The sequence below is a fragment of the Streptomyces enissocaesilis genome, from assembly GCF_039533765.1.
Lineage (GTDB): Bacteria > Actinomycetota > Actinomycetes > Streptomycetales > Streptomycetaceae > Streptomyces > Streptomyces enissocaesilis.
The window spans coordinates 109364-165175 of record NZ_BAAAUD010000021.1 but is presented as its reverse complement, the minus strand read 5'-3'; the positions used below and the strand labels follow the sequence as shown (position 1 = coordinate 165175).

The following is a 55812-nucleotide window of genomic DNA, read 5'->3' as shown; positions in this document are numbered from 1 at the left end:
ATCCCGGGCCGGGCCGGGCCGGATTCGTCCGCCGGTCAGTCGAACGCGGCGGCGAACATGCCGGGCTCGTAGGAACCTCCCCGCTGGTGCACGATCACGGCGAGCCGGTTGGCCGCGTTGATCAGGGCGACCAAGGAGACCAGCGCGGCGGTCTGGTCGTCGTCGTAGTGCTCGCGTACCTGGGCCCAGGTCTCGTCGGACACGCCGTGGTGGGCGTCGGCGAGCCGGGTGCCCTCTTCGGTGAGAGCCAGCGCGGCCCGCTCGGCCCCGGTGAACACGGTGGACTCGCGCCAGGCCGCGACCAGGTTGAGCCGGACCGCGCTTTCACCGGCGGTCGCGGCCTCCTTGGTGTGCATGTCGATGCACCAACCGCAGCCGTTGATCTGGCTGGCGCGCAGCGACACCAGCTCCTGCGTGGACTTCGGCAGCGGCGACTGGTGGATCACCAGACCGGCGTTGGCGAACCGCTTGGCGAACTTGGCGGCGATCTCGTTGTCGAACAGGTTGAAACGGGGTTCCATGGCTTCCGTCCTCACTCGTGGTGTCGCACCGGACGAACACGAGATGCCGGCGACCGGCTCCTCGTGACGGAGTGACGGTGTGACGTGCGCCACCGCTCACGGGCGTCACAAAGCCGCGGGGACCGGCGTCTTGTGCGCATGGCACCGTCCGGAGCGAACAGGCAGGAGCAGCCGGTGAAGAGCGAACACAGCGAGCGCGCAGAGGACGCGGCCGGGCAGCTCGCCGGCGGCGGGCGCACGGACCCCGCCACCGAGACGTTCGTGGCCCATCGCAACCTGCTGTTCACCGTCGCCTACGAGATGCTCGGCTCGGCCGCCGACGCCGAAGACGTCCTGCAGGAGACCTGGTTGCGCTGGACGGGTGTCGATCTCGGCACGGTGCGGGACCAGCGTGCGTACCTGGTCCGGATCACCACCCGTCAGGCGCTGACCCGGCTGCGTACGCTCGGCCGGCGCAAGGAGTCCTACGTCGGCACCTGGCTGCCCGAGCCGCTGCTCACCACGCCCGACGTGGCCGAGGACGTCGAGCTGGCCGACAGCGTCTCGATGGCGATGCTGCTGGTGCTGGAGACGCTCACGCCGACCGAGCGGGCGGTGTTCGTGCTGCGCGAGGTGTTCGACCTCGGGTACGACGAGATCGCGGAGGCGGTCGGCAAGAACCCGGCCGCGGTCCGTCAGATCGCGCACCGGGCACGGGCACACGTCGCGGCGCGCCGGCCGCGCGGGATCGTTTCCCCGACCGAGACCCGAGACGCGCTCGACGCGTTCCAACGGGCGGCCGAGACGGGCGATCTGCAGGGCCTGCTCGACATCCTCGCGCCGGATGTCGTCTTCATGGGCGACGGTGGCGGCATCAAGCAGGCCGTCCTGCGGCCCGTCGTGGGGGCCGACAAGGTGGCCCGCCTGCTGGCCGCCGGGCTGGGCAGGATCACCGCCACGGGGTCGCTGCGGCCGGCACAGGTCAATGCCTGCCCGGCGCTGATTCTCCGGTTCGACGACGCGATCGACACCGTCGTGGCGGTGCGCATCGACGACGGCCTCATCACCGGGCTCTACGCCGTGCGCAATCCCGAAAAACTGTCGCACATGCAGCGGGAGACCACCCTCCGCCGCTGAGCCCGGGCCCCTCGGAAACGAACCCGACCGGCCTCACCGCCTGCACGTCGCTGCCGGCGCCGGCACAGCCGTCGCTCTCGCAAGCTTTCACACACCAACAACTCGAACAGACAGGCGACTCCCTGCTCACTGCGGCGGCCGGAGACGATCTTGCCGCCCCGACCGCGGGCGATGACGGCGTCGGCACCGTGGGACACCTCCATCATGTTCGGGCCCTCCTCGATCTCCCGGCCGTTCGCACAGCCGCTGCCGTTCGCGGCTGGCGACGGCGTGCCTACCGGCACTCCGTCTTCGGCAGTCGGCCCGCCAGGTCCTGGAGCCTGTCTCATCGATCTTGTCGGGTGGAAACCGTTCTTTCAGCACCGTACGGATGGGAAGGTGTGAAGGCTCGCGTCCGCTCAACGGAAGAGATCTTCGGCATGGCCGTCATCCACCACACCGTCCTCAAGCCGACCAAGCTGGAACTGCTCACCTCCTGGTTGCCCTCCCGCCCGTGGTACTGCGGCAACACGGGTGAACCGATATTGGCCAAGGCCGGTGGCTTCCGGCTGGACGACCCGCAGGGCGAGGTCGGGATCGAGTTCATCGTGGTCACCGACACCTCCGGCCCTCACCCGACCACCTACCTGGTGCCGCTCGCCTATCGCGGCGCCCCGCTCGACGGACTGGAGCACGCTCTCGTCGGCACCATGGAGCACGGGGTGCTGGGGCGGCGATGGGCCTACGACGGCTGCCACGACCCTGTGCTGGTCGCCCAGTTGCTGGCTCTGGCCGAGGGCCGGGTCCAGGCCCAGGACCAAGACACCAGTGACGTCCCCGACCGGGAAGTCACCCGCGCCTACACCGGTGAGGACTTCACCTCCCCGGACTTCACCACCACTGCCACCGACGACCAGGAAGGCACCGGACTGCCTGCGCAGCATGGCATGACCCTCCGTCTGCACCGGGTCCTGCGTCCCATGCCGGACGGTCCGCCTCCCCTTCCGCAGGGAGCGGCCGGCCACGTCGCCGGCACCTGGCGCACGCCGGACGGCACCCGTGCCCAAGGGCTGTTCGCGGTCTTGCACACCGCCCCTCAGGGCTAGAAGACCGCCCCTCAGGGCTAGAAGACCGCTGAAGATACCGTGCCGAGATGGTCATGTCCGCGTCTGCCCAGGTCGACACGGGTGGCGCGGGTGCTGTGCGTCTCGTCGGCGCCGATGCCGGCCGGGGTGCGGCGCGGACGACCACGTCTCCTGCGCGGGAGGCGGAGCTTGTCCATGACCGGGTTGAACCGGGTGGAGTCCACAGCAAGGTGAAGCTCGCGGGTCGGCCCACCGCGGAACCGGCCCGGAGCCTCACCTCTCACCTGCCGGACCAGGTCTGGGTGACGGCTCCGGGGTACGCCTGGGCCTTCCCGTACTCGGCTCCGATCCCTAGGGATTGGCTTCGCCCGGATACTCCGCACACCGTGATCAACCCAGACGTGGACCTTGACGATGCTGAGGTCGCGATAGCTGCGGCGCGCGCGGGCGGGCAGGTCTGCGCGCCAGGTACGGTCGGCGCCTTACCCGCATCGACAAGGGCGCCGGGGACTTCGCCACTGACGCCGATGTCGGGGCCGAGGAGGCGATTCTCGGGACGCGCCGCACGGGTGCTCCTCCGTGCGGTCCAGGTGGAGCGGTGCCCTTGCGGCGCCGGTTGACGCCCCGGAGAGTGCCGTCGCCGACCGAGTAGCACTCGTGGGAGCAGGTAGTGGCGTGGGTCCGGTGGCAGGCCGCCGGCAGCCGGTCCGGCTCGCCCTGCTCGACCCGGCAGGACCCGGCGGTCGGGCGGATACCGAAGGGCCTGAACTCACCGAAAGCGAAGGTGCGGTCGGGGTGCTCGGTCAGCGCGTACCCGAACCCACTGAGCGTTGGCCGGCATGCCCGGAACGACGACGGGCCGCCTCAGCCGCACCGCCTCGGAATCCCGCCATCGCCTTGTCGAGCGCTCCTCCCACTGCGCCGTGAAGGCTGCACCGGACGGAGTGCCCTGCGGCGAAGGGCGAACCCCACGAGGAAGGGGAGCGCGAAGAGCACCGCACTCGTCGTGGACGGCACCCTGGTCCCCATTCTCCGCCTCCCCGTTTCACCACCCCTCCCTCCGGCAACCCATGAACAACGATCATCCGGACGAGACCCGGAAACCACTGAGGAAAGGCACGTCATGGGACACGATGAGGCAGGCACCCCCGACAGCGGCAGTGACATGAGGGCGATGACGTACTCGGCCTTCGGCGGTCCGGAAGTCCTCGCAGAGACACGGCAGCCGCGCCCCAAGGTCGGCCCCGGCGAGGTCCTCGTGCGCGTGCGGGGCGCGGCGGTCAATCCGGTCGACTGGAAGATCATGGCCGGAGGTCTGAAGGGCCTGATGGAAGCGTTCTTCCCCGTGATCCCCGGCTGGGACGTCGCCGGGGTCGTCGAGCAAGTGGGCATCGACGCGCCCGAGTTCGCGGTGGGCGACGAGGTGGTCGCCTACGCGCGCAAGGACTACGTGCACGGCGGCACCTTCGCCGAGTTCGTCACCGTCCCCGTGCGGGCCCTCGCCCGCCGGCCCGCGTCACTGACCTGGGACCAGGCCGCGGGTCTGCCGCTGGCCGGTCTCACGGCGTACCAGGTGCTGACGCGCCTGGGCACCGGTCCGGGTGACACCGTACTCATCCATGGCGCCGCCGGCGGAGTGGGATCCCTCGGGGTGCAGATCGCACGTGCCCTCGGCGCCCGGGTCGTCGGTACCGCATCCCCCGCCAATCACGACCGGCTCCGCGAGCTCGGCGCGGAGCCGGCAGCGTACGGCGAGGGAGTCGTCGAGCGCGTCCGGGCACTCGCGCCGGACGGAGTCGATGTCGTCGCGGACTTCGTCGGCGGGGTCCTGGACACGACGCTGGCCGTCCTGCGCGAAGGCGGTCGGCACGCGTCGATCGCGGACAACTCCGTCATCGACGCCGGCGGGCAGTGGATGTGGGTACGGCCGAGCGGCGCCGACCTGGCCGAGCTGGGATCCCTCGCCGACGCGGGGAAGCTGACGGTGCCGGTGGCACGGACCTTCCCCCTGGAGGAGCTGGCGGACGCTTTCGCGTTGAGCCAGTCCGGGCATGTGCACGGGAAGGTCGTCGTGACCGTCTGACCCCGCGCCACTCGCAGCCCTCGCCGGCCCCGGTACGACCGGCCCGGCGAGGGCTGCGGACGCGAGTACGGGTGCGGGTGCGAACCCGGACGCGGGCGCGGTTCAGCGCGCGGAAGCACCCCCGCACCGACAGGGGCTCGCGGCAGCTTCGGGAAGCGGTGGACCGTACGCCGGTCCGCGGATGGCCGGGGCCGGCCTGGCCTCGGTGAGATGGTCGGCGAGCCGGCGGACCGCGTCCGGGGCAGCGGCGTGGAGCAACCGGCCGCGCAACCGTCCGTCCTCGTCGTAGCGGCCGAGGACGAGCACCTGCTGCCGGCGCAGTGTGCCGGTGCCCCCGCCGATCACCGCTTCGGCGTCTCGCGTCGGCGGGCCCCGGACCGGCCCCGGGCGTCCGGCATACACCTCTGCCCGAGCCGTTTGACCACCAGCCGTTTCTGAGCGACGGCCGGGTCGGCCACCCACGGAAACCGCGCCCATGGTCGAACGCAAGAGCGGGCGGGCGTACAGGTGCCATGGTCCGCCGTCCGTCCCGAACCTCCATGTCTCGTCGCAGGAGTCCGCGAACCAGCCACGGGGGCGTACCGGTCCCCATCCCTTCCGGTGGTTTGCCGTGGCTTCTGGTTCGTGGCGGTCCGTTCAGGGTGCCGGACAGGCATCTCCTGCGGTGATCAGCACGCCCGGCGCGTCCATCTCGTCCGCCGTGAAGGTCACGTCCTGGCCCTGGACGTCGGTCGGCTCTACGTACGGTACGACCGGAGGCAGAGGCAGGGGCACGCGCGTGGACAGAGCCACCGGCACCCGGCCGAACACCCGGTCGCGCAGGGTGTCGGCACCAAGTCGCACCCCGCCCCGTACCTCGGCCTCCGACGCGACGACACACACCCGCGCACCCTCCGCCCCATAGTCCAGACGGGCGTCCTGAAGGGTGAGTGAGGCTGCCCGGCAAACGCCGGCGGAGACCACCGACCGCAGGCGGTTCAGCCCCCGGATACGCACCGAAGCGGCCAGCAGCCGCACTTGGTGCCCGCGGCCGGGACCCGGTTCGGCGGCCGGTCTCCCCTCCCCCGCTCGCAGACAGGCCGCCACCGCCTCGGCCGCCGCCCGGCCGCGGGCAGTGGGCGGTGCGGCAGGCAATGCCCCGGCCGGACAAGGCGGTGACGACGTCCCGCCGGCCGGCCGGACATCCTCCGCGCCGGTTCGGCTTCGCGGTTGGACCGGAGAGGTGATTTGCGTGCACCGCGTCTGTGGCTGTCCGTGAGGGGGGATGCGGCGCTGCTAGAGATGGGGCCCGATGCCGTCCCGGTGGTGGGTGGCGCGCGTGGGGACGATGGAGGTTTTCGATGGGTGTGACCAGACGTGCGATGCTGCTGGCCGGTGCCGGCGCCGTGGCGGGTTCGGCGTTGTCGGCGGGCGGGGCCGGTGCGGCGTACGGCGGGACGCGCGAAGCAGGAGGCCGCTCGGAGCGAGCCGCGGCAGCCGCGGTCGAGGACCTCTCCAACCGTCACCCGGACGAACGGCAGTGGGTGAACGACCGCATCCAGCAGATCCGCCGGATGCCGTCCCGGACGACACCACTGACGGAACTCGAACTGCCTCGCAGCTTCCACGGGCTGAAGCTGTATGTGAAGAACGAGTCGGTCCACCCGTCCGGCAGCCACAAGCACCGGCTGGCCGAGGCCTTGTTCCTCAACGCCTTCGCCAACGGGTGGCTGCGCAGCAACGGCCCCGTGGTCGAGGCGTCCAGCGGTTCGACCGCCATCTCCGAGGCATGGTTCTGCCGCGAACTCGGCATGCGGTTCATCGCGGTGGTGCCGACCGGCACCGCCGAGGAGAAGAAGAAGGCCATCCGTGACCTGGGCGGGGAAGTGATGGAGGCAGCCGGCGCCGACATTTCCAAGCGCGCCCAGGAAGTCGCCCTCACGCACAAGGGGCACTTCATGGACCAGTTCACTTACGCGGAGCGGGCGTACGACTGGCGCAGCGACCACGGCCTCGCGGCGGAGGTCATCGGTGCGGTGGACCCGGACTGGTTCGTGATGGGCGCCGGCACCGGCGGCACCGCCGTCTCGGTGGGCCGCTACGCCCGGTACACCGGAAGCAGGGTGCGGGTCTGTGTGACGGATCCGGAGAACTCCGCGTTCTTCCCCGGCTGGCGCGACAACGACCGTACCGCCACCGGGAAGGGCTCACGGATCGAGGGCATCGGCCGCCCCAGGGTCGAGCCGTCGTTCCTCTTCCCCATGATCAACCGCATGATCCGGGTGCCCGACGCCGCGTCCATCGCCACCATGCGCGTGGCCGCCGACCGCCTGGGCACCGCACCCGGGGCGTCCACCGGCACCGGCCTGTTCGGCGCGCTGCAGATCCTGCGGGAGATGCGCGAGCGGGGCGAGCGGGGGACGGTCGTCACGGTGCTCTGCGACCTCGGCCAGCGCTACCGCACCTCGTACTACAACGACGCCTGGCTGGACAAGCACGGCATCGACTTCCGGGCCTGGGCGCCCGTGGTCGAGCGATGGTTCGAGACCGGTGACTGGGCGGCGCCGACCGCCTGGAGGCCCGCTCCCGCACCGCGCTCCATCCCGTGGAACATGTGACACTCCGCTTTGCCGTACGCCGGGAAGTGCGTCCGGAACTGTCCCCTTGCGCGCACTGCATGGTCCGGACGGTTCCGGGCAAGGAGGCTTCGCCCGGAACCGTCTGTCCCGGAGGGGGAGCGCGGACTCCCGGGCCCCCTCCCGCCCGGCGTCAGGGGGCGACAGCGTCCTGGGGCGCGGATTTCAGGGAGTAGACCAGACGGAGGGGGGTCCCCTCCGGCACGGGGTGGCTCGTGCGGCGTGCGCTTTACGGAAAGACACGCGCGCTCTAGCGTCGCGTCATGATCAGAAAAGGATGCGTCGTACTGGGAGTCACCTGTGGCTGTCTCGTGGCTTCCGCCTTGGGGACCCGGGCCGCGGAACTGCCCCCGTGGCAGCGCGTGGGCACAGGCATCACGGGCGGCGTGAGCGGCATGGCGGTGGTCGAAGGCGCGCCTGTGAGCCGTGACCGGGCCGATGTGGTGGTGGTGCGGGACAACAAGGAGGAAGGGCAGGACCGGGTGGTCACGGTGCGGCTCAGGCCCGGCGAGGAGCCCGTGACGACGGCGCTGCGGTGGAAGGGGCCGCTGCCGGAGGACCTGGAGGCGCTCGATGCGGTTCCGGGCCGGAGAGACCACTACATCGCAGTGGCAAGCGAGGGCGTGGCCTACCACATCGTCGTGACAGGTGACACGGCGACGGTCCAGGACAAGCCGGTCCCGCTCCCGGGCAGGGCGAGTGGTGACAACTACGAGAGTTTCGCGCTCTTCCGCCATCCTTCGGGGAGGTCCTTCGCCGTGTGGGCCACCCGGGGGAAGAGTGAGGAGAAGTCCGTCATGCGTGCGGCCCCGGTGAAGACCGACGAGAAGTCCCTGCGGATCGGCAGACCTGCCGCCACGCGGCAGTTCGCCGTACCGTTCCCGAACGAGGACGAGGTACGGCACGTCAGCGACCTCAAGGTCCTGCCGGACGGGACGCTGCTGGTCTCCTCGGCGTCGGACCCCAACAGGGACGACGGGCCGTTCAGTTCCGCGGTCTACAGCGCCGGAAAGCTGTCCGTGAACCGTCGGCACCAGCCCGTACTGCACCTGGAGAAGAGGGGGCACCTGGCGCCTCTGCGTCTGTTCACCAAGCAGGACGACCGCAAGATCGAGGCGGTCGTCCACCTGCCCGACGAGCAGGAGATCTGGGGTACGGACGACGAGCACCATGGCGGGTTCGTCCGATTCGACCGAGTCCGCCCGTAGCCGACGGAAGCGTGCTGGGGGATGGACAGGCCGGTGCTCCGGCGGCCGCCGTCCCCGATCACTGTCGCCCGGCCGGCGGCGGGTCTCTCGCCGTACGGTTCCCCTGCCTTGCAGGCGTTTCGGCTGCCGGGCAGAGGCCGGCCGACGGCGACGACGACGAGACGGATGCCGGTGTCGATGACCACCTGATGGTGGTGGGAGGGAACAGCGGTAGTTCTTCGGCTGCTCAGCGACCTGGCAGTCACGGATGGGGCAGAGTGCCGTCTACGAGCAGCACGACGTCCGTGCGGAATCGTTCGCAGGGCCGCCTGCGAGGCTGTCTGCGGGGACGAGGCGCGGACGAGGCCCGACCCGAGGCGGTCGATGATGCGGTCCGCAGCCGTTCGGAGGTTCCGGACATCGGGGCGTCGGGAGCGGGTGTGTGCGCCGAGGGAGCAGGGTGCGAGGCCGGATCGAAGCGTATCTGACGGGTGTCGCGGAAACAGGGTCGTGGACCGTCCTCGCGCGGTACAGCTGGTCGACGACTCGGCCCTCCCTTCCGATACATCGCATACCAGCAAGTTCTTTCACGGAAGGTGTGCCGGAGTCCCGGGAAGGCTCTGGCACGCCTTCCGTGTGACGGTCGGCATCGTGCCACTCCGGTGACGGCGTGCCGGGTGTCGCCCGGGTCGGGCGCCTTCAGAGGATCCGGGCCCGGGGCGTCCCGGCCCCGCCGCGCACGAGCCGGGCCCAGAACCCCGACTCGTGGACAAGGCGGCGTACCGGGAGGCCCGTGTCGTCGGCACCGGGAGCCGGGATCAGTCGGCGAGCCGGCCGGTCTCGCAGACCTGGCGGGCGACCTCGCGCAGCTTGATGTTCGTTTCCTGGGAGTACTTGCGCAGGACGTCGAAAGCCTGCTCCTCCTCCAGGCCGTGGCGACCCATGAGGATGCCCATGGCTTCACCGATGAGGTGCCGGGTGGTAAGCGCCTCGCGCATCTGGGCTTCGGCCCGGGCGCTGGAGAAGGCGACCGCAGCGTGGGAGGCCAGCAGCCATCCGGCTGCCTCACCGGCCTCGGTGAAGGCGCCGGGTTTGCGGGAGTAGAGGTCCAGCGCGCCCAGTTCTTCCTCATCGGTGTAGAGCAGGAAACCCATCATGCTGCCCAGTCCCAGCCCACGGGCCCGGGGCACATAGTCGGGCCAGCGGTCGGCTTGCTGGGTGAAGTCGTGAACGCGCATGACCCGCTCGTGCCCGGCGCGGCGGGCCACGTCGAAGCACGGGCCCTGTCTCAAACGCTCCTGCAGCTGGTCGCTGTCGATGACCAGTTGCTCGGTCGGTGCCAGGGACTGCACGCGGTCGCCGTGGACCAGGAGGATGCCGGCCGCCTCGCAGCCCTCCACCAGCTCCACCGCGCCGTTGGTGATCCGCCGCAACGTGGCATCCACACTTTCCTGCGCCAGCAGGTCCCGGGCCAAAGAGGCCATCTGCTGAGCGAACGCCTGCCAGTCCATCCCGTCCTCCTCCACGCCACGCCCCACCGCTCATCAGCAGAACACACCCGCCCTCGATCACACCGGTAGGCGTGCACTCCACGGGAAACACCCACCCGCCCAGGGGTGACCGCCGCCCGCCGGGACACGGGGACCGGCCCACGCGCAACCGACAGTCGTGCTGCCCCTGTCCGTGGTTGAGAACGGAGAAGGGCGATGCCCGGCGGCCGGGCGGGGCGAGTCCGGCGCCGCCGTGCTTCGTCCCACCGGATCAGTGATCCGTTCGGGCCCCGCCTCGGCGCACATGTCAGCACGCCGCCAACACCGCCACCCGAACGGAGGACAGAGCGGCGAACTTCAAAATCGCCGACGGGGGAACACAGCAGCACATGATCGAGCCCTACGCACTGCCCGTCGAGGCCCGCGAATTTTACTGCCTGCCGCCAACAGCCCGAGCCCAACGGTGCGTCCTGTGCGGCGAAATCCGCCTCCATGAACCCGAAGCCGACTCCGACGCGTGGAAGGACCACTCCACTCACTGCCCGGACACCCCCACCCCTGTCACCACGGACAGCGAAATCCGGATCGGTCGGCACATTCACAGCTGATGGTCCGGGCCTGCTTCCTGGTGAAGGGTGAAGCGGGGCCGGTGTCCTGGGACCAGGACACCGGCTCGGCAGGAGGCGGTTTCGGCGGAGTTCGCCCCAGGGCTCAGGCCCCGGGGCCGGGCGGGTGCAACGGCGCCCCGGCGTCAGGGCCGGCCGGGGTCGGCCAGCACTGCGGCGAGGTTCAGGACTGCGGCAAGGACAGCAAGGGCCAGCAGCAGGAACTGCAGGTACTTCAGAGCGGTCGCCAGCCTGTCCGTTTTGTTCAGCGACGCTTCGGGATGGTGGAGGTGTCCGGGCCAGTTGTCGGCGGGCTCGACGGGGCTCGTAACGTCATCTTGGTTCATTGTCTGACAACGTGCCGGCAGCGGCAGAGGAATGGCGGCACGGGGGCACTGTCACGAAATCGGTACGGGAGACAGTGGTGCGTGATCACACACCCGTGACCACGCACCGCAGTACGTCGTGCTGCCAGAAGGAGGGCTCTCGCGTGCGGCGTTCGGTTTCCGTGCGATCTCTGGCGGCAAAGCGGTCGCTGAGCCGGTAGCCGGTAGATCACCAGGCCGAATTGCCCGTCATGCCTTCTGGGAGCCGGCCGCGCCCCTGCACGAAGGAGACCGGTGCGTCCCCGTGCGGTACTCGACCTCCCTCCCCGATGACGTGCCGCCCCAGCCGGAAAACAACGAGACCGGATTCGCCACCGTGCCCAGCAGCCCGGGCGTGCCGCCACAGCCACGCCGGTCCGCCCTTTCCTCTCGGCTCCCCCGGCGGCTGGTCCCACCCGGCCGACGGTCAACCGCGGGCCGGAACCCGGGATCACCCTGTGCCCCTGGCCGGGCCCGGGCCACCGTCCGACCGGGCCGTCTGCGGGCCATGTCGGCTACGGCGTTCCCTCATGCCGGACGAGTGGCGCGGATCAGGTGGTGGTCGGCCGCCGCAGGTTGCGCTCGACAGCCGAACCGACGGCGGTCATACAGGAGGAGCAGTAACGTTCCTCGGCTGCCTCACCCTTGGGCGGGGCAGGTGAGGCGGGCGGCGCCAGGGGGCGCCCGCACAGGGCGCTGGCTCTCGTCTCCTTGCTGATCACATGCCAGACCAGCCCGTCCTGGCCCGGTATCGGCTCCGCGTGCATCTCATACATGGGTCGCCCTCCAGCGATCGCAACCAGCCGGGGGCCCACTCACCCCCGTTTCCGATAAGAAGCCACCAAGCCGGGACAGGCGAATCGGCATAGGCCAGCAGGAGGAAAACAGAGCGTCACGGGCTTGCCGGACGCCCCGCTCGCCCATGCGCCGCCGGCAGTCCGCCACTGGGCGCAGGTTCGCGGAACGCCGTCGGACGGCGCCGTGCTCCTGAGAACAGCGCTCCCGCCGTCGACGGCGGGAGCGCACGTCGCACTGGCTGATCGATCTGCACGCATCGGTCACAGCACGCGTGGCTCTGCACACCGGTTGCGGTTCTGGCCCGGCTTCTGCGGGAGGGACTGTTGCGAAAATCCCGGGACGACGGGGTCCGACAGCATCTGGCAGGTCAGTCATACGGAACACGGGCCAGGTGGAGGCGGTGCGGACCAAGGACAGCCCGGTCGGCATCAGCGCAACCGTGAGCGGGGCGGTGGCCGCGTATGCCGTACCCCGCCGGGAGCCGTGGCGATCCACCCGTCGGTCATCAGCGCGTCCAGGATCGTGATCCCGCGCGGTACGTCGAGCGGTGCGAGACGACCGCCACTGACGCCCGGTGCCGGGCAAGGACAAGGGCAGGGTTTCAGCCATGTCTCCATGGTTCGGGCCTCTCGTCCGGCCCTCCGTGAGCAAGACCGAGGTGACCGTCGTGCGGCGCCATTCCAACAGCCCGCCCGGACCCGCCGCGAACTTTTCGGCCGCCCGGCCAACCGCCGTGCATGACTCCTCCTTCGCGGGGCACCGGCACCATGGTCCCCCCGACCGGACGACACCCCCCGTCGTCCGGGCCCGAGATGGCCCCGCGAGCCCACCCCCAGGCCGCGGGGCCACTCTTCTTCCCCGGCCCGACGGCTTCCCCGGCTTCCGGTTCCCGCCCCGATCCGCTCTTTCCTGCTTTCCTGCTGTACGTTCCGGGCGTCACGGAGCGCTGCCGGTTCGGCCGACGCGTCCGTCGGCCGGCCGGACAGGGCAAGATCCCCGTGCAGGAAGCCGGCGTCATCGCGGCTGTGCACCCCGGCCCCCGCTCTTGGGGGAAGACCCAGCGGTCGGCCGGGGCGGCGGGTCCGGCGGCCGATATGGCTCGTCCTGTCCCAGGAACTTGAAGCCGCCTGCCATACCTAGGATGATCAGCCACTCCAGCACCCTTGGTGGGCACGGGAGTTCGGACATCACCCCATCAGTGTGCCGATTTCCGGATTGCTCTCCGCCGGGACCCGGCGGGACGCACAGACACCTTCTCCGGCTCGTCCCGCCCTGCTGTCCTGCTTCACCTCATCCCCCCACCCATGAGGAACTGATGACACAACACATACCGGAGGCGGTGATCTGGTGCCTCGCGGCCATGGCGCTCGCAGGCCTGGTCCTGTTGGTACGCCAACGCCGGCTCACCGCCTCTCTGCGCCGGCGCCAGACGGCGTTGGAAGCCGGCCTGCGCGCTCGTGACGAAGAGGCCCGGCACCTGGTCGAGGTCCGTCTTCCCGTGTTGGCCGAGGCTCCCCACCAGCCCGTATCCGTGCCCGGCCTGCTCGACCCGCAGCTGGGCCCGACGGCGTACGGGCAGAGTCTGCGGCAGATCGAGGACCTGTTCACCAGAGTGGCCGACGCGGCACGGTCACGAGCCGACCAGTCGGCGAGAGCGACGCTCAAGGCGGCGATGCGCGCGCTCCAGGCCCTGGCGAACGAGCAGCAGTTGTCGATCTCGGACATGCAGGACCGGCACGACAGTCCGGAGGTGCTCCAGGACCTGCTGGAGATCGATCACGCGAACGCACAGTTCGGCCGGAGGGCGCAGGCCATCGCCGTACTCTGCGGATCGTGGCCGGGCCGGCAGCGGGTCGCCTCACCGCTGATCGACGTCGTACGGGGCGCGACGTCCCGGATCCGGGACTACCGGCGCGTCGAGATCCATTCGCGGGTCGGCCTGAACGTGGTGAGCCGGGCGGTGGAGCCCGTGGTGCTCGCGGTCGCCGAGCTGCTGGACAACGCGGCACGGCACTCGCAGCCCGACACCAAGGTCGAGGTCGGCATCCAGCCCGCGCACAACGGCATCTGTGTGGTCATCGACGATGCCGGCGTCGGCATGGACGCACGCGAGACCGAGGAGGCGGGCCGGCGCCTGTCGGGCCGGGAGGACGTCGACATCAACCGGCTCGGTGACCCGCCGCAGTTCGGCTTCGCCGCCATCGGTGTGCTGGCCGCCCGGTACGGGTTCACCGTCTCGGTCGACACCCGGTCCCCCTACGGGGGCGTGCGCGCCGTGGTGTTCCTCCCCCACGCACTCCTCGATCACGCAGGCACCGTCAAGGCGGCGGCCGTACGGGAGGCAGAGCCGGTCCCCGTGCCGCCCTCCGCTCCGATCACCCCGGCCGCGGCCTCCAGGTCCGGTTCCGGATCCCGGTCCGGATCCAGGTCCGGGTCCGGGTCCGGATCCGGGTCCGGGTCCGGGTCCGGGTCCGACGCCCCGCAGGCCCTGCCGGGTGGTGCGGAGCCCGCGCCCGTGGCTCCGGTGCCCCCGGGGCAGGAACTGCCCGCCGCAGCTGCCGCTGCCCCCCGGGCCTCCACGGCGGGCGGCCTCCCCAAGCGCCGTCGCCGGGCCGTCCAGGACCAGGCAGCGGGGCAGCAGGTGCCCGCCACACCGTCCGGCGACGGCCACACCCCGGTCCGCCCGGCCGCCGAGACCGCTTTCCGCATGGGTGCGTTCGCGCGCGGCACCCGCTTCGGGCGCGCCGCTTCTCAAGACGACGAAGGGAATCCGCAGGAATGAACGACCACATGGCCAACGAACTGGGCTGGATGCTCGACGAGGTCCTCAAGGTCCCGGAAGCCCGCCACGCGATCCTGCTGTCCGCGGACGGCATGCTCCGGGCGCACTCCCGGGGAATCGGTCGCGACGAGGCGGAGCGGCAGGCCGCCGCGCTGTCCGGTCTCCAGTCGATCAGCCGCAGCACCGCCGAGTTCTGCGCCGAGGAGTCCTCCCCCTGGCAGCAGACACTGGTCGAATTCGTCGACGGGTACGTCTTCCTGGTCGCCGCCGGCGCCGGGGCCTACCTGGCGGTCTCCGCCACCCAGAACGTGGACATGGAGGCGGTCACCTACGGCATGCACAAGCTCGTCGACCGGCTGGGCAAGGAACTGACCAGTCCGCCCCGGCGGGACTCCGTACCTGCCCGGCCGGGCACCAGCCGTCCGGCATGAGCCCACCCCACAGGCGCGAACGGGGCCTGGTGCGCCCCTATGTCGTGACGGACGGCCGTGCCCACCCGACCCGTAACACGCTCGACCTGGTGACGCTCGTGGTGGCCGTGGGCGACCGGCCGCTCAGCGGTCCGAGTCCGGAGAAGCGCCGCGTCATGGAGCTCTGCCGAGGAGGAGCGCTGTCGGTCGCCGAAGTGGCAGGGCACCTGACGCTGGCGATCAGCGTCACCAAGGTCCTGCTCAGCGATCTGATCGACAGCGGCCACATCACCACCCGGCCCCCCATCCCCAGGGCCCAGCTCCCCGACGACCAGCTTCTCCAGGAGGTGCTTGATGGACTCCGCGCCCGGCTCTGACCAGGTCTACGTCCGGGACACGGTCAGAACCGCGGTCAAGATCCTGGTCGTGGGCCACTTCGCGGTCGGCAAGACCACGTTCGTCGGCACCCTGTCCGAGATCCGGCCGCTGCGTACCGAGGAGACCATGACGCAGGCCGGCGAACCGATCGACGACCTGGCCGGGAGCCCGGACAAGACCACGACCACCGTGGCCATGGACTTCGGCCGCCTCACACTCAGCGAGCGGCTGGTGCTGTACCTGTTCGGCGCTCCCGGGCAGAAACGCTTCACCAAGCTCTGGGAAGACATGCTGAACGGGGCCCTGGGAGCCCTGGTGCTGGCGGACACCCGGCGGCTCGACCAGTCCTTCGACATCATGGGCCTGCTGGAGGAGCACGGCATGCCGTACGCGGTCGCCGTCAACCAGTTCGACGACGCACCGGTGTTCCCCGAAGCGGAAATACGCGAAGCACTCGACCTCCTCCCGGAAACCCCCCTCGTCCTCTGCGACGCGCGCGACACCGCGTCCTCCACCGAGGCGCTGATCTCCCTGGTCACGTACCTCCAGACCCGTACCTTCCAGGAGCTTCGATGACCACCCCCCGGTCCGGCCCGGACGCGGTACCGCCACCCGGTTGTCCGGCACACGCCGGGCCCGGGGAAGGCGCGGCCGGTCCGGCCTCCCCTGCCGCCCTCCGTACGGCTGAGTCCCTGTACGGACCGGAGTTCGCCGCCGACCCGGCCGCGGTCTACGCACGGCTGCGCACGTACGGCTCCATCGCGCCGGTGGAGATAGCCCCCGGAGTCCACGCGTCCCTCGTCACCGGTTACCGGACCGCCCTCGAGGTGCTGCGCAGCCCGGAGCGGTTCTCCAAGGACCCGCGCCGATGGCGGGGCCTCGCGGACGGGACGGTCCCCGCGGACAGCCCCGTCGTCCCGATGATGATGTACCGGCCGAACGCCCTGTGGACCGACGGTGACGAGCACGCGCGGCTGCGTGGTGCGATCACCGACAGTCTGAGCCGCGTGGACCCGAACGCGCTGCGCGGTTACGTCGAGCACAGCGCCGACACCCTCATCGACCGGTTCGGCCCCGAGGGGCGGGCCGATCTTCTCGGCGAGTACGGAGCGATCCTGCCGCTGCTCGTCTTCAACCAGCTCTTCGGCTGCCCGCCGGAGACCGGGGACAAGCTGGTCGAGGGCATGTCGGGAATCTTCGACGCCGACGCCGACTCCGAGAAGGCGAACGCGGTCCTCGCCGAGGGCGTGGCCGAGCTGGTGGCCCTCAAGCGGGAGCGGCCCGGAGCGGATGTGACGTCCTGGCTGATGGCCCATCCCGCACGGCTCACCGACGAGGAGATGATGCACCAGCTCGTGGTCCTCATGGGCGCGGGCACCGAGCCCCAGCAGAACCTCATCTGCAACGGTCTGCGGCTGCTGCTGTCCGACGACCGGTTCGGCGGCGACCTCGCGGGGGGCAGCATGCCCGTCGAGGACGCGCTCGACGAGGTGCTGTGGACGGACCCGCCGATGGCGAACTACGCCATCCACTACCCGCTCCACGACCTGGAGCTCGACGGAACCCTGCTGCGCGAGGGCGATCCCGTCCTGGTCAGCCTGGCCGCCGCGAACACCGACCCCGCCCTGGCGGGCGACCGGCGCGGCGGCAACCGCGCGCACCTGGCGTGGAGCGCCGGCGCGCACACCTGCCCGGCGAAGTCCCCCGCCCGGCTGATCGCCGCCGTTGCCGTGGAGAAACTCCTCGACCGGCTCCCGGATACCGAACTGGCGGTGGGGGTAAGCCGGTTGGAGTGGCGGCAGGGGCCCTTCCACCGGGCTCTGGCCGCCCTGCCTGTGCGCTTTCCCCCCATCACCGTGCCGGTCACTACGGACGAGCCCTCTGGAGCCAGTACATGGAACACGAATCCCGCCCCCTCGTCATCGACGTCTCCGGCGCAGACATCCACGGAGAGGGAGCCCGCGTACGGGAACGGGGGCCGGCAGCGCTGGTGGAGCTCCCTGGCCAGGTGGTGGCGTGGGCGGTAAGCGACCACGCGCTCCTCAAGGAGCTGCTCACCGACGCCCGTGTGTCCAAGGACCCCCGCCGGCACTGGCCCGCGTGGATCAACGGGGAGATAACCCCGGAGTGGCCGTTGTTCACATGGGTCGCCGTGACGAACATGTTCACCGCCTACGGAAGCGACCACAGGCGCCTGCGCAAGCTCGTCTCCACGGCGTTCACCGCGCGCGCCACGGAGGCCCTGCGCCCGCGTGTCGAGGAGATGACCGCCGATCTGCTCGACGGGCTCGCCGCCGTCCCTCAGGGGCAGGTGGTGGACCTGCGCGAGGAGTACTGCTACCCGATCCCCATCCAGGTCATCTGCGAACTGTTCGGGGTCGACGACGAAGACACGCGCAAGGAACTGCGTCGTCTGGTGGACAGCATCTTCAACACCGCCGCCGCCCCCGAGGAGGTCGCGGCCACCTTCCAGGGCATGCACACCGTGCTGTCCGACCTCGTCGCACTCAAGCGGCGGGAGCCGGGCGACGACATGACCAGCGTTCTGATCGCGGCCCGGGAGGAGGACGGCACGCGGCTCACGGAAGCCGAGCTGGTCGACACCCTGCTCCTGGTGATCAGCGCCGGGCACGAGACCACGGTCAACCTGCTGGACAACGCGATCCACGCCCTGTTGTCCCACCCGGACCAGCTCGAACTGGTCCGGACGGGCAGGGCCTCCTGGAACGACGTGATCGAGGAGACCCTGCGCGTCCAGGCTCCGGTGGCGAATCTTCCCCTGCGTTACGCCGTGGAGGACATCGGGACCATGGGGGTGACGATCAGGAAGGGCGACGCGATCCTCGCCGCCTACGCCGCCGCCGGACGCAATCCCGCGCTCCACGGCGAGGACGCGGACCGCTTCGACGTCACCCGGGTGAACAAGGAACACCTCGCGTTCGGACACGGTGTCCACTTCTGCCTCGGAGCGCCGTTGGCCCGGATGGAGGCCGCGATCGCCCTGCCCGCCCTCTTCGAGCGCTTCCCGGGCCTGAGGCTGGCCGTCCCGGCGTCCGATCTGGTGCCCGTGGAATCGTTCATCTCCAACGGCCACCGCAGCCTGCCCGCCCACCTGTCCGGCGGGACACACGGGACACACGGGACACAGCCGACGGGCTGACCTCTCCGCCGGTGGCACCGGGCAGTGGAGGGGGGCGGGGCCGCTTCGTACGCAGCCCCCCTTCCCCACCGAGGACCGGCGGTCCCCGTCGTGCTGAGTCGTGCTCAGCGGGGCGGCACGACACCGGACGCAGAGTCGTGAATACGCCGGGTGACGTTGGTGAAGGGACTGTCCCGGTGAGGGGGCGCGTAAGCCGTATCGATCAGCACGCCCCGGCAGCCGCATGCGGAGAATCGCAGATGAGACGTTCCGCCGGTACCTTGCGCCGCGGAGTTCGACACACCGGGAGAACGGCTTCGGTCTCCCGTGAGCAGCGCGTCCCGGTCCCCCAGGGGCCATGGGGAGGCGCAGCGCAGCGGGCACCGGAAGGAAGTCCGGTGCCCGCTGCGGATTCGGTTCGGTGTGTGGTCAGGCGTGGTGGCGCTTGCCCGCGACCGCTCGGTAGATCACGAGCAGGATGAGCGAGCCGATGATCGCCGACAGCCAGGAGGAGATCTCGAAGAAACCGTCCATCGGGTCGACGTCGAAGAGTGCCTGGGCGAGGAAGCCGCCCAGCAGTGCGCCCAGGACACCGAGGATCATGGTGATGAGGATGCCGCCCGGGTCACGGCCGGGCAGCAGGAACTTGGCGATCGCACCGGCCAGCAGACCCAGGATGATCCACGAAATGATTCCCATGCGTACGCACTCCAAAAGTCAGGGCCACGGCCTCGGTTGTGGCCGCAGCAGCAGGTTGTGAATCGCCGTTTGCCCCCGTCCGACGATGCCAAACAACTGCTCGGACGCACTGGTTCCGACGGAGGTCGTCTGCGGCGTCCCGGTGGCCCACTCGTGTGGCGGACGCGGCACAGCCGCATAACAGCGCTGATGCGGGGCAGCGGATTGTCAGAGCCACAACGTAGGGCGCAACGTAAGGAGAGCATGATGAGCGCTGCTGACAAGACTGAGAACACCGCCGACAAGCTCAAGGGCAAGGCCAAGGAAACCGCGGGCAAGGCCACCGGCGATGAGCGTCTCCAGGGCGAGGGCAAGGCAGACCAGGCCAAGAGCGACGTGAAGCAGGCCGGCGAGCACGTCAAGGACGCCTTCAAGCGCTGAGCGCCCTCCTGGGCCGTTGCCGTTGCAGGGGTGTGGGCCGCAACCGGTGGTTGCGACCCACACCCCTGTGCGCATTGCCGGTGCGGTGTCTTCTTCGAGGGGTGACGATCCGGCGAGGTGGCTTCAGCGGCAGGGGAGGCGGGCCCCTGGGCGCAGTTGTCCACCGCGCGGCAGGGGCGGTTGTCCGCACCGGCCATGGAGCCCACTGGAGCGCCTCTTCTCAGAGCTGGGCACGGAACGGGCGGGAAGCCGCCTGCGGGCCGGTCATGGAACCGACCGGCCGGGCGGAGCAGGCGGAGCGGTGAGTGATACGCGCGTCCCGCCGGCGCCGGGACGGCACAGGGAGAACCTGGCCGGCACCTTGGTCAGGTGGGGTGCCGGCCAGGGGCTTCGAGGGATCGGGCGGCCGCGCCGCCGCCCCGCGTGATGCGGGTGATCGCTTCCAGGGTGAGGGCCCGTTCGTGGGGTTCGGTCTCCAGGGCGCGGTGGATGGACAGGCCCTCGATCAGCGCGTCGAGCTGGCGGGCCGTCGCCGGGTCGAAGTGCCACCGCAGGGCACGGCGGCTGCGGCTCATCCATTCCCGGGTCAGCTCGCGGTAGGCGGGTTTGCGGGCGGCGAGGGTGTACAGCTCGTGGGTGAGCACCAGTTCGCGCTGGTTGCCGCTGGACAGGCGGTGGACCAGGTCGGCGATCGCCTCACGGGCCTCGTCGGGTGTCGTGGCGGCCCCGAGTCGCTCCTCGAAGACGGCGACGATGCTGCTGGAGAAGCGGGTGAACGCCTCGCGCAGCAGCTCGTCCATGCCGCCGAAGTGGTACGTCATCGACCCGAGCGGCACTCCGGCGCGAGCGGCGATCTTGCGGTGCGAGGTGCCGGCGACCCCTTCTTCGGCGATCAGGTCGAGCGCGGCGGTGATGATGCGCTCCCGCCGCTCGGGGTCGTTCTGTCCGGTCGCCACGGTGCGCTCCTCCACTGGAACCTGTACGGGATCGACCTGTACTAGATCGAACGGATCACCCGGGCCGGATTGCCCACAGCGACCACATTGGCGGGTACGTCCTTGGTGACGACGGCTCCGGCGCCGATGACGCTGTTGTCCCCGATGGTCACCCCGGCCAGGACGATCGCCCCGCCGCCGAGCCAGACGTTGTCACCGATCACGATCGGCTCGGCCGCCTCCAGTTTGTCCCGGCGCGGTTCCGGATCCACGGGGTGGGTGGGGGTGAGCAGCTGCACGTTCGGGCCGATCTGGCAGTCGCGGCCGATGGTGATGGGGGCCACGTCCAGAGCGGTGAGGCTGTAGTTGATGAACGTGTCCTCGCCGACCGTGATGTACGTGCCGTAGTCGACGAAGAGCGGCGGCCGGATGTGGGCGCCGGCGCCGAGGCCGCCGAGGAGCTCGGTGAGGACGGGCCGGGCGGCGTCGACGTCCTCGGCGTACGCCGCCTGGTACCGGGCGGTCAGGCGCACGGCGCGCTGCTGGGCCTCGGCGATGTCGGGATCGTCGGCGATGTAGAGGTCTCCGGCGAGCATCCGTTCACGGTGGGTACGCGGGTCGCCCGCGAAGTGGTCCGTCATGCGTACGATCGTACACTCCAAGGGCGTACGATCGTACGTCCTTGGTTCTCCACTTGTCTGCCGAAACCCCGCCACCAGGGATTTCGCCCCCGCCGCCGCGCCGGGCTGTTCCTCTTCCTGCCCGCCGCCGACACCGGCGCGGCTTCCCGGGTGGCCCGCACCCCCGCGGCCCGGGACGTGCTGGACGCGCGCACCGGCACGACGGGGCTGGTGCCGTCCGGGCTCTCCACCGGCTCGACGGCCGGGGTTACGGCCTCCGGCTCTCTGGTGCGCCGGCAGCGGGCCGGGGAGCGGCAGGTCGTGGGTTACGGCTCGATGAGGCCGGTCCGTCTCCCTCCTGTCTCTCCCGGCGGGCTCCCACCCTCACTTCCACCGCCCTGCGTCCCGACGTCACCCGGGATCCGACCTTCGGCTGGGGGGGGGCGTACGGCCCCGTCACAGCCTTGCTGCTCGCGGCACCGCTTTTCCATCCGTGCCGGCACCCGTATTCCGGCTCTGTCCGCACCTGGCAACATGAGCCCTCGCCGCGCCCGGCCGCCTGTCCGGTCCCGCCGCGCGACGCACCACCACCACGAAGAACGAACAGAGGGGGAATGGGCTGTGCCCGCTCCACGTATGCGTACGACACCGCTGCCCGGAATCGGGGTCCAGTACGACCTCACCACCCGCGAACACCGCCACCTGTCGGTGATCGCGCACCGGGACGGCACCCGGACGGTGAACGTCTACCGGGCCGACGATCCGGATGCGTGTGCGCAGTCGCTGCATCTGACGGGTGCGGAGACGGCGTCGCTGATCGACGCGTTGACGCCGGCCCATCACAGCCCGAACCTGCTGCACACCACCGATCTGGGCCTGGTCGCCGAGCGGATCGAGCTGTCCGCGCACTCCCACTGGAACGGCCGGGTGCTGGGTGAGACCCGGATGCGCACCGAGACCGGTGTGTCGGTGGTGGCGGTCCTGCGCCGTGCGGAGGCGCGCCCCTCACCCGCTCCGGACTTCCGCCTCGCCGGCGGGGACACCCTCATCGTGATCGGCACCCGCGAGGGCGTCGACGCGGCCGCCGCGATACTGGGACGGGAGTGATCACCTGTGCACTCCGCAGTCTTCCTGATCGAGTTCGGCGCGATCATCCTGGGCCTGGGCCTGCTGGGCCGGGTCGCGGGCCGTTTCCACTTCTCCCCCATACCCCTCTACCTGCTGGCCGGACTCGCCTTCGGCACCGGTGGGTTCGTTCCGCTCGGCGCGAGTGAGGAGTTCGTCGCGATCGGCGCCGAGATCGGCGTCATCCTGCTCCTGCTCATGCTCGGACTGGAGTACACCGCCAGCGACCTCGTCTCCAACCTCAAGACCCAGTACTCCGCCGGGCTGGTCGACTTCGCCCTCAACGCCGTACCCGGCGCCCTGGCCGCGCTGCTGATGGGCTGGGGCCCGGTCGCCGCGGTCGTGCTGGCCGGAGTCACCTGGATCTCCTCGTCCGGGGTCATCGCCAAGGTGATGGGAGACCTGGGCCGGCTCGGCAACCGCGAGACCCCGGTGATCCTCAGCATCCTGGTCCTCGAAGACCTGGCCATGGCCGTGTACCTGCCCATCATCACCGCCCTGCTGGCCGGGGTGAGCCTGGCCGCCGGCAGCGTGACGCTGGCCATCGCCCTGGGCGTCGCCGGTGCGGTGCTGTTCGTCGCCGTCCGCTACGGCCGGCTGATCTCGCGCTTCGTCTCCAGTGACGACCCGGAGAAGCTGCTGCTGGTCGTCCTCGGCCTGACCCTGCTGGTCGCCGGGCTCGCGCAACAGCTCCAGGTGTCGGCCGCGGTCGGTGCGTTCCTGGTCGGCATCGCCCTGTCCGGCGAGGTCGCCGAAGGCGCCCACACGCTGCTGAGTCCGCTGCGGGACCTGTTCGCGGCGGTGTTCTTCGTCTTCTTCGGCCTGCACACCGACCCCGCGAGCATCCCGCCGGTGCTGCTGCCCGCGCTCGTGCTCGCGGTGGTGACGGCGTGCACGAAGGTCGCCACCGGCTACTGGGCGGCGAAGCGGGCCGGCGTCGGGGTCAAGGGACGCTGGCGCGCGGGCGGCACGCTGGTCGCCCGCGGTGAATTCTCCATCGTCATCGCCGGTCTCGCGGTGACCGCCGGGATCGAGCCCGCCATGGGACCGCTGGCCACGGCCTACGTCCTCATCCTGGTCGTGATCGGTCCGCTCACCGCCCGCTACACCGAGCCCCTGGCAGCCCGGATCACCCGTCGCCGCGCCCCGGAAAAACCCCTCCTGCCCGCAGCGCCGTTGCCGGCGAGGTCCCCGGAGGCGGTCCAGGACCAGGACCCGGCCGGCCGCGCGTGACCGAGGGCGCCGGGGCGGCGCTCACCGGCGCGCAAGCCGTGCCGCTGCCCACCGCCCCGGCGGCACCGTCGGCGCCGTCGGCTCCGCCCGCGCTCTCCCCCGCCTCCTGGCGCGCAGCCCGTACGGGCGGGCCGACGCGGCACGGCGCCCCGGCTCCAGCGCGATCACCCTGCCCCGGCTGATCGCCCCGCGGCCGACGGGAACCGGGTGTCCGGCCTGCCGTATGCCGGGGCGGCGGCTGCCGGGCGGGCGTCCGGGTCACGCAGGGCTCCCAGGTCGTCGTGCAGGTCGGCCGGCGCGTCGGTGGAGGCGGTACGCAGCAGGGCGGTGCGTTCGCTGACCGGGTCGGGCAGGGATTCCCCGCGGGTGGCCGGGACGCCGGTGTGCAGGGTGACCGGGCCCAGTCGATGGGCCAGGACAGCATGCATCCCGGCGGCGATCGCGGCCCGTTCGGCCGGCCGGGCGGCCTGCTCGTACAACTCCCGCTCGGTGCGCGGATGCTCCACCCGAGGGGCCGGCGCGCCGACGAGGCGGCGCCGGCTGCCCGCCCTCACCAGCACGGCGACCGCGAGCGGCCGGCGGTGGCGCAGTACGGCGACAGGCCGGACACCAGTGCTGCCGCGACAGCCGGGCGCGGGAAACTGCCGCCGGACGCCACACCGGCGTCCTGGACGGACAGCGCGGTCACCCCCGGAGCGGTCTCTGCCCACCACGGCCGGTGGAATCCGCCGGCCCCCTCAGTGACGGCGCGGGCCGAGGACGCAGAACTCGTTGCCCTCCGGGTCCGCCAGCACCACCCACGACTCGTCACCCTGGCCGACGTCCACGCGCCGTGCGCCATGGGCCACAAGACGGGCGACCTCAGCGTCCTGGTCATCGGGGCGCAAGTCCAGGTGCAGCCGGTTCTTCACCACCTTCCTGTCTCCCACCGGAGCGAAGAGCACACCCGGAAGACGATCTCGCTCCGGCCTGATCTCGTACTCCTCGGCAGAGGCGTCGACCACCACCCAGCCGAGCGCTTCGGCCCACCACTGCCCCAAAGCCACAGGGTCCGCCGAATCAACTGTTACCTGCTCCCATTCCAAAGCCATTCGGAGAACCTATCCCTCAGATCCCTCAGAGACCCGGAAGGACCTGGTGTCAGGGGGCGGCGGGTGCGGGGCCGTGGAAGCAGCCGCGGACGGCGCGGGGCCGGCGTCGGCGACCGCGGAGGAACCGGCGGGCCCCGGGCCGGGACACCGCCGCCCCGGCCCGGGGCGCAGCACAGCGCTCCGGCGGACGGAGAAGTCCGCGGGTGACGCGGTATCTCCCCTCCTGACGGACGGAGTTCATGGCGGGCCGGAGGGCGGTCGCCCGATGTACGTGACGAGAACCCGGCGGGCCGACCGGCGGGCCTGCGTGCTGCCCTGCGGCCGCAGTGAACGTCCAGCGCCGTCGTTCCGGAGCGACGACTCGGCGTCGAGCCCGCGGAGCAGTACCGCCGTGTCGAACTGCGCTGCACCGTCTCGCTGATCCGGTGCAGCGACAGGGACGCAGGCGCGCCGAGCCGGGGCCCCGTACGGTCGGGCCCGGCCCGAAATTTGAACGCGTACTGAACAATCCACTGCCGGACATCTTGACGGCCCGTCATTCCGGCCACATATTACGTGCCAGTACAACTGGCCAGTAACTGCGCACAGCGCCCTCGCACCATCGGCGGCAGGCGAACGGGACCGCCTTGCCGCCAATCCCGTACGCCTTCTGGCCTTTCCCGGCGGCAGAAGGCGCCCACTCCTTCTCCTCGCCATGAGAGGCAGCGCCATGCGATCAGTTTCATCGAGCCGTCGTACCCGCACCCTTCTCGCCTCCGCCGCAGCCGTTCTGGCCACCACGACAGCCTTCGGCGCGAGCCCGGCGCTGGCCTCGGACGACCCGGTCGACCGCTATGTCGCCCTGGGGGATTCCTACGCCTCGGGAGCCGGTGTTCCGGACCAGGTCGACTCCGCCTGCACCCGCTCCAACCGCAACTACCCCGCCCTGGTCAACACCGCGCTCGCTCCCACCGCCCACAAGGACGTCACCTGCGGGGGCGCCACCACCGTGCACATGACCTCGGCGCAGAACAGCTCCGCGCCACCGCAGTTCGACGCGCTGAGCTCCGACACCGACCTGGTGACCCTCACCATAGGCGGCAACGACATCGGCTTCGCCAACATCATCCTGCGCTGCGTGAGCCTCGGAGTGTTCAGTCCCGCCGGCTCGCCCTGCAAGAACAGCTACACCTGGACCGGCACCGACCAACTCGCCGCCACCATCAACGCGACGGCGCCCAAGATCGCCGCCACCCTCGACGGCATCCGCCAGCGCGCCCCCCGAGCCAGGATCCTGGTCACCGGCTACCCCGCGATCCTTCCCGACGACGGCAGCAACTGCCCCTCGGTCGTGTCGATAGCCAAGGGTGACGCCCCCTGGCTGAGAGACACCCACAAGCGCCTCAACACCATGATCGCCACTCAGGCCGCCGCACGCGGCGCCCAGTACGTCGACACCTACACCAAGTCCGTCGGCCACGACATCTGCAAGCCGGCCGGAACCCGCTGGATGGAACCTCTCGTCACCAACGCCGCCGCACCCTTCCACCCCAACGCGGCGGGCGAGCGGGCGATGGCCGACGCCGTCCTCACCGCCGCCCGCTGACCGGCTCTCACCGCATACCCCGTCTCCCCCCCCCACACCCCGGTGCGGCACCGCGGGCCGACGCGCCGTACCGGGGGCACGGCCGCACCGCGCGGCGACCGCCGATGCCACTGAGCCGGACCGCGCGCCCCGTGGAGGAACAGCGCGCTCGCCCGCGCCGGGAGACCGCAGGCAGGGGAAGTGAGGACCGCGGCACCGGCTGTTCGGCGGTCACCACCAGTAGGCGGGGTACCTCGGTGCCGTGCGGCGGATGCGGGAGGCGGCGTACTCCGTCAGGACGAGGAGGACGGTGGCCCCGAGCAGGAGGGGAACGAAACGGAAGGGCGCGGGGGTCTGGAGCACGATGACGACGGCGGTGGCACAGGCGGGTGAGTGCGGGGTACGGGCGGTCATCATCAGGGCCAGCGTGACACCGGCCGCCACGGCGGCGGCCCATGCGCTGCTGCCCGCCGCCGCCAGGACGCCGTAGCCGGCGGCGGCGCCGAGCAGGTGGCCGACGACCACGCTGCGGGGCTGGGCCAGCGGCAGGGTGGGGGCGCTGTGCACGAGGGCCGCGCTGGCGGCCAGCGGCGGTATCAGTACCGGTTCGTGGATCATCGCGCCGATCGCCACCAGTCCCAGCAGGACAGCCGTCGCGGCGCTGACGCTGTGGAATGCGGCCGCGGGGGTGGGCCGGGCCGGAGCCCGCCCGGCCGCCTTGCGTCGGCGGGACGCCCCGGGGGCGGCTTGGGCGGGTTCGGGGCGCGGGGCGGCATCGAGGCTCATGTGGGGTGTTTCCGGGAGAGGCGGCCGAGGACCGGGCAGGGGCAGAGCGGAGGGCGGGGAAAGGCGGGCTGCGCGGAGTACTGTGATCGACAGTCGGCTCGCCCTTGCGCCCGCGTCCTGGTTCGGCCGGCGCAATCGCCCAAGACCTTATCGCTCAGGTTTGCGAGGGAATGATTCGGGTCGGCCGAGCCGGTGCAGGGTCCCGCAGGGCTCACTGATGCCGGACCGGACAGGGCGCGCCCGGCGGTGTTCACGCTCGGGACACCGAGGGCGGCGCGTCTCTGCCCTTCGTCGCCGACCCGGTGATCGCACGGCACGGTCGTGGCCGGCTTCGCGGACCGGAGCCACGGGGCACACATGCTCAAGCGGGCGTACGGAGTCACGCCCGCCGGGCCGGCCGCGCTCCGCGCGTCACCGTGGGACGGCAGCCGGCCGCTACAGGCCGCCGGCGACGGCCAGCACGGTGCCGGTGACGTACGAGGAGCGTTCCGACACCAGCCATGAGACGGCCTCGGCGATCTCCTCCGGCCGGCCGGGTCGCCCCAGCGGGATGCGCGAGGCGACACGCTCCGCCCGTCCCGGGTCTCCGCCCCGTGCGTGGATGGTGGTGTCGACGGTGCCCGGGGAGACGGCGTTGACGTGGATGTTGTCCGGTGCGAGTTCCTTGGCCAGCCCGATGGTCAGGGTTTCGAGGGCCGCCTTCGTCGCGGCGTAGGCGACGTACTCGTGCGGTGAGCCGGTGCGGGCGGCGACCGACGAGATGTTGACGATCGTCGAGCGCGTCGTGCGCCCCGCCCACCGCCGGGCGGCCTCCCGGCACCACCGGACCGGCGCCACCAGGTTCACGTCGACGACGCGGCGCAGCACGTCGTCCGACAGCTCCGCGAGGGAGGCGATCCCGCCGGTGACGCCCGCGTTGTTCACCAGACCGACGACGGTGCCGAGGCCCTCGGCCACGTCGAACACCCGGGCCGGCGCGTCGTCGGCCGTGACGTCGGCCCGTACGGCGCGGGCGGTACGGCCCGAGCGCCCGAGGTCTCCTTCCACCGCACCGGCCTCGTCGTCGGAGCCGGAGTGGGTGAAGACCACGCCGTACCCGTCCGCGCACAGCCGTTCCACGGTGCTTCTTCCGATGCCGCGGCTTCCGCCCGTGACGATCACGATGGGCGGGTGGGACGACTGGGTCTGTGTGTTCATGCCGGTTCAAATCTCCTTGTCAGGCCGTGCTCAGCGGTGGGTCGGCCCCGGGAGGAGGCCTTCCGTACGGGCCTCCTCCCGGAGAACAGCGGCCGTGTCGGACCGGGCGTGCCCCGGGACCGGTGCCTCGCCGTAAAGAGCGTGACAGACCCCCGGCAAGGTCCGGAAAGGGGGAGGCCGGTCCCGCTCCCGCGACGGCCCCGACCCCGGCCCCGTCGGCCGCCATCACCACGGGCTGTCCCGCCCCGGCCTGTTCCCGCGCCCCGGGGCCGGAGGTTTCGAGCGTTCCAGGCGCCGGTGCGCGGGACGGTCCTGGACGAGGGTGCGCATGGCACCCGGTGGTGGCCGACCGGGAAACCCGGTCGACAGTCGGGCCCGTGACGCACTGTGATGGTCTCGACTGCCTGCCGCACGGAGCGGGCCGACCGCAGGAGCTCCTCTTGGCAACCGCGAGAACAGCCGACGCCCGTCCCGCGATCGACGCCACGCTGGTCAGGCGCCTGGTCGATACGCAGTTCCCGCAGTGGGCCGGGCTCCCTCTGGAACTGCTCGAACCGGCCGGCTCCGACCATGTGATCCACCGGCTGGGCGAGGAGTTGTCCGTCCGGCTGCCCCGCCACGCCGGGGCCGTCGGACAGGCCGGAAAAGAGTCCGAGTGGCTGCCCCGGCTCGCCCCGCACCTGCCACTGGCCATCCCGGTACCGGTGGGTCTGGGTGAGCCCGGGTTCGGCTATCCATGGCCGTGGGCGGTGTCCCGCTGGCTGGACGGCGAGGTGGCGACCGTCGAGGCGCTGGCCGGGTCCTCCGAGGCCTCGGTCCAACTCGCGGAGTTCCTGATCGCCCTTCAGCGGTTCGCGCCCGAGGGCGTCCTGGCCGAGGACATGCCCGAGGACACACCTGCGGACCTCACCCTCCGGGACCGCGCCACGCGGGCCGCTGTTGCGCAGGTCGACGGCGCGTTCGACGCCGCGGCCATGACCGAACTGTGGGACACGGCACTGGGCGCCCCCGGGTGGGACCGCCCTCCGGTCTGGTTCCACGGGGACTTCCACACCGGCAACCTGCTGACCGTGGACGGCCGCCTCAGCGCGGTCATCGACTTCGGCGGGCTCGGCATCGGTGACCCGGCCTGCGACCTGACCATCGCCTTCACCCTGATGTCGGCCGGGAGCCGGGCCGCTTTCAGGGCCGCGCTCGGCGTGGACGACGCCACCTGGGCCCGGGGCCGCGGCTGGGCCCTGGCCACCGGCCTGAACGCCTACACCTCCTACGCCGCCGTCAATCCCCGGGTCGCCGCACAGACCACCCGGCAGATCACCGAGGCCCTCATCGGTTGAACAGCCAGGGCAACCAGGCGCGAAGAGCAAAGGGCGAAGGGCGAAGGCACCTTGGCGTCGAGTCAGGGTCAGGGTCGGCCCACGGTCCAGAAGAGGCGCACGCCCCCGCCCGGTCCCCGGCACAGCGGCACAGCGGCACAGCGGCAAGCGGTCGCGGTCTCCACCAGGGGCGGCGGCACGGCGAACCCTCGCACGCGCGGCCAGCAAGGAAAGGCGGGAATCCCCATCCGTGTTCCGAGTGAGCATCAGCACTCACCTTGCGCGGACGGGGCCCCCGAGCTGTCACCGGAGTGAGTCGTCACCGCGGACGGAATGCTCTTCGAGGACGGCGCCCGCGCACAGCCGCGGCCAGGCCGGGCAAGCATCACCCGGGCTGGTCGGTGTCCTTCAAGCTGCCCCATCCGTGCCAGCGGTCGATCTCGATCCATGCGTTGAACCGGCGGCGGTCCCGCTGCGCGTAGGGCTTGCCGAGGTAGTGCTGGGACAACCGGTCGGTGTCGGCCAGCCCCTCGTCCTCGCGGAGTTCGGTGACGCGTCCGACGATGCTGATGTGCGTGTACCAGTTGCCCCCGTCGAGCACGGTGAGCGACACCCGCGGGTCGTTGCGCACATGCTCCAGTCGCTTGCGTCCCTCATCCATGGTGACCAGTACCCGGCCGTTCTCCCAGAGGTACCAGGTGGCCGTGGAGACCGGCCGGCCGTCCGGGCGCAGAGTCGTGACAACGGCCGGATTGGCCTTCGCCAACATCGCGACTGCCTCTTCGGGAAGCGGTGGTTTCGACACGGGACATCCTCCGTCGTCACGCGTTGCTGCATTCATGTGGACGATCACCAGCATGACCGTCCACCCCGGACTGTTCCACTCGGAACCCAGGCCGCGCCGCTCGCCGGGCGGCAGCGGGGCCGGGTCGGCGGGGCTTCGGTGCTCCAGGCTCGGCTCAGCGTTTCCAGCGACGCGAGTGAACCGGACGACCGTGGCCCGCCCCGCGGCGGGGCGGGCCACGGTCGTCCGGATCGATCGCGTTATCGGGGGGTCAGCACACAGAACTCATGACCGTCGGGATCGGCCATCACCACCCAGTCGACCTCGCCCTGACCGATGTCGATACGAGTCGCCCCGAGGGAGACCAGACGGTCGACCTCTGCTTGCTGATCACCGTGGACAGGTGGAGCGAGGTCGAAATGCAGCCGGTTCTTCCCGGTCTTCGGCATCAGTGGCGGGCCGCCCCACGTGATCTTCGGGCCGCCGCGCGGCGAGCGGATCGCGGTCTCCTCGTCCTGGTCCCAGACCAACGGCCAGCCCAGTGCCCGGCTCCAGAAGTATCCGACGTCCTGCGAACCGTCGCACGCGAGCGCTCCGACGAATCCGCAGTCGGCAAGGAAAGTGTTGCCCGGTTCGATGACGCAGAACTCATTGCCCTCGGGGTCGGCGAGCACCACATGCCCCTTCTCCGGGCATTGGCCGATGTCGATGTGCCGGGCACCGAGTGCGAGCGACCTCGCCACAACCTCCTGCTGGTCGTCCAGGGACGTGCTCGTCAGATCGAAGTGCATCCGGTTCCGCCCCGCCTTCTGCTCCCGGGTCGGAAGGAATCGGATCCGGAACCCGGTGTCGTCGCTCGGCAGGAGCGCGATGCCGTCGCAGGAGTCGTCGGCCGTCTCCCCGTCCAGGACGCCGGCCCAGAAGCGCGCGAGACGGATCGGGTCGTTCGCATCAAAGCAGAGTGCGTGAAGGCGAGAAGTCATTCCTCGGTATCTCCGATCCGCTGACTCCCGGTCCCGCCCGCCGATCGGGCAGGGCGGTCCACCAGCAAGAAGGTTTTCGTCCAGGTCGTGGCTGGAGCCTTGCCGGATGGCGTCACCCGGTCAACTCATCGACGCCCCGGGCTCCGCCGCTGTCGCCCTCACGGCCCTCCGGCCGTCCACCGGGTCAGAGGCTCGTGAGGAGGCCGTCGAGCGGGGCCGGTACCTGTTCGGGGTCGAGGGCCTCGACGAGGAGGCGGCCGTAGCGGATCTTGCGGCCTTTCTTCGTGCCGAGGAAGCGCCGCAACTGCTGCTGCCGGGGCCGGCCGTGGTGTGCGGGCTGGTGCTGGAAGGTCTGCCAGGCACGGAAGTCGCCCTCGGCCCGGACGATCTCCTCGACCCCCGTCGTGCCCAGCGCGCGGATGAGCTCGTCCTCCAGGTCCGTCACGCATACGAAAAAGTCCCGGCACGGCGCCCCTGCCCGCTTCAGGCCGCGGTCGTAGAAGCGCTGCTCGCCCTCGTCGCACAGTCCTGTCAGGCGCAGACCAAGACCGGGCGGCCCGAGGAGGCCGGCGTAGCGGCCGACGCTCATCGCCCCGCCCATCGACACGACGCACACCCCCTCGGCGGCCAGGTCCCGGCCGCGCCGGGCGGCCAGTGCCTCAACGGCCGCGAGATCGCTCAGCCCTTCCAGCAGCACCGCCGTACGCACCCCCAGACGCACAGCCAGATCACTCGCCGGCCCGCCGGGACCGCCGGCCGCCCAGCCACTGACCGCGTCCCGGAACGCCCGCATCTCCGCCATGGAGCGAGTCTGCACCTCCACCGCCGGCACGGCACGGAATTATTCGGCGGACCCGCGAACCACTGGGCGTCCGTCACCGGACGTCCCTGTCTCAGTGGGAAACATGCCTGGTGAAGCCGGCTTCTTCGCCGTCGGCTCCGGCAAGGGCCTTCCCGCCGAGGTCGGGAAACTCATCGACGGTTCGTGTCACCGCTTCTGCCCGGCGGACGCGTCACAGTACCCCGGGTGGTTTGACCGGCGGGCAGGGGCGGTGGGAAACAACCCCGGCCGTCGCGCGCTGCTGCGGGCGACGGCCGGAACACCGGGGCGGGCCGAAGGCCAGACCCTCGTGAAGCACATCGTGCAGTCGCCGCCCGGAGCATTGTGGTCCTGAATGCCGTAGTCGGACTTCGTCCCGCGTTCCAGTCCGTGGAGGGCTGCCGCGGAGGGCTGCCGTGCGTCCGAGGCGGTCCGGGTGGTCCTGGCAACTCGGCCCGGGCCGGCTCCGTCCGCCGGCCGCACCTTATCCCCGGGCCGTCTCCGGGAAGCTCTCGTCCGCGAAAGTCCCTTCCGAGGCCCCCTGGAAGAAGCCCTCCATCAGCTCGTCCAGTTTCACCTCAGTGGCTCCGGCCGGAGCCGTGGCCTTTTCCCCCCTGCCCATCCGCAGCACCAGCGCGAGCTTCTTGACCTCTGCGTTCTCCGCCAGCTTGGCCAGGTCCACCGACACCTCGGTCAACGCCCCGTTCTTGAGCGTGAAGTCAGCCGTGACCTTCTTGTTCGGAACCTCCTTGAGGTCCTTGGCCGTGGGGAACTCGGCACCCGGCGGCAGTTCCTTCGCCAGCGGGCGGATCTCGTCGAACAGCTCGGTCAGCAGAGTGCGGAAGGGGGCGGTGGCCATGATGTGCTCGGTGTCGTCCTCCCCCGCGGAGGTCTTGAAGTCGACCTCCCGGGCGATGACCTCCCGGAGGGCCTTCATGAGCTTCTTCTGCGCCTTGGCGTCGAGTGTGGGCTCCGCCGAGGGCTTCCCGCCCTCCGGTGCCTGCATCCCCTCCATCTCGTCGCGGGTCTTCTCCAGTTCCTCCGTCGCGACCTTGACCCACTCACCGTTGAGCATCTTCTTGAACGCTCCGGCGCTTTCGGGCAGTTCGCCGGCGGACGGCATGGGGGTGCCCGACATCTTCGCGAAGGCGTCCACATCGACGCGGAAGTAGGTGTAGTCCCCGACCACCCGGTACTCGAGCAAGTCACCTTCGGGGCCGCTGAACGTGACGGCCATGCCGGTGAAGTCCTTCTCGGCGGACTCGTCGAACGGCTTCTCGGACTGCACGGACACGGAGATCCGCGCGCCGCTGAACAACTCGGCCATCTCGTCCGGTATTTCCTCACCGGGCTCCGCCTCGGCGCCAATCGCCCTCAGCGTCTTCGCGTCGGCGTCCAGGTCCAGCTCGAAGGAGAGCGAGTGTTCCTTGCCGAGCTTGTCGAAGGCCCGGTCGAGCTTCTGCCCGGCGGACAGGTTCTCCACCGTGCCGCAGGCGGCGGAGCCCGCCAGGACCACGGTGGCTACGGCAGTGGCGGTCAGGGTTTTGCGTATCGCGGAAATGACGGTCTCCTCATGGGTGCGACCACGTGGGCGGTCAGGGAGAAGACTGATGAAGTCTTCGCAAGGTTGCACGCCACCCCTAACTGTCGCGGTGGCTGTTCCTGGTCATCGCGTCATGCCGACGAGTCCACGGGCCCGGGACCGAGCGGTGGTGAGGGAAGCCCGAAGCGGTCGGCGACGATCCGTACCGTGTGGGCGCCATCGGCGTTGGAGCCGGTACCGGTGTCGTACGTGGAGGTGTCCCGGCCGACGATCCCGGCGTCCGGCGACTCGCGTACGAGCAGGTCCGCCGTGCCTCCGGCACACCGTGATGCACGGCGCCGGCCGAAGCCGAAGTACGTCTGCTCGTACCCGCCGCGGCTGTGGACGAACTGGAGGGGGCGCTCGTCGCAGTGCGAGACCATGCGGTTCTGCCCGTGCGGGCACGTGCATGCGGGCGTGGACGCCAGGAACACGGTTTCCATGCCGGCCGGATCTCTTGTGCGGTCCGCACAGCGGTGACCGGTGATGCTGCCCGCCGTCTCCCGGGCGGGCCCTCCGTGCGGGGCCGTGCGGGCGTCGTGCGTCACCCGCCTCCAGCCGGACGATGCTCCGGTGGCGAGGGCAGGACGCCCCGGGTCGGCGAAGACGCCGGGCACGGTGCAGGCATGTTCCGTCACCCCGCCGACGGACCTTGGTGATGTCCGGGGTGCGGACCGCTGCCCAGCCGTCGGGCTGAACGCCCGGGCGGGCCGCCGGCAGGCGTCACGGGCCCGCAGCCGGCGGCCGGGACGAACCGGAGCGCGCGGCGCGGGGCGGACCGTGTCTGCTGCTACACGGGCTGTGGTGTGAAGGGCAGCAGTTCGTCCGCGCCTGGCTGGACGACGATGCAGCTGTTCTCGGGAAGTTCGTTCCAGACACCCGGCAGGTCACCCAATGGCTCGGAAACGATGAGGCGTGTCTCGGCGGAGGCCCCCCGCAGGAAAGCGAGGTCGGGGTGGAGAGCCCGCACGGCGTCCACCCTGCTGCTGACGAACAGCGACCGCGATGCCTTCTGGCTCGAGTACCGGAAAGCCCACAGCCGCTCGCTGTCGGTTGCCGCGATGGTCATCTGGAGCGGGAACTCCACTCCGTGCTCACGGCCCAGCGCTTCGACCAGCCCGGCCATCCGGGCCACGGCACCCGGTGCGTCCTGGTCCAGGCCCAGGGTGACCGCCAGATAGAACATCACCTCCGAATCCGTCGACCCCTCGAGCGAGGAGAACAGCGCGGGGTCGATGGCCATGCAGAGGTCGCGCCGGATCCGGTGGAAATCGGTGATCGCGCCGTTGTGCATCCACATCCACCGGCCGTGGCGGAAGGGATGACAGTTCGACTGCTGCACGGCCGTGCCGGTCGAGGCGCGGACGTGGGCGAAGAACAGCGGTGAGCGGACGTGGTCCGCGATCTCCTGCAGGTTGCGGTTGTTCCAGGCGGGGCCCGTGTCCCGGACGATGGCCGGTGTCGCCGCGTCGGGTCCGTACCAGCCGATGCCGAATCCGTCGCCGTTGGTCGTCTCGACCCCCATCCGCGAATGGAGGCTCTGGTCGATCAGGGAGTGGGCGGGCTTGTACAGAATGTCGCCGAGCAGGGCCGGGGTCCCTGAGTAGGCGAGCCATCGGCACATGAGGAGCAGTCCCTTCCCGGTCGGCACCCGCGCGGTCCCCGGCGACCGCGGCGCCTGCTTCACGGCGCCGGGCAGGTGTTCCGGCCGGCTCGGCGGCATGCTGCCGGTCGAGGCAGCTTCTTCGGGCGGGTGCCCAGCATCACCGGCCGGAAACAGGCGGCCGGGACACCCGCCGCCGCGCTGTGCGGCCGAGGCCCGAGGCGGGAACCCGGGAACCGCAGCCAGTCGCTCGTGGTGTCTGTAAGCTTCAGCCGCTCATCAGCGCTATCGAGCATCAGCACTATTGAGGGGGGACCTCTCTTGCGCAAGCATCCTGTCATCGCCGTGTCCATCGCGGCCGGCGCCCTGGCCGTCCTTGCCGGCACCCCGGCTCAGGCCGCCGAGTACTCCTCGGCACTGAAGGTCCGCGGAGTCCAGTACGACGCACCGGGCCGGGACTCCAACAGCTGTTCCTCCGGCAACACCGACGAGGAATACCTGACGATCAAGAACTACTCGTCCTCGGCGACCGTCAATCTCAAGGGCTACGTCGTCAAGGACGCCACCGGCAACCGCTTCACCTTCACCGCCGGCCACTACCTCCAGCCCGGTGACTACGTGAAGCTCCGCGGCGGCCACGGCACCGACTCCGACAGCAAGAACGTGGTCTACCGCGACAACTGCAACTTCATATGGAACAACGACCGCGACACGATCTACCTGTACAAGCCTTCCGGCAGTCGCGCAGACGTCCACTCCTACACCAAGAGCGGATCCGACGCCGACGGCAACGGTTACATCCGCTACCACAACTGATCCTCTGCGGGCGGGCCCCGTCTCCCCTGGTGGGAGGCGGGGCCCGCCCGCGGCAGCGGCACGGCGGAACGCGCGCGAAGGGGTCGTCGTACACCTGCCGGACAGGCGGCGCCAGTTCGCACGCGGCGGGTCCGGTGAAGGCGGCTCACACCTTCATCGCGACACTGTCCGAGGACCGCCTGCTCCAGCACCGTCGCCGCGGCCCCGCCGGCCGCCCAGGGGAGGTGCGGCCCGGCGGCTCGTCCGGCTTCTCCGGAACGTCCGAGGCGGCATCGCTCCGCCCCGGCATGCACCAAGCCCCCGGAGCGTGCGCTCCGGGGGCTTGGTGTGCCTGGCGTCGGGTCAGGCGAGGGTGATGTTCTCCGCCTGCGGGCCCTTCTGGCCCTGCGTGACGTCGAAGGTGACCGTCTGGCCTTCCTGAAGCTCACGGAAGCCGGAGGAGTTGATGTTGGAGTAGTGCGCGAAGACGTCCGGTCCGCCGCCGTCCTGGGAGATGAAGCCGAAGCCCTTTTCGGAGTTGAACCACTTGACGGTTCCGCTGGCCATGCTGGTGCCTCTCAGTCGATATCGGATCCGCACCGCGCGGACCCGGAGGTGATCGCCCTGGTCCTCAGGCACTGCACAGCGAAACGCCCACGCCGGAGCGCGGGCAGGTACTGCGAACCACGACATCTGACAGCAACGCTACACGGCGGAACTGTCCCTCACCAGAGAGCAACGGCCAATTGGTGCTCTTCGATATCGTCCTCCTGCCCGATGCACCCGAATACCCGAATACCCGACCACTGGCCGAGGAGTCCCGGAGCAGGAGCCGGGCACGAGGTGCGCGGTCACCGGTGCGTGTCTGCCGGGTGCACCGGGTGCGCCAGGTCGTACGGGCGGGGACAGGGAGCGGGCCGTGCACCACCATGCGGGTCAGCGTCGAACGGGTGGCCTGCTCTCCGACGGCGGCGCGCCCGAAGAGATCGATGACGCTCCCCGAGTACACGCAGAGGTCGCGGTCCAGCACCTGGTCGCCCAGGGACGTCAGCACGAGCGACTGTGGCCGCAACGCGTCGTCGGCGGGGGTCGCAAGACCACCGTACGCGCGGCACTCGAAGCCCGGAAACCGGGTCGCGCCGGATCATTGGCCGGAGTTGCTCCTTGCCTTCGGCTTCGGCGCGCGGGATACAAACTCCATGACGGAGTCTTCGACACCAAGCCGCAGAAACGTCCTCGCCGGTCTGGGCAGTGTCCCCCTGATGATGAGCGCCCCCCTTTCCGGTCCCCGTCCCCGGCCGGCCGGGAGACCCGGACGGACGCGCACCACCCTGCTCCGCGGGGCGGAGCTGGTCCTCACCATGGACCCGAAGGTCGGGAAAGGGACGCTGGGCACGCTCGACCACGCCGATGTGCTAATGCGGCACGGGAAAATCGCCGCCGTGGGGCGGCGGCTTCCCGCGCCGTCCGGGGCGGAAGTGGTGGACGTGAGCGGCCGTATGGTGCTGCCGGGTTTCGTGGACATCCACAACCACCTGTGGCAGTCCAGCATTCGGGGCGGATGCGCGAGCCAGGACCTGTACGGCTGGCTGACCTCCTGCAACAGCACGACCCTCCGCAAGATCGACGCCCAGGACATGTACCGCTTCGTCCGCCTCGCCGCGCTCGACGCGCTCCAGGCGGGCGTCACGACCGTCGTGGACTGGGTGCACCCCATCCCGTTCGACACCAGCGAGCGCTACATCGGCGCGCTGGACGACTCCGGGCTGCGGTTCGTGTACGCGATGATGCAGAGCAGCCCGGACACCGGTCTCCTCGCCCGGGTGAAGAAGGAACTGCTCGACCCACTGCCGCTGGCTTCGGCCCAGGTCGCCGTCCATGCGGGCATGACGGGCGTAGACCGGTTGCGCCGGTTCAGCGAGGTTGCCCGTGACCTCGGAGTAATGCTCAACTCCCATGTCCTGGAGCATCGCGGTGACCGCAGGGACGACCCCGTCCGCGCGCTCCGGCTGGCCGGTGCCTTCGGGCCGGATCTGCTGATGAACCACGCGATCCACCTCACCGACGACGAGATCGCGCTGACCGCGGAGCACGATGTCCGCGTGGCCCACTGTCCGCTGAGCAACATGCGGCTGGCATCGGGCATCATCCGGCTCCCCGCGCTGCACGCGCGCGGTGTGAAGGCGGGACTCGGCCATGACGGGGGGACCAATGACACGTCCGACATGTTCAACCTGATGAAAGCGGCCCTGGGGCTCCAACGGGCGCTGCACCAGGACCCCGAGGTGCACCCCACGATTCCGGCCGTACTGCGCATGGCGACCCTGGGCGGCGCCGAGTGCGTCGGCATGGCGGACCGCGTCGGCTCCCTCACCCCCGGCAAACGCGCCGACGTGATCGTCCTCGACCCGGGCACGCTCAATTTCGCACCGCGCTTCGACTGGGTCAGCCAGATCGTGCTCAACGGCCAGCCCCCCAACGTAAGTCACGTCTTCGTGGACGGCCGGGCGCGCAAGGCGCACGGCGAACTGCTGGGCGTCGACACGGACACCGTCGTCAAGGAAGCCGAGCTGGCGGCCGCCCACGTCCGCGACACCACCTGAAGCGGTCCCGGCTCCCCAGCCCCCTCCGGCTCGCCGCGGTCACCACCCCGAGGGGTCTGCGCGGGCAAGTGGTCCCCGGCGATCTCCGGGTGGAGGGAGGCGAGGCGGGCCGCCGTTTCGCCTCGACCACCCGCTGCCCTTGCCGGATGTCCGGTCCATCGGCGGATGCGGACGCCCGGGCGGGCACGCCGGCCACGACCGCCCCACCGGGTCCGCCTCGGGCCGGCGCCGGCCCGAACCGCCCACCGGCGCGTTCGACTGGGCGAACAGGTGACGACGGGGCGGCTTGTTCATGTTCCGCACACCGGAGCGCCTCCTGTCCATGTCCCGCAGTCAAACTGCTCATTCGATGCTCACGCTGCGCTTGCCATGTTCTCGACATTGACATTGATCGACCTTGAGAGGCTCTTCGTGACCAGACACCGCACCCTCCGCCCGGCCGCTCTCGCACTGGGCACCGCCCTGGCCGCGCTGACCCTGGCCGTGCCCGCCGAGGCGCACGGGCCGGCGGCCGACCCGCTGCCCGCCGTCACCCCCCGGGCCGAGACCCCGGCGCTCTACGACGACGAGGCGGGCGGCAACGCGGACGCGGACGACCCGGCGATCTGGCGCAACGCGAACGACCCCGACCGCAGCCTGGTCATCGCCACCGCCAAGGAGGCCGGCCTGCGGGTGTACGACCTCGACGCACGCCAGGTGCAGGCGATCGAGCCCCCTTCGACGGCCGATCCGGACGACGCTCCGGGCCGGTTCAACAACGTCGACCTCGTGACCGGCCTCCGCCTGTCCTCCGGGCGCGCCGACATCGCCGTCACCAGCGACCGGGGCAACGACCGGCTGCGGATCTACCGCATCGACCGCGACCGCCCCGGCGGCCCGCTCACCGACATCACCGACCCGGCCGCCGCTCCGATTTTCTCCGGCGGGCAGGACGAGATCAACGACCAGCAGACGGCGTACGGTCTGGCCACCTGGACCGACCGCACGACCGGGCGCTCCTACGCGCTGGTCAGCCGCCGCGAGCGCACCAGCATCGCCCTGCTGGAGATCACCGCCACCGCGGGCGGCAAGGCCGGCTACCGCAAGGTCCGCACGCTCGACCTGCCGTCCTCCTTCCGCCTTCCGAACGGCGCCGCCTGGTCCCCGTGCGCCGAGCCCGGCGAGCTCCCCCAGGTCGAGGGCATGGTCGTCGACCCGGCCAACGGCATGCTGTACGCCGGTCAGGAGGACGTCGGCATCTGGCGCCTGCGCGCCGATCTCACGGCCGCCCCGCAACTCGTCGACAAGGTCCGCGAGTACGGCGTCCCGGGCGTGTACGACGAGGAGACCGAGGAGTGCACCGCAGGCACCGACCCCGGCTTCGGCGGCTCCCGGATCTCGGCCGACGTGGAGGGCCTGACGCTGCTGACCGAGTCCGACGGCGACGGGTACGTCCTCTCGTCGAGCCAGGGGGACAACACCTTCGCCCTGTACGACCGTGAGCTCGGGGACGACAACGAGTACGAGGGCGGCTTCCGCGTCACCTCCGCCTCGCAGACCCTCGACGGCTCGGAGGAGTGCGACGGCGCGGCCGTACTCAACGCCCCGCTCGGCACCAGGTACCCGCGCGGCCTTCTCGTCGTGCAGGACGGCCACAACACCTCGGCCGACGGCGGAGACGACCGGGAGTCCACCGGCTTCAAGTTCGTGGACCTCGGCGAGCTGATGGACCGCATCGACGACTGACCGCGCCCCCTGCCCCACGGGGTGCGCCGGGTACCGGACACCGCCCGGCGCACCCCGTGGGGCGCCCACCGGTGGCCGCAGGACGCGAGGGCGGGCCGAGACGGTACTCAGGCGACGGCGGACCCGGAGCGGCGGCAGCAACCCACGGGAACGTCACTGTCAGTGCCCGGTGGGCGGGCCGCACTCCTCTGCCACAGCGGGGCCTGCCGAGGGGGCGGGCAGCCGGAAGGCGTCGAAGCCCCACCCGTCCCGCACCTGCACCCGCACCCGCACCCGCACCCGCACCCGCACCCGCACGAACTGTCGCCATCCGTTCTCAGCCCGGGGAACAAACCACCAGGCCCTATGGTTGCTATATGCATGTAAAGCTCTCGCCGCGCGGCCGTCACCGTACGGCAGCCGCCGCCAGAGCCGGCGAGAGCAGTCACACCCCTATCGAGGAGCCATGGTGCACTCCACCGTCGAACAGCCCGCAGATGTCGTCACCCGGCTTCGCGCCACCTTCCGCACCGGACGCACCAAGCCTCTCGCCTGGCGCACGGAGCAGCTGCGCGGCCTGCGGACCATGCTGACCGAGCACGGCCGGGAACTCGCCGCCGCACTCCACTCCGACCTGGGCAAGAGTGAGCGCGAGGCGTTCCGTACGGAGATCGACTTCACCGTGCGCGAGATCGACCACACCCTGGAGCGGCTGGAGGACTGGCTCCGGCCCGCGCCCGTCGATGTCCCGCCGCACCTCGGCGGGGCGACGGCATGGACGGTGCAGGACCCGCTGGGCCTCGTCCTCGTCATCGCGCCGTGGAACTATCCGGCGCAGCTGCTGCTCGCCCCGGTGGTCGGCGCGCTCGCCGCGGGCAACTGCGTCGTCGCGAAGCCGAGCGAGCTGGCGCCCGCCACCTCGCGCGTCATCGCCGAGCTGCTGCCGCGGTACGTCGACAGCGATGCGGTGGCCGTGGTGGAAGGCGCCGTACCGGAGACCACCGCCCTGCTGGAGCAGCGCTTCGACCACATCTTCTACACGGGCAACGGCACCGTGGGCCGCATCGTGATGCGTGCGGCCGCCGAGCACCTCACCCCCGTGACTCTGGAGCTCGGCGGAAAGTCCCCGGCGTTCGTCGACCGGGGCACGGACCTGCAGACGGTGGCCTCCCGGCTCGTGGCCACGAAGTTCCTCAACGCCGGACAGACCTGCGTCGCCCCGGACTACGTGCTGACCGACCCGCAGACCGCGCGCGAGCTCGAAGGCGCGCTGGAGAAGGCCGTACAGGCGGCGTACGGAACCGATGCGGCCGACTCGCCCGACTACGGCCGGATCGTCAACGAACGGCACTTCGACCGGCTGACCGGCCTGCTCGGCTCGGGCCGCCTGGTCGTCGGGGGCGGGCACGACCGTACGCGCCGCTACCTCGCTCCGACCGTACTGGCCGAGGTCTCCCCGGACTCCCCGGTCATGGCAGAGGAGATCTTCGGTCCGATTCTGCCCATCGTGGAGGTGGAAGACCTCGACCGGGCCATCGCGTTCATCAACGACCGGGACAAGCCGCTGGCGCTGTACGCGTTCACGGAATCCGGAACGACGCGTGAGCGGCTGGTGTCGGAGACCTCTTCGGGCGGCGTCGGTTTCGGTCTTCCGGTGGCTCACCTCACCGTGTCCGACCTGCCCTTCGGAGGCGTCGGCGAGAGCGGTATGGGCCGTTACCACGGCCACTACTCACTGGAGACGTTCAGCCACCGCAAGGCCGTGCTGGACAAGCCGCTCGGCTGATCCGTAAGCGGGCCACCACCTCGGTGGCGGGCGACGGTCCGTGGGGGCCCGGCTCTTCACCGGCGGGAGGTGCCGGTGACCGCACCGGCCGGACAGTATGTACGGCCAGGTCAAGGCGGCGGCGTACGAATCATCCTCAGCCGGTGACCAGTCACCCGGTCGCCGGGCGCCCGGCCCGGCGACCGGGTCGTTGACGGGAAGTGACTCCACCCAAGCCGTACCCCCCGTATGCGGGCCGTGTCGACGGCGCCGGCCCTTCAGCGTGTCTGTCCGGCATCGCAGGGGAACACCCAGCACGCGACAGTCGGAAACGGGGGGCCGGGGAGACCTGGCCGTACTCTTTCTCAGACCTGCTCGAAGAGTTCCTGCGCCGGCTGGAACGGATCGAGACCGACTTTCACCGCCGCTCTCAGGCCGTCGGCAATCGTACGGAACCATGGTCTCCCGGACTGCCGCCCGCCGTTTCCGGCACATCCGGCACATCCGGCACAACAGAGGGCTCGCGGGGGCGGGCCCGTCATGCATGACCGGCCGAATCCGATCGACGCCCAGCCCACCTCCTCCGACTCGGCACTGCACCCGCACGACCCCGGCCTGGCACCGACCCCCCGCCGGACAAGGGACGCACAGGAAACTTTGTGCCCGCCCGCCCCGGCCGGGGAGCGGCCGTTCGACTGGGACGAAGAACTGAACCAACTGCTGCAGACCTCCGCACCGCACACCGCATCGGCCCTTCCGGCGTTTCCGCGTCCCCGCTCCCACAACCGCCGCAAACCCAGGCGGGCCAGTCCGCTCAGGGCCTGGCCGTGGCTGCAGGTGATCAGCCTCAGCATGGCGACACTGACCGCCTTCGTCGTGACGGCGGTCAGCGTGCTCGGCGCGATGGTCTCCTACGACCCGCTCAGACACCTGGCCGCCTCCGGTGTGGCACCCGGCCTGGTGCACGGCTGGCCACTGCTCGTCTTCGGTCCCTGGCTCGTGGCCTGCCTCACCGTCCTGCGCGCCGCTCTGCACCGTCGCCGCGCCCTCCAGGCCTGGGTGGTCGTGGTGCTCTTCACCGCCATCGCCATCACCCTGTCCGTCACCCAAGCCCCCAGAACCCTGCCCGGCACCGCAGTCGCCGCCCTGCCCCCCGCAGCAGCCCTGGCCTGCTTCCACCAGTTCATTCGCCAGATCACTCTCACCCGCAGCGTCCTCGCGCGCGCCGCCGCACACCGCGCCGACACCCCTTCCCGGCCCTGACGGCGCCCGGCCACCGACCACACCCGGCCCGGTGCTTCTTCAGCGTCACCGCGTCTTCGACCGCCGACGTGCTCGGAACAGCGTTTCTGCCGACTGTGGTCGGTGGCCGGTGCGGTGCGGTGCGGTGTCTGAAGCATGCGTACTCCTCGGCGGGTTTTCGTCTGGCCGGACGACGGACCAATCCGCTGTGTGGTCGGTGCCGAATAGGGGGCGTGAGGATCTCCCGAAGGAACTTGGCCCATGGCGGGCTTGCCGCGCTCAGCGGCTTGCTCTCCGGCTTCGCAGCGCTCGCCGTTGCCGAACTTGTCTCGGCGGCCGTACGGCCCGAGGCCGGACCCGTCACCGCGGTGGGCGGTGCGGCGATCGACCGTACTCCGGCGCCCGTGAAGGACTGGGCGATCCGTAATTTCGGTGAGAGTGACAAGCTCGTTCTGCAGCTCGGCATTCTGCTCACGCTCGCCGCCCTGGGCGTAGTGCTGGGCGTGGTCGCGCTGCGCCACCGGCGCACCGGTTCTGCCGGTGTGCTGATTTTCGGTGCGGTGGGGGCGGGTGCGGCAGTGAGCCGCCCGGACTCGACCGGACTTGCGGACGGGCTTCCTTCCCTGGTCGGCGCCGTGGTCGGCGCCGCCGTGCTCTACGTACTGATCGGCAGGCTCACCGCACGGCGACGCCCGGACGCTTCGCCGGGCGCCGGCAACGGGTGGGACCGGCGAGGATTCCTGATCGCCGCCTCGGCGGCGGCGGCCGTCTCCGGTGGTGCCGGTGTGCTGGGCCGTACGCTCAACGGCGGTCGCGCCCGGGACGCGGCCGCCTCGCGCGCCCAGGTGGTGCTCCCGCCGCCCGCTTCGCCCGCACCGCCGGTGCCCTCCGGCGCGCAGTTGCGGATTGCGGGCATCAGCTCCTTCACCACGCCCAGCAAGTCCTTCTACCGCGTCGACACCGCTCTGGTGGTGCCGAAGGTCGATGCCGGCAGCTGGCGGCTGCGCATTCACGGCAAGGGCGTCAAGCGCCCGGCGACCATCACTTTCCAGGACCTGCTGGACCGGGAGTTGATCGAGCGGGACATCACCCTCACCTGTGTCTCCAACGAGGTCGGCGGCCCGTATGTGGGGAACGCCCGCTGGATCGGGGTGCGGCTGGCGGACCTGCTGCGCGAGGCCGGGGTCAAGCCGCCGTCCCGGGGCGGCCCCGCCGACCAGCTGGTGGCCCGCTCGGTGGACGGCATGACATTGGGCACGCCGGTCGAGGACGTCATGGACGGCCGCGACGCGATGCTCGCAGTCGGCATGAACGGTGAGCCGCTGTCCTTCGTGCACGGCTTCCCGGTGCGGATGCTGGTGCCGGGACTGTACGGATACGTATCCGCCTGCAAGTGGATCGAAGACATCGAACTGACCACGTTCGACGACTACGACCCGTACTGGGTCAAGCGCAAGTGGGCCCGCAAGGCTCCCATCAAGACACAGGCGCGCGTCGACACCCCCAAGCCCTTCGCCCGGCCCAAGGCGGGCACCGTCATGGTGGCCGGCGTCGCATGGGCCCAGCACCGCGGCATCGAGAAGGTCGAAATCCGTATCGACGACGGGCCCTGGCGCCCCGCCGACCTCGCCGCCCAGGACACCGTCGACACCTGGCGCCAGTGGTCCTTCCCCTGGAAGGCCACCCCCGGCGGCCACACCCTCACCGTGCGCGCCACCGACAGCACCGGTCGGGTCCAGACCGAAAAACGGACCCGGACCATCCCCGACGGCGCCAGCGGTTGGCACTCAGTGGTCGTCACCGTCGACTGACCGGGCCATGCGGGGAACCGCTGAACTCCTGCTCCCTGTGCGGCCCTTCGGTTCCCGTTGGTCAGCGGATCGGCCGGTCCGGACGGCTGTTGCTGATCAGATGTGGAGTTCGGGCGGGAAACCCGTCCAGCGCAGCTCTGCGGGCAAGTGCCGCATGTCGTTGTACAGGAGCACACTGGACGGCCTGCCGGGCGTGTAGCGGACGACCGTGAGGGCCGCGTTGCCGTGGTTGAGGCCCATCCAGCGCCATTCGGGCGCGTCATGGGCGGCCCGGACCAGCCATCCGATGAGGAAGTTGTGGGTGACGACCAGCTCATGACGAGGCCCGTCGCCCTCGACCGGCCCGGTGAACTCCGCAAGTGCTTCCCGGGCCAGCGCGGGGCCCCGCTCACGGTCGTCCGCCGGAAGCCGGGCCAGGAAGTCCAGCATGAGATCGGCCGAGTCCGGCGGCAGTTCCTGCTTCCGCGGCAGGTGGGGGACGTAGTCCCCGGCCGGCTCCGACGGATGCAGCGGGACACCGTCGAGCTGTTCACCGATCAGCTGGGCCGTGTGCTCCGCCCGGGGCAGCGGACCATGGTGGATCGCCGACAGAGGGGCACTGCGGAGCCGTTCACCGAGGAGAGCGGCTTGACGGCGACCGCTTTCGGTCAGAGCCGTCTCGTCCGCTGACGCCTCACCGTGCCGAGTGAGGTAGAGATATCGAGTGGCCATGTCCTTCATGTCCCGGGTCCCCTGTCAACATCGTTGATCTTGCGCATTGCGCAGGTGGACGCGGGAACCCTGTCCCTCGGTTCCCTCCAGAAAGGTCCTGGGGGCAGGGCCAGCTCTTCGGCTTCGGCTTCAGGCGAGAACGATGTTCACTGCATGCGGGGCCTTGGGGCCCTGCTTGAGCTCGAAGGCCACCTCCTGGCCTTCGAGCAGCCCGAGAAGGCTGTGATCGGCGAGGTATGAGAAGTGAGCGAACACGTCAGCGCCGCCGCCCGCCTGCTCGATGAAGCCGAACCCCTTGGCCTCGTCAAACCACTTCACGATTCCGGTAACCATGTCGTACCTCCTTGTGAGCGGTTTCAAGGCCTGCACTGTGCGATCTTCGTGTCGCTGCGCGAGTTTCCCCGCCCGAAAGTGCACCATGAGCAGAAAAGCTCATTTCAACAACCATTACTCATGGCTACAAAACAGTAGCACGGCATAAGCGCCCGGGAGCCCGACCCAATATCATCCCGGCCACCAGGAAATAAACCTTCGTCGCGCATTGCCTAATTTTCTGTGCCTGCAAAGCGACATATTCGGCTTCGCCGGCACCCCTGTCCCGAATTACGGCGTCTGCGGCCGGGCCGCGGACCGGGAGCGTGGTGCACTCCGGAGGGGGCGCATCCGGGAGGGGCGCAGGGGGCTCCGCCCCCGCGGGGCCGGGCAGGGACCCGCCTCGCCGGCGTCCGCCGGCCGACCTACCGGCGCGGGGTTCAACGGTAGTAAAATCACCTGCCATGTCGAACCCTGATGATCTGCTCGTTGACGTCGCCGCGACGGTGGAGTCCGAGCACTGCAATCAGATGTCACTCACCGTGGTTGCCGGTGGAGCTGTCATCACTGGACGGTTGGCTCCCGAGGCCGTGTGGCGGGAGCGGGTCGCCGAGGTACTGATGGATTCGGATCGCCTGGGTCCGTTTGCCGGCATCTTCATGGCCGCCGACACGGACCTCCGCCCGAAGCAGGACCAGCCCCCCACCCATCTGCATTTTCATGTCGCGAGGATCCTCCAGGGGAGTGTCGGGATTCCCGAAACCGGCGGGATGTACCGCATCGCCATCAAGGACGTAAGCGCATGGACGATAGGGGACTTCAGCTACTCGGACCGTTGAGTTTCCGCCCCCGCCCGGGCCCGCATTACCGGCCCGTACCGGGGGAGAGCACAGAGCACGGCGTGGCTGCACCGTTCACGGAACCGTGACAGCGCACATACAAGAACCAGGACAACGCAACGAGCTGGGGCCCGCACCCAAAGGTGCGGGCCCCAGCTGCGTCGTACGCTTCAGCGTCAGGCGGGAACGATGTTCTCGGCCTGCGGGCCCTTCTGGCCCTGCGTGACGTCGAAGTTCACCTTCTGGCCCTCCTGCAGCTCACGGAAGCCCTGGGCGGCGATGTTCGAGTAGTGGGCGAAGACGTCGGGGCCGCCACCCTCCTGCTCGATGAAGCCGAAGCCCTTTTCCGCGTTGAACCACTTCACGGTGCCAGTAGCCATGTCATATCTCCTTCGGGGCAATGCCCAAGGGCTCGCACTGTGCGAACCCCGAGTCGCCGCAATGATTGTCCCGCCCGGAAAACAACACCGGCAATACAAAAGCGCACCTACCGGCACAGGAGCCAGTAAGAGCACTTGAAGTCTTTGGGAACCACAACTGCAACTGACATCAACATAGCACAGTGCACGTGGCGAAGTGCGGCAAGTAATATCACTCCGCCCAGTGCGTCATAAACTCTCACCGCGTATTGCACAAATTTCTGTCGCCGCGGCAATAGATATCTGCGGGCGCGGGGTGCAGGGCCCGGCCGAGGACGCGCCGCCGTTCACTCCTCGGCCGGCCCGGCCTCCGCTTCCCCGCCGCTGCCCTTCGTGGGGCGCGGGTGCAGCGGGCCCCCGGGCCACGCCGCCGCGCCGGGGCAGGGCCACCTTGGACGGGACGAGCAGCCCCGCCCCGTCCGCACCGCGGACGCGTCCTGCGACTGGGCCGTGACCGGCCTCCGCCGTCCGGCCAGCCGGACGGGCGGGCGGGCGGGCGGGCAACGCCCGGTTCGCGGGGCCAGAGCTCACTGCCCGCGAGGCCGGCTGAAGCGCAGCATGTTGCCGGAGGGATCACGGAAGGCGCAGTCGCGGACGCCGTAGGGCTGGTCGATCGGCTCCTGCAGCACCTCGCCGCCCGCCATGCTGATGCGCTCGAAGGTAGCGTCGCAGTCGTCGGTCGAGAAGATGACGCCGCGCAGCAGACCCTTCGCCATGAGCTCCGCCATGGCCTGCCTGTCGGCCGGCGAGGCGTTCGGATCCGCCACGGGCGGTTCCAGGACGATGTCCACGTCCGGCTGCGAGGGCGACCCCACGGTCACCCAGCGCATCCCCTCGAACCCGACGTCGTTGCGCACCTCCAGGCCGAGAACGTCCCGGTAGAAGGCGAGCGCCTTGTCGTGGTCGTCGACGGCGATGAAGCACTGCGAAAGCTTGATGTCCATGCGTTTCACGCTATGGGCCGGGATCGGGTTTCGCTTCTCCGTTCCTGACCGGTCGCGTGTGGATCTTGGCGACGCAGGCCGGGACGGCAGCGCCCTCTTCGTGGGGGCGGGCCCGGTACGAGCTCGGGCTCTCGCCGACCAGTTCGGTGAACCGCGAGCTGAACGATCCCAGCGATGTGCAGCCGACCGCGAAGCAGACCTCCGTCACCGACAGGTCGCCCCGCCGCAGCAGCGCCTTCGCCCGCTCGATCCGGCGCGTCATCAGGTAGCTGTACGGCGTCTCCCCGAAGGCCGCGCGAAAACTGCGGGAGAAATGGCCCGGTGACATGAGGGCGACGCGCGCCAGCGCCGGAACGTCGAGCGGCTCCGCGTACGCGCGGTCCATCAGGTCACGGGTCCGGCGCAGCCGGACGAGATCCTCCAAGGTCACGCGATCACCCTCCCACAGCGCCGGGCGCCGTCGCAGAGGGCCGGGGCTTCCCGCGCGCACCTGGCGGTTCGAGGTCGCCTTCGCGGAACGGCTCGTGGCCGAGGTGCCCGGTCTCGGCGCCACCGCCGCCAACGGCGGGAAGCCGGTGCAACCGCGCGATGTGCCGGCGCACTCGGCCGAGGAGTGCGCCCGGCACAACGGCCACGCCGACTTCCTGCGCGGGCGCATCGACGGACGGGGGGGAGAGAGGGGGACCGTGTGCGGCCGCGGGCCCGTGAGGAGGCGCGTCAGCCGGCCCGCCCCACGGTGCTCTCCCTGACGAGCAGCCGGTAGGGGGCCTCGATCTCACGGCAGGCGGCCGCCCCGCGCCCCGCCCGCCGGCCGGCGTCGATGCGGGTGTCCAGCAGCTCGACCGCGGTCTTCGCCACCCGGTCCTTGTCCGGCGAGACGGTGGTGAGGGTCGGCGTGCTGTACCGGCCGTCCTCGATGTCGTCGAATCCGGCGACCGCCACGTCTTCGGGCACCCGCAGCCCTTGCGAGAGGACCGTGCGCAGGGCCCCCAGGGCCAGGAGGTCGTTGAAGCAGAACACCGCCCGGGGCGGCTCGGGCAGGGCGAGCAGCCGGCGCATCGCCTCCGCCCCGTCGGCGCGCCGGTAGGCCGGGGTGGGGGCGACCAGCTCCTCGTCGTACGGCAGTCCGGCGGCGGCGAGCCCTTCGCGGTAGCCGGCCAGCCGCAGTCGGGCGGTGCCCATGCCGGGCCGGTGCTGCGCCCCTATCGCGCCGATCCGCGTGTGGCCGAGTCCGGCGAGGTGGGCGGTCATCTCGCGTGCGGCGCTCTGGTTGTCGACGGCGATGTGGTCGGTGGGGCCGTCGAGGACGCGTTCGCCCAGCAGCACCAGCGGGGTGGCGTCCGTGCGGGCCGCGAGGTCGTCACGGCCGATCGCCACCGGGCTGAAGATCAGCCCGTCGACCGACTGCTCGCGGACGCCCTGGAGGAGTTCGCGCTCGCGCGCGGCCACGCCGTCGGTCTGGTCGATCAGCACCATCCAGCCGCGCTCGGCGGCCGCCTTGATGACGGAGCGGGCGAGCTCGGCGAAGTAGGGGGCGTCCAGCTCGGGGACGGCGAGCGCGATGACTCCGGTACGGCCGCGGCGCAGGTTCCGCGCCGAGAGGTTGGGCCGGTAGTCCAGCTCGGCCAGGGCCAGTTCCACCTTCTCGCGGGTCCCGGACGCCACATAGGCGTACCCGTTGACGACGTTCGAGACGGTCTTCACCGACACCCCGGCCCGCTGTGCCACGTCCTTCAGGCTCGCCACCGCGCACCCACCTTCCGTTCATGTCCCAAGATGCCCGTCCGTGATGTGAACGACCACCGTCGCACACCTGATCACCGGGGGAACGCCCGAGTCCGGCGGGCAGGTCCGACGGTGGGAAGACCGTGGCACGCGACCTATTTACAACGCTGTTCCAACGATGTAAATCTTACGCCCAGCCGCAGCGTCCGGAGGGTCGAACGCCACGGGCCACGCCTGCCGGAGCGTCTCCGGACCGGGCACCTCCGGAGCTCGCACTCCTCGCTCACCCCGCACCCACACCTGGAGTCCCGCACATGGCCACGGCCCGTCTCACCCTCGACCCCGGCTTCCGCGTCGGGGACCTGAACCGCCGTCTCTTCGGATCCTTCGTGGAACACATGGGACGCTCGGTGTACACCGGGATCCACGAGCCCGGGCACCCCGCCGCCGACGCCGACGGCCTGCGCCAGGACGTCATGGACCTCGCCCGCGAGCTCGGTGTGACCCTGGTGCGCTATCCCGGCGGCAACTTCGTCTCCAACTACCGCTGGGAGGACGGAGTCGGCCCGGCCGCAGACCGCCCGATCCGGCTCGACTACGCCTGGCGCAGCATCGAGAGCAACGCCTTCGGCCTCAACGAGTTCATGACGTGGGCGGGCCGCACCGGCGTGGAGCCGATGATGGCCGTCAACCTCGGCACCCGCGGCGTGGCCGAGGCCATGGACCTGCTGGAGTACGCCAACCATCCCGGCGGCACCGCCCTGTCGGACCTGCGCCGCTCGCACGGCGTCGCCGAGCCGCACGGCATCCGGCTGTGGTGCCTGGGCAACGAGATGGACGGCCCGTGGCAGATGGGGCACAAGACCGCCGAGGAGTACGGCCGGCTCGCGGCGGAGACGGCCCGCGCCATGAAGCGCTTCGACCCCACCCTCCAACTGGTCGCCTGCGGCAGCTCCAACGCGTACATCGACACGTTCGCCTCGTGGGAGGCGACGGTGCTGGAGCACACGTACGAGCACGTCGACATGGTGTCGCTGCACGCGTACTACCAGCCGGTCGACGGGGACGTGGACTCGTTCCTGGCGAGCGGCGCGGAGATGGACCAGATGATCGGCTCCGTCGTGGCCACCGCCGATCACATCGGTGCGAAGCTGCGCAGCAAGAAGAAGATCAAGCTCTCCTTCGACGAGTGGAACGTCTGGTACCAGAGCCGTTTCCCCGGTGAATCCGCGCTGGAGTGGCGCACCGCCCCGCGCCTGATCGAGGACGTGTACGACACCGTCGACGCCGTGGTCGTCGGCAGTCTGCTGATCACCCTGCTCCGGCACGCCGACCGGGTGGACGTGGCCTGCCAGGCCCAGCTGGCCAACATCATCGCGCCGATCATGACCGAGCCCGGCGGCCCTGCCTGGCGCCAGACGGTCTTCCACCCCTTCGCGCTCACGGCCCGCCACGCCCGCGGCACGGTCCTGCGCGTGGAGCCGCGGTCGCCGGTGATCGAGACGGCGCGGTACGGCGAGGTCCCCGCCCTGTGGGCCACCGCGACGTACGACGAGGAGAGCGGCGACGTGGCGGTCTTCGCGGTCAACCGGGACCGGACCTCGCCGCTCACGGTCACGCTGGACCTGCGTCCGCTGCCCGGCCTGCGCGTCGCCGGGCACGTGGTGCTCGACGGTTCGGGAGCGGCGGCAGCGGCGGTGAACACCCGTGAAGAACCGGACCGGGTACGCCCGACCGCCGTCGACGGCACCAGGACGGAGGACGGCCGTCTCACCGTCGAACTTCCCCCGGCCTCCTGGTCGATGGTCCGGCTCGTCACCGCCTGACCACTCGTCCCCTTCCTCTCGCCCCCTCCCCCCTCTCACGGCGGCGGTTCGGTTCGCCGGTCCAGGACACGCAAGACCCCCAGCGAAGGAGCACACCATGAGCACCGTCCCTCTGTTCCCCGAGAACCTGCGCCGCCGCACCTTCCTCGGCCTGGCCGCCGGCACCGGCGCCGCCGGGCTGCTGACCGCGTGCAGCGGCGGTACCAAGCTCGGCGCGGACCAGGGCGGTTCCCGGAACGCCGGCCCCAGCTTCGACGGCGGTGAGTACCAGGGCCCCAAGGTCACCCTGGAGTACTGGAACGGCTTCACCGGCGGCGACGGCCCGCACATGAAGCAGATGCTCGCCGCCTTCAACAAGGAGTACGAGGGCCGGATCAGCGTCCGCAACACGACCCGCCAGTGGCAGGACCTCTACCCGGCGATGCCCACCGCGATCACCGCGGGCAAGGGCCCCGACGTCGCCGTCATCCACAACGGCTGGGTCGCCACCTTCGCCGCGCGCCGCACCCTGGTACCGCTGGACGACGTCGTCTCCGCGCTGAAGCTCACCGAGTCGGACTTCATCCCCGCCGTGTGGCAGGCCGGCGTCTACGACGGGCACCGCTACAGCGTGCCGCTGGACGTGCACTGCCTCGCCGACTACTGGAACGAGAGCCACCTCGGGCGCATCGGTCTCAAGGAGGCGCCGGCCGACCGCGCCGGTTTCGAGGACGCACTGACCGCGCTCACCAAGAAGGGTGTGGCCAACCCGTTCTGGATGCCCAACAAGTGGCCCGGACACCTGATGTTCATGTCGCTGCTGTGGCAGTTCGGCGGCGAGCTCTACAGCGAGGACGGGACGAGCGCGCAGTGGGGGTCCGACGCCGGCGTCGAGGCGCTGGAGTGGATGGTCGCCCAGATCGACAAGAGCTTCAGCCCGGACCAGGTCGCCCAGGACGCCCAGTACAACGCCTTCAAGAACAACAAGGTCAGCTTCACCTGGGACGGCATCTGGCAGATCAACGACCTCGAGAACAACGCCCGGAACCTCCGCTGGGGCATGAACGCCCTGCCGAACATCGGCGGTACGGCAGCCATGTGGAGCGCCTCGCACAACTTCGTGCTGACCTCGCAGGGCGCCAAGGACAAGAACAAGGTCACCGCCGCCAAGTTCTTCATCGACTACATGAGCAAGCAGTCCACCGAGTGGGCCGGGGCCGGCATGATCCCGGCGCGCAACTCCGTCCGCACGGACCCGGCCGTCGCCGGTCTCCCGCAGGTCGCGCTGGCCGGGGACGTGAACGCCTTCCGCTTCCTGCCCGCGCTGCCGGGCGTCGGCGACGTACAGAGCAAGGCGCTCGAACTCGCCGTCCAGCAGGCCGTGCTGAAGAAGGCCGGACCCGCCCGGGCGCTGCGCGACGGGGTGGCCACCGCGAACAAGCTGCTCGCCGAGAACAAGAAGAAGTACGCGAAGTGAGGGGCGCGCGTCTCGCCACCCGCTCCTACCGGTGGTGGACCCCGTACGTCTTCCTCACCCCGTACCTGGTCCTCTTCACCGCGTTCCTGGTGATCCCGATCGGCTGGGGGCTGTGGATCAGCCTCCACGACTGGGACATCAACTTCGCCGTCAAGCCGTTCGTGGGGCTGGACAACTACACCGAGCTGATGGACAGCGGCAGTGTGGACGGCGGCCGGTTCTGGATCGCCATGAAGGCGACGGGCGTCTTCACCGTTCTGTCGCTGCCCTTCCTCCTGGTCGTGCCGCTGCTGGTGGCGCTGCTGATGAACGGCAAGTTCCGGGGCCGGAACTTCTACCGGGCGGTGTACTTCGCACCGTACGTCCTCGGGGTCGCCGTCGTCGGTCTGCTGTGGCGCTTCCTGCTCGACGGCAACATCGGCATGGTCAACCACTACCTCGGCGCGCTCGGGCTGCCGGACGGCATCCAGTGGACCACCGACACGCCCGCCGCCTGGTGGGCACTGGTCGGCGTCACCGTCTGGTGGACGCTCGGCTTCAACGCCGTCATCTACCTGGCGGGACTCCAGGACATCCCGGCGGAGCTGTACGAAGCCGCCAAGGTGGACGGGGCCGGCCCCTGGCAGCGCTTCCGCCACGTGACCGTGCCGGGGCTGCGGCCGGTGGCCCTGTTCGTGGTCAACTCCACACTCCTGGCGTCGGCGAACATGTTCGGCCAGTCCTATCTGATCACCACGGGCGCGCCGGCGGACGAGACGAAGACCGCCATCTTCCTCATCGCGGAGACCGGCCTGCGCCGCTTCGACATGGGCACCGCCTCGGCGATGAGCTTCCTGCTCGCCCTCACCCTCATGGTCACCAGCGCGGTCGTCTTCCGCGTCTTCCGTGACCGCCAGGAGACGCCATGACCCTCGCACCGCCACGCTCCGGCGCCGCGAACCGGCCGCCGGCCGGGCGCCGGGTGCGCCGTTCGCTGCTCCACCTGGTCCTGGGGGTGGTCGCCGCCCTGTATCTGAGCCCGCTGCTCTACATGCTCGTCACGTCGTTCAAGGACCGAGAGTCGGCCGGAGCGAGCGCCCCGGAGTGGATCCCCGGCCCCGCGACCCTCGACGCGTACCAGGAGATCTTCAGCGCGACCGACAGCCCGATCCTGCGGTGGCTGGTCAACAGCCTGCTCGTGGCCACCGCGCACGCCGTCCTGGTGCTCGCCACGGCCACCCCCGCGGCGTACGCGCTGGCCCGGCTGGAGTTCCGCGGCCGGGGCGCGATCTTCACCTGCGTGGTGGCCACCCTCTTCGTGCCGCCGGTGATCCTGCTGGTGCCCAACTTCCTGCTGGTCAACGAGCTGGCCTGGATCGACACGTTGCCCGCCGTGATCGTGCCGGGAGCGGCGAGCGCGTTCGGCGTCTTCTTCCTGCGGCAGTTCTTCCTCTCGCTGCCCGGCGAGCTGGAGGAGGCCGCGGAGATCGACGGGTGCAACCGCTGGCAGATCTTCGTACGGGTCGTCCTGCCGCTGTCCCGTCCGGCGCTGGCGACGCTGGCCCTGCTGGCCTTCCTCGCCAGTTGGAACGACTTCCTGTGGCCGCTGTACGTCCTTCTCAGCCCGGAGTCGCTCACGCTGCCCGTGGGCCTCGCCAACTTCCAGGGGGCCAACAACATCCGGTACGACCTGCTGATGGCCGGGGCGGTCGTCGCGAGCCTGCCGGTGCTGCTGCTGTACGTGGTCGCCCAGCGGTGGGTGATCGAGGGCGTGTCCCGCTCGGGGCTCAAGGGCTGAGCGGGGTTCCGGACCGAGCGGGGCCCAAGGGCCGGACGCGTGCGAGTTCGCGGGTTCCCGCGAGGAAGTGCCCCTGAACCCGTACCGGTGGCCGCGGCCACCGGTACGGGTTCAGGGGCGGGCGGCCAGGGCCGCGACCGCACGGCCGAGTCCGGCCGGACGGCTGAAGCGGGTGTCCCCTCCCCCGGCGGACTGCGCATCCTCGCCTCCTGGGCGGCCGGCCCGCGCCACTCCGCCGCACCCCGCCGACCGAGCGGAGCGGTGATGCCCGCGTGCGGGCCTGTCCGCCTGCGGGTCCGCCCGCCAGGGGGCCGGGCCCGCCCGCAGTTCAGGTCCGTCAGGCGATCTCGATGGAGTCCAGTTCCGCCCAGTGGTCGCCCTTGGCGAGGCGGACGGTGTTCCATCCTTCGGCCAGGGTGATCTCTTTGCCGACGTGACGCCAGTTGTCCCAGCCCGTGTGCGGATAAGCGACCGGGTCGGCCGCGTTGCCGTTGACGCTCAGCCGGTGCGAGGAGGCGACGGGCGAGCCACCGCTGGAGGAGCCGTTGCCGTAGCGCACGGTCAGGGTGTGC

56 protein-coding genes and 2 pseudogenes (1 of these 58 running past the window's edge) are annotated in these 55812 nt (G+C 70.6%); 30 read left to right on the top strand and 28 right to left on the bottom strand.

Going from position 1 to position 55812, the window contains the following annotated elements; translation table 11 throughout:
* Positions 1–35: 35 nt before the first annotated feature.
* Complete coding sequence (locus ABD374_RS11840; RefSeq protein ID WP_344494251.1) at positions 36–521, bottom strand: carboxymuconolactone decarboxylase family protein; 486 nt, start codon at positions 519–521, stop codon at positions 36–38.
* A 138-nt stretch (positions 522–659) separates the two neighbouring features.
* Between ABD374_RS11840 and ABD374_RS11835 the strand changes: the two genes are divergently transcribed.
* Positions 660–1637, top strand: a complete 978-nt coding sequence (locus ABD374_RS11835; RefSeq protein WP_344494250.1) for an RNA polymerase sigma-70 factor — start codon at positions 660–662, stop codon at positions 1635–1637.
* Between the two features lie 419 nt (positions 1638–2056).
* Positions 2057–2722: a maltokinase N-terminal cap-like domain-containing protein gene (locus tag ABD374_RS11830; protein ID WP_344494272.1), complete on the top strand. Its 666-nt coding sequence runs from the start codon at positions 2057–2059 to the stop codon at positions 2720–2722.
* A gap of 17 nt (positions 2723–2739) precedes the next feature.
* Here ABD374_RS11830 and ABD374_RS11825 read toward each other — a convergent pair whose 3' ends face one another.
* Positions 2740–2925 (bottom strand): hypothetical protein, encoded by a 186-nt coding sequence (locus ABD374_RS11825; protein WP_344494249.1) that lies wholly within the window; start codon positions 2923–2925, stop codon positions 2740–2742.
* 162 nt (positions 2926–3087) lie between these two features.
* Here ABD374_RS11825 and ABD374_RS11820 point away from each other — a divergent pair.
* Positions 3088–3278 (top strand): annotated as a pseudogene (locus ABD374_RS11820) (inositol monophosphatase family protein); the annotation flags it as partial.
* Positions 3279–3866: 588 nt separating this feature from the next.
* Entirely contained in the window at positions 3867–4784 is a 918-nt protein-coding gene (locus tag ABD374_RS11810; protein ID WP_425577196.1) for an NADP-dependent oxidoreductase, read from the top strand.
* A gap of 636 nt (positions 4785–5420) precedes the next feature.
* Here ABD374_RS11810 and ABD374_RS11805 read toward each other — a convergent pair.
* Positions 5421–5627 carry a hypothetical protein gene (locus ABD374_RS11805; protein ID WP_344494245.1) on the bottom strand — a complete coding sequence of 69 codons (207 nt, stop codon included), beginning with the start codon at positions 5625–5627 and terminating at the stop codon, positions 5421–5423.
* 497 nt (positions 5628–6124) lie between these two features.
* On the opposite strand from ABD374_RS11805, the gene ABD374_RS11800 reads away from it, so the two are divergent.
* Positions 6125–7381 carry a PLP-dependent cysteine synthase family protein gene (locus ABD374_RS11800; RefSeq protein ID WP_344494243.1) on the top strand — a complete coding sequence of 419 codons (1257 nt, stop codon included), beginning with the start codon at positions 6125–6127 and terminating at the stop codon, positions 7379–7381.
* Positions 7382–7662: 281 nt separating this feature from the next.
* On the top strand, positions 7663–8607 hold the full coding sequence (locus ABD374_RS11795; protein WP_344494241.1) for a hypothetical protein: 945 nt from the start codon (positions 7663–7665) through the stop codon (positions 8605–8607).
* Between the two features lie 797 nt (positions 8608–9404).
* Here the strand turns inward: ABD374_RS11795 and ABD374_RS11785 are convergent.
* From ABD374_RS11785 to ABD374_RS11775, 3 genes are all read right to left on the bottom strand, one after another.
* On the bottom strand, positions 9405–10097 hold the full coding sequence (locus tag ABD374_RS11785) for a GAF and ANTAR domain-containing protein (protein WP_344494240.1): 693 nt from the start codon (positions 10095–10097) through the stop codon (positions 9405–9407).
* A 730-nt stretch (positions 10098–10827) separates the two neighbouring features.
* Positions 10828–11028: a hypothetical protein gene (locus ABD374_RS11780; RefSeq protein ID WP_344494238.1), complete on the bottom strand. Its 201-nt coding sequence runs from the start codon at positions 11026–11028 to the stop codon at positions 10828–10830.
* Between the two features lie 569 nt (positions 11029–11597).
* Positions 11598–11822, bottom strand: a complete 225-nt coding sequence (locus ABD374_RS11775) for a hypothetical protein (RefSeq protein ID WP_344494236.1) — start codon at positions 11820–11822, stop codon at positions 11598–11600.
* Positions 11823–13159: 1337 nt separating this feature from the next.
* On the opposite strand from ABD374_RS11775, the gene ABD374_RS11770 reads away from it, so the two are divergent.
* Genes ABD374_RS11770 through ABD374_RS11745 form a run of 6 tightly spaced genes read left to right on the top strand, consistent with a single transcriptional unit; the run spans position 13160 to position 18574 of the window.
* A complete protein-coding gene (locus ABD374_RS11770; RefSeq protein ID WP_344494234.1) occupies positions 13160–14626 on the top strand; it encodes an ATP-binding protein in 1467 nt (488 codons plus the stop codon).
* Positions 14623–15057 (top strand): roadblock/LC7 domain-containing protein, encoded by a 435-nt coding sequence (locus tag ABD374_RS11765; protein WP_344494233.1) that lies wholly within the window; start codon positions 14623–14625, stop codon positions 15055–15057. Before ABD374_RS11770 ends, ABD374_RS11765 begins: the two co-directional genes overlap by 4 nt.
* Positions 15054–15413, top strand: coding sequence for a DUF742 domain-containing protein (locus tag ABD374_RS11760; RefSeq protein WP_344494232.1), 360 nt, complete (start codon positions 15054–15056; stop codon positions 15411–15413). Before ABD374_RS11765 ends, ABD374_RS11760 begins: the two co-directional genes overlap by 4 nt.
* On the top strand, positions 15391–15990 hold the full coding sequence (locus ABD374_RS11755; RefSeq protein WP_344494230.1) for a GTP-binding protein: 600 nt from the start codon (positions 15391–15393) through the stop codon (positions 15988–15990). The genes ABD374_RS11760 and ABD374_RS11755 overlap by 23 nt, the downstream gene beginning before the upstream one ends.
* Positions 15987–17441, top strand: coding sequence for a cytochrome P450 (locus ABD374_RS11750; RefSeq protein ID WP_344494228.1), 1455 nt, complete (start codon positions 15987–15989; stop codon positions 17439–17441). Before ABD374_RS11755 ends, ABD374_RS11750 begins: the two co-directional genes overlap by 4 nt.
* Positions 17423–18574, top strand: a complete 1152-nt coding sequence (locus ABD374_RS11745) for a cytochrome P450 family protein (RefSeq protein ID WP_344494271.1) — start codon at positions 17423–17425, stop codon at positions 18572–18574. Before ABD374_RS11750 ends, ABD374_RS11745 begins: the two co-directional genes overlap by 19 nt.
* A 408-nt stretch (positions 18575–18982) precedes the next feature.
* On the opposite strand, the gene ABD374_RS11740 is transcribed toward ABD374_RS11745, so the two are convergent.
* A complete protein-coding gene (locus ABD374_RS11740) occupies positions 18983–19252 on the bottom strand; it encodes a GlsB/YeaQ/YmgE family stress response membrane protein (RefSeq protein ID WP_093797251.1) in 270 nt (89 codons plus the stop codon).
* 246 nt (positions 19253–19498) lie between these two features.
* Between ABD374_RS11740 and ABD374_RS11735 the strand changes: the two genes are divergently transcribed.
* Positions 19499–19672, top strand: coding sequence for a CsbD family protein (locus ABD374_RS11735; RefSeq protein WP_344494227.1), 174 nt, complete (start codon positions 19499–19501; stop codon positions 19670–19672).
* Between the two features lie 365 nt (positions 19673–20037).
* On the opposite strand, the gene ABD374_RS11730 is transcribed toward ABD374_RS11735, so the two are convergent.
* Both ABD374_RS11730 and ABD374_RS11725 read right to left on the bottom strand, forming a co-directional pair.
* A complete protein-coding gene (locus tag ABD374_RS11730) occupies positions 20038–20628 on the bottom strand; it encodes a TetR/AcrR family transcriptional regulator (protein WP_344494225.1) in 591 nt (196 codons plus the stop codon).
* 41 nt (positions 20629–20669) lie between these two features.
* The gene (locus ABD374_RS11725; protein ID WP_344494224.1) at positions 20670–21248 is read right to left on the bottom strand and encodes a sugar O-acetyltransferase; all 579 of its coding nucleotides are present in this window, start codon (positions 21246–21248) and stop codon (positions 20670–20672) included.
* Between the two features lie 600 nt (positions 21249–21848).
* Between ABD374_RS11725 and ABD374_RS11720 the strand changes: the two genes are divergently transcribed.
* Together ABD374_RS11720 and ABD374_RS11715 are read left to right on the top strand one after the other, a co-directional pair.
* A complete protein-coding gene (locus tag ABD374_RS11720) occupies positions 21849–22334 on the top strand; it encodes a cation:proton antiporter regulatory subunit (protein ID WP_344494223.1) in 486 nt (161 codons plus the stop codon).
* A gap of 6 nt (positions 22335–22340) precedes the next feature.
* Entirely contained in the window at positions 22341–23585 is a 1245-nt protein-coding gene (locus tag ABD374_RS11715) for a cation:proton antiporter (RefSeq protein ID WP_344494222.1), read from the top strand.
* Positions 23586–23749: 164 nt separating this feature from the next.
* Here ABD374_RS11715 and ABD374_RS11710 read toward each other — a convergent pair whose 3' ends face one another.
* Together ABD374_RS11710 and ABD374_RS11705 are read right to left on the bottom strand one after the other, a co-directional pair.
* Positions 23750–24145: a hypothetical protein gene (locus tag ABD374_RS11710; protein WP_344494221.1), complete on the bottom strand. Its 396-nt coding sequence runs from the start codon at positions 24143–24145 to the stop codon at positions 23750–23752.
* Positions 24146–24322: 177 nt separating this feature from the next.
* On the bottom strand, positions 24323–24676 hold the full coding sequence (locus ABD374_RS11705) for a VOC family protein (protein WP_344494220.1): 354 nt from the start codon (positions 24674–24676) through the stop codon (positions 24323–24325).
* Between the two features lie 709 nt (positions 24677–25385).
* Between ABD374_RS11705 and ABD374_RS11700 the strand changes: the two genes are divergently transcribed.
* Complete coding sequence (locus ABD374_RS11700) at positions 25386–26261, top strand: SGNH/GDSL hydrolase family protein (protein WP_344494219.1); 876 nt, start codon at positions 25386–25388, stop codon at positions 26259–26261.
* Positions 26262–26471: 210 nt separating this feature from the next.
* Here ABD374_RS11700 and ABD374_RS11695 read toward each other — a convergent pair whose 3' ends face one another.
* Together ABD374_RS11695 and ABD374_RS11690 are read right to left on the bottom strand one after the other, a co-directional pair.
* The gene (locus ABD374_RS11695; RefSeq protein ID WP_344494217.1) at positions 26472–27026 is read right to left on the bottom strand and encodes an HPP family protein; all 555 of its coding nucleotides are present in this window, start codon (positions 27024–27026) and stop codon (positions 26472–26474) included.
* 435 nt (positions 27027–27461) lie between these two features.
* Positions 27462–28223, bottom strand: coding sequence for an SDR family NAD(P)-dependent oxidoreductase (locus ABD374_RS11690; RefSeq protein ID WP_344494216.1), 762 nt, complete (start codon positions 28221–28223; stop codon positions 27462–27464).
* A 440-nt stretch (positions 28224–28663) separates the two neighbouring features.
* Here ABD374_RS11690 and ABD374_RS11685 point away from each other — a divergent pair, with 440 nt between their 5' ends.
* A complete protein-coding gene (locus ABD374_RS11685; RefSeq protein ID WP_344494215.1) occupies positions 28664–29560 on the top strand; it encodes an aminoglycoside phosphotransferase family protein in 897 nt (298 codons plus the stop codon).
* Between the two features lie 364 nt (positions 29561–29924).
* On the opposite strand, the gene ABD374_RS11680 is transcribed toward ABD374_RS11685, so the two are convergent.
* The 3 genes from ABD374_RS11680 to ABD374_RS11670 form a co-directional block, all read right to left on the bottom strand.
* A complete protein-coding gene (locus ABD374_RS11680; protein ID WP_344494214.1) occupies positions 29925–30344 on the bottom strand; it encodes a PPOX class F420-dependent oxidoreductase in 420 nt (139 codons plus the stop codon).
* A gap of 239 nt (positions 30345–30583) precedes the next feature.
* On the bottom strand, positions 30584–31306 hold the full coding sequence (locus tag ABD374_RS11675) for a VOC family protein (protein WP_344494213.1): 723 nt from the start codon (positions 31304–31306) through the stop codon (positions 30584–30586).
* 184 nt (positions 31307–31490) lie between these two features.
* Entirely contained in the window at positions 31491–32108 is a 618-nt protein-coding gene (locus tag ABD374_RS11670) for a TOPRIM nucleotidyl transferase/hydrolase domain-containing protein (RefSeq protein ID WP_344494211.1), read from the bottom strand.
* A 103-nt stretch (positions 32109–32211) separates the two neighbouring features.
* Here ABD374_RS11670 and ABD374_RS11665 point away from each other — a divergent pair, with 103 nt between their 5' ends.
* Positions 32212–32481, top strand: a complete 270-nt coding sequence (locus ABD374_RS11665; protein ID WP_344494209.1) for a hypothetical protein — start codon at positions 32212–32214, stop codon at positions 32479–32481.
* Between the two features lie 129 nt (positions 32482–32610).
* Here ABD374_RS11665 and ABD374_RS11660 read toward each other — a convergent pair whose 3' ends face one another.
* The 3 genes from ABD374_RS11660 to ABD374_RS11650 all read right to left on the bottom strand — a co-directional run bounded on the left by ABD374_RS11660 (position 32611) and on the right by ABD374_RS11650 (position 35332).
* A complete protein-coding gene (locus tag ABD374_RS11660) occupies positions 32611–33642 on the bottom strand; it encodes a hypothetical protein (protein ID WP_344494208.1) in 1032 nt (343 codons plus the stop codon).
* A 158-nt stretch (positions 33643–33800) separates the two neighbouring features.
* On the bottom strand, positions 33801–34151 hold the full coding sequence (locus ABD374_RS11655) for a hypothetical protein (RefSeq protein ID WP_344494206.1): 351 nt from the start codon (positions 34149–34151) through the stop codon (positions 33801–33803).
* 347 nt (positions 34152–34498) lie between these two features.
* Positions 34499–35332: a class II glutamine amidotransferase gene (locus ABD374_RS11650; protein WP_344494269.1), complete on the bottom strand. Its 834-nt coding sequence runs from the start codon at positions 35330–35332 to the stop codon at positions 34499–34501.
* Positions 35333–35632: 300 nt separating this feature from the next.
* Between ABD374_RS11650 and ABD374_RS11645 the strand changes: the two genes are divergently transcribed.
* Positions 35633–36127 (top strand): lamin tail domain-containing protein, encoded by a 495-nt coding sequence (locus tag ABD374_RS11645; RefSeq protein WP_344494204.1) that lies wholly within the window; start codon positions 35633–35635, stop codon positions 36125–36127.
* A 342-nt stretch (positions 36128–36469) separates the two neighbouring features.
* Here the strand turns inward: ABD374_RS11645 and ABD374_RS11640 are convergent, their stop codons facing one another.
* Together ABD374_RS11640 and ABD374_RS34570 are read right to left on the bottom strand one after the other, a co-directional pair.
* Positions 36470–36673 (bottom strand): cold-shock protein, encoded by a 204-nt coding sequence (locus ABD374_RS11640; protein WP_069925601.1) that lies wholly within the window; start codon positions 36671–36673, stop codon positions 36470–36472.
* Between the two features lie 343 nt (positions 36674–37016).
* Positions 37017–37178, bottom strand: a pseudogene (locus ABD374_RS34570) (PaaX family transcriptional regulator C-terminal domain-containing protein); the annotation flags it as partial.
* 127 nt (positions 37179–37305) lie between these two features.
* Here ABD374_RS34570 and ABD374_RS11630 point away from each other — a divergent pair.
* The 5 genes from ABD374_RS11630 (at position 37306) to ABD374_RS11610 (ending at position 45231) form a co-directional block, all read left to right on the top strand.
* Positions 37306–38709: an amidohydrolase family protein gene (locus ABD374_RS11630; RefSeq protein WP_344494200.1), complete on the top strand. Its 1404-nt coding sequence runs from the start codon at positions 37306–37308 to the stop codon at positions 38707–38709.
* 369 nt (positions 38710–39078) lie between these two features.
* Positions 39079–40434 (top strand): phytase, encoded by a 1356-nt coding sequence (locus tag ABD374_RS11625; protein WP_344494199.1) that lies wholly within the window; start codon positions 39079–39081, stop codon positions 40432–40434.
* Between the two features lie 445 nt (positions 40435–40879).
* Positions 40880–42199, top strand: coding sequence for an aldehyde dehydrogenase family protein (locus ABD374_RS11620; protein WP_344494197.1), 1320 nt, complete (start codon positions 40880–40882; stop codon positions 42197–42199).
* An 831-nt stretch (positions 42200–43030) separates the two neighbouring features.
* A complete protein-coding gene (locus ABD374_RS11615) occupies positions 43031–43441 on the top strand; it encodes a DUF2637 domain-containing protein (RefSeq protein ID WP_344494196.1) in 411 nt (136 codons plus the stop codon).
* A gap of 203 nt (positions 43442–43644) precedes the next feature.
* Positions 43645–45231, top strand: coding sequence for a molybdopterin-dependent oxidoreductase (locus ABD374_RS11610; protein WP_425577195.1), 1587 nt, complete (start codon positions 43645–43647; stop codon positions 45229–45231).
* Between the two features lie 96 nt (positions 45232–45327).
* Here ABD374_RS11610 and ABD374_RS11605 read toward each other — a convergent pair whose 3' ends face one another.
* Both ABD374_RS11605 and ABD374_RS11600 read right to left on the bottom strand, forming a co-directional pair.
* Entirely contained in the window at positions 45328–45951 is a 624-nt protein-coding gene (locus ABD374_RS11605; protein ID WP_344494193.1) for a histidine phosphatase family protein, read from the bottom strand.
* A 120-nt stretch (positions 45952–46071) separates the two neighbouring features.
* Positions 46072–46275 (bottom strand): cold-shock protein, encoded by a 204-nt coding sequence (locus ABD374_RS11600; protein ID WP_344494191.1) that lies wholly within the window; start codon positions 46273–46275, stop codon positions 46072–46074.
* 443 nt (positions 46276–46718) lie between these two features.
* On the opposite strand from ABD374_RS11600, the gene ABD374_RS11595 reads away from it, so the two are divergent.
* Positions 46719–47093, top strand: coding sequence for a hypothetical protein (locus ABD374_RS11595; RefSeq protein WP_344494189.1), 375 nt, complete (start codon positions 46719–46721; stop codon positions 47091–47093).
* A gap of 176 nt (positions 47094–47269) precedes the next feature.
* On the opposite strand, the gene ABD374_RS11590 is transcribed toward ABD374_RS11595, so the two are convergent.
* The 3 genes from ABD374_RS11590 to ABD374_RS11580 all read right to left on the bottom strand — a co-directional run bounded on the left by ABD374_RS11590 (position 47270) and on the right by ABD374_RS11580 (position 48886).
* Positions 47270–47473, bottom strand: coding sequence for a cold-shock protein (locus tag ABD374_RS11590; RefSeq protein WP_093797295.1), 204 nt, complete (start codon positions 47471–47473; stop codon positions 47270–47272).
* 566 nt (positions 47474–48039) lie between these two features.
* Positions 48040–48456, bottom strand: a complete 417-nt coding sequence (locus ABD374_RS11585) for a VOC family protein (RefSeq protein WP_344494186.1) — start codon at positions 48454–48456, stop codon at positions 48040–48042.
* Between the two features lie 10 nt (positions 48457–48466).
* On the bottom strand, positions 48467–48886 hold the full coding sequence (locus ABD374_RS11580; protein WP_344494185.1) for a helix-turn-helix transcriptional regulator: 420 nt from the start codon (positions 48884–48886) through the stop codon (positions 48467–48469).
* Here ABD374_RS11580 and ABD374_RS34565 point away from each other — a divergent pair.
* Complete coding sequence (locus ABD374_RS34565) at positions 48783–49205, top strand: mycothiol transferase (RefSeq protein WP_425577190.1); 423 nt, start codon at positions 48783–48785, stop codon at positions 49203–49205. The genes ABD374_RS11580 and ABD374_RS34565 overlap by 104 nt on opposite strands.
* On the opposite strand, the gene ABD374_RS11570 is transcribed toward ABD374_RS34565, so the two are convergent.
* Entirely contained in the window at positions 49174–50202 is a 1029-nt protein-coding gene (locus ABD374_RS11570) for a LacI family DNA-binding transcriptional regulator (protein WP_344494183.1), read from the bottom strand. The two genes, ABD374_RS34565 and ABD374_RS11570, sit on opposite strands and share 32 nt — an antisense overlap.
* A 293-nt stretch (positions 50203–50495) precedes the next feature.
* Between ABD374_RS11570 and arfA the strand changes: the two genes are divergently transcribed.
* The 4 genes from arfA (at position 50496) to ABD374_RS11550 (ending at position 55240) form a co-directional block, all read left to right on the top strand.
* Complete coding sequence (gene arfA, locus ABD374_RS11565; protein WP_344494181.1) at positions 50496–52007, top strand: arabinosylfuranosidase ArfA; 1512 nt, start codon at positions 50496–50498, stop codon at positions 52005–52007.
* A gap of 97 nt (positions 52008–52104) precedes the next feature.
* On the top strand, positions 52105–53463 hold the full coding sequence (locus ABD374_RS11560) for a type 2 periplasmic-binding domain-containing protein (RefSeq protein ID WP_344494179.1): 1359 nt from the start codon (positions 52105–52107) through the stop codon (positions 53461–53463).
* Entirely contained in the window at positions 53460–54371 is a 912-nt protein-coding gene (locus ABD374_RS11555) for a carbohydrate ABC transporter permease (protein WP_344494177.1), read from the top strand. The genes ABD374_RS11560 and ABD374_RS11555 overlap by 4 nt, the downstream gene beginning before the upstream one ends.
* The gene (locus ABD374_RS11550) at positions 54368–55240 is read left to right on the top strand and encodes a carbohydrate ABC transporter permease (RefSeq protein ID WP_344494175.1); all 873 of its coding nucleotides are present in this window, start codon (positions 54368–54370) and stop codon (positions 55238–55240) included. The genes ABD374_RS11555 and ABD374_RS11550 overlap by 4 nt, the downstream gene beginning before the upstream one ends.
* Positions 55241–55577: 337 nt before the next feature.
* Here the strand turns inward: ABD374_RS11550 and ABD374_RS11545 are convergent, their stop codons facing one another.
* On the bottom strand, positions 55578–55812 hold the 3' portion of the coding sequence (locus ABD374_RS11545; protein WP_344494173.1) for a family 43 glycosylhydrolase. 1160 nt of this gene lie beyond the right edge of the window; the window shows 235 of its 1395 coding nt (coding positions 1161–1395); its start codon lies off the right edge, out of view; the stop codon is at positions 55578–55580.

Excerpts from the sequence above, each read along its gene's own strand:
- ABD374_RS11840 (WP_344494251.1), bottom strand. The coding sequence starts at position 521 with ATGGAACCCCGTTTCAACCTGTTCGACAACGAGATCGCCGCCAAGTTC.
- ABD374_RS11835 (WP_344494250.1), top strand. The coding sequence starts at position 660 with ATGGCACCGTCCGGAGCGAACAGGCAGGAGCAGCCGGTGAAGAGCGAA.
- ABD374_RS11830 (WP_344494272.1), top strand. The coding sequence starts at position 2,057 with ATGGCCGTCATCCACCACACCGTCCTCAAGCCGACCAAGCTGGAACTG.
- ABD374_RS11810 (WP_425577196.1), top strand. The coding sequence starts at position 3,867 with ATGAGGGCGATGACGTACTCGGCCTTCGGCGGTCCGGAAGTCCTCGCA.
- ABD374_RS11800 (WP_344494243.1), top strand. The coding sequence starts at position 6,125 with ATGGGTGTGACCAGACGTGCGATGCTGCTGGCCGGTGCCGGCGCCGTG.
- ABD374_RS11795 (WP_344494241.1), top strand. The coding sequence starts at position 7,663 with ATGATCAGAAAAGGATGCGTCGTACTGGGAGTCACCTGTGGCTGTCTC.
- ABD374_RS11785 (WP_344494240.1), bottom strand. The coding sequence starts at position 10,097 with ATGGACTGGCAGGCGTTCGCTCAGCAGATGGCCTCTTTGGCCCGGGAC.
- ABD374_RS11780 (WP_344494238.1), bottom strand. The coding sequence starts at position 11,028 with ATGAACCAAGATGACGTTACGAGCCCCGTCGAGCCCGCCGACAACTGG.
- ABD374_RS11775 (WP_344494236.1), bottom strand. The coding sequence starts at position 11,822 with ATGTATGAGATGCACGCGGAGCCGATACCGGGCCAGGACGGGCTGGTC.
- ABD374_RS11770 (WP_344494234.1), top strand. The coding sequence starts at position 13,160 with ATGACACAACACATACCGGAGGCGGTGATCTGGTGCCTCGCGGCCATG.
- ABD374_RS11765 (WP_344494233.1), top strand. The coding sequence starts at position 14,623 with ATGAACGACCACATGGCCAACGAACTGGGCTGGATGCTCGACGAGGTC.
- ABD374_RS11760 (WP_344494232.1), top strand. The coding sequence starts at position 15,054 with ATGAGCCCACCCCACAGGCGCGAACGGGGCCTGGTGCGCCCCTATGTC.
- ABD374_RS11755 (WP_344494230.1), top strand. The coding sequence starts at position 15,391 with ATGGACTCCGCGCCCGGCTCTGACCAGGTCTACGTCCGGGACACGGTC.
- ABD374_RS11750 (WP_344494228.1), top strand. The coding sequence starts at position 15,987 with ATGACCACCCCCCGGTCCGGCCCGGACGCGGTACCGCCACCCGGTTGT.
- ABD374_RS11740 (WP_093797251.1), bottom strand. The coding sequence starts at position 19,252 with ATGGGAATCATTTCGTGGATCATCCTGGGTCTGCTGGCCGGTGCGATC.
- ABD374_RS11735 (WP_344494227.1), top strand. The coding sequence starts at position 19,499 with ATGAGCGCTGCTGACAAGACTGAGAACACCGCCGACAAGCTCAAGGGC.
- ABD374_RS11725 (WP_344494224.1), bottom strand. The coding sequence starts at position 21,248 with ATGACGGACCACTTCGCGGGCGACCCGCGTACCCACCGTGAACGGATG.
- ABD374_RS11705 (WP_344494220.1), bottom strand. The coding sequence starts at position 24,676 with ATGGCTTTGGAATGGGAGCAGGTAACAGTTGATTCGGCGGACCCTGTG.
- ABD374_RS11700 (WP_344494219.1), top strand. The coding sequence starts at position 25,386 with ATGCGATCAGTTTCATCGAGCCGTCGTACCCGCACCCTTCTCGCCTCC.
- ABD374_RS11695 (WP_344494217.1), bottom strand. The coding sequence starts at position 27,026 with ATGAGCCTCGATGCCGCCCCGCGCCCCGAACCCGCCCAAGCCGCCCCC.
- ABD374_RS11690 (WP_344494216.1), bottom strand. The coding sequence starts at position 28,223 with ATGAACACACAGACCCAGTCGTCCCACCCGCCCATCGTGATCGTCACG.
- ABD374_RS11675 (WP_344494213.1), bottom strand. The coding sequence starts at position 31,306 with ATGACTTCTCGCCTTCACGCACTCTGCTTTGATGCGAACGACCCGATC.
- ABD374_RS11670 (WP_344494211.1), bottom strand. The coding sequence starts at position 32,108 with ATGGCGGAGATGCGGGCGTTCCGGGACGCGGTCAGTGGCTGGGCGGCC.
- ABD374_RS11665 (WP_344494209.1), top strand. The coding sequence starts at position 32,212 with ATGCCTGGTGAAGCCGGCTTCTTCGCCGTCGGCTCCGGCAAGGGCCTT.
- ABD374_RS11655 (WP_344494206.1), bottom strand. The coding sequence starts at position 34,151 with ATGGAAACCGTGTTCCTGGCGTCCACGCCCGCATGCACGTGCCCGCAC.
- ABD374_RS11650 (WP_344494269.1), bottom strand. The coding sequence starts at position 35,332 with ATGTGCCGATGGCTCGCCTACTCAGGGACCCCGGCCCTGCTCGGCGAC.
- ABD374_RS11640 (WP_069925601.1), bottom strand. The coding sequence starts at position 36,673 with ATGGCCAGCGGAACCGTCAAGTGGTTCAACTCCGAAAAGGGCTTCGGC.
- ABD374_RS11630 (WP_344494200.1), top strand. The coding sequence starts at position 37,306 with ATGACGGAGTCTTCGACACCAAGCCGCAGAAACGTCCTCGCCGGTCTG.
- ABD374_RS11625 (WP_344494199.1), top strand. The coding sequence starts at position 39,079 with ATGTTCTCGACATTGACATTGATCGACCTTGAGAGGCTCTTCGTGACC.
- ABD374_RS11620 (WP_344494197.1), top strand. The coding sequence starts at position 40,880 with ATGGTGCACTCCACCGTCGAACAGCCCGCAGATGTCGTCACCCGGCTT.
- ABD374_RS11615 (WP_344494196.1), top strand. The coding sequence starts at position 43,031 with ATGGCGACACTGACCGCCTTCGTCGTGACGGCGGTCAGCGTGCTCGGC.
- ABD374_RS11605 (WP_344494193.1), bottom strand. The coding sequence starts at position 45,951 with ATGAAGGACATGGCCACTCGATATCTCTACCTCACTCGGCACGGTGAG.
- ABD374_RS11600 (WP_344494191.1), bottom strand. The coding sequence starts at position 46,275 with ATGGTTACCGGAATCGTGAAGTGGTTTGACGAGGCCAAGGGGTTCGGC.
- ABD374_RS11595 (WP_344494189.1), top strand. The coding sequence starts at position 46,719 with ATGTCGAACCCTGATGATCTGCTCGTTGACGTCGCCGCGACGGTGGAG.
- ABD374_RS11590 (WP_093797295.1), bottom strand. The coding sequence starts at position 47,473 with ATGGCTACTGGCACCGTGAAGTGGTTCAACGCGGAAAAGGGCTTCGGC.
- ABD374_RS11585 (WP_344494186.1), bottom strand. The coding sequence starts at position 48,456 with ATGGACATCAAGCTTTCGCAGTGCTTCATCGCCGTCGACGACCACGAC.
- ABD374_RS34565 (WP_425577190.1), top strand. The coding sequence starts at position 48,783 with ATGAGGGCGACGCGCGCCAGCGCCGGAACGTCGAGCGGCTCCGCGTAC.
- arfA (WP_344494181.1), top strand. The coding sequence starts at position 50,496 with ATGGCCACGGCCCGTCTCACCCTCGACCCCGGCTTCCGCGTCGGGGAC.
- ABD374_RS11560 (WP_344494179.1), top strand. The coding sequence starts at position 52,105 with ATGAGCACCGTCCCTCTGTTCCCCGAGAACCTGCGCCGCCGCACCTTC.
- ABD374_RS11550 (WP_344494175.1), top strand. The coding sequence starts at position 54,368 with ATGACCCTCGCACCGCCACGCTCCGGCGCCGCGAACCGGCCGCCGGCC.